General features: G+C 67.5%; 57 protein-coding genes and 2 pseudogenes (2 of these 59 running past the window's edge). 30 read left to right on the forward strand and 29 right to left on the reverse strand.

Annotated features, from left to right (window positions below):
* A protein-coding gene (locus J0J01_RS02575; RefSeq protein WP_296378598.1) for an ABC transporter substrate-binding protein crosses the window boundary here: on the reverse strand, positions 1–855 show its 5' portion. The gene continues 342 nt to the left of window position 1, outside the view; 855 of the gene's 1197 nt are visible here — the first part of the coding sequence; the start codon lies at positions 853–855; its stop codon lies beyond the left edge, outside the window.
* A gap of 100 nt (positions 856–955) precedes the next feature.
* On the opposite strand from J0J01_RS02575, the gene J0J01_RS02580 reads away from it, so the two are divergent.
* Positions 956–1171: a PAS domain-containing protein gene (locus J0J01_RS02580; protein WP_296378600.1), complete on the forward strand. Its 216-nt coding sequence runs from the start codon at positions 956–958 to the stop codon at positions 1169–1171.
* Here the strand turns inward: J0J01_RS02580 and J0J01_RS02585 are convergent.
* The 4 genes from J0J01_RS02585 to J0J01_RS02600 all read right to left on the reverse strand — a co-directional run bounded on the left by J0J01_RS02585 (position 1123) and on the right by J0J01_RS02600 (position 4486).
* Positions 1123–1797 (reverse strand): HWE histidine kinase domain-containing protein, encoded by a 675-nt coding sequence (locus J0J01_RS02585; protein WP_296378602.1) that lies wholly within the window; start codon positions 1795–1797, stop codon positions 1123–1125. The genes J0J01_RS02580 and J0J01_RS02585 overlap by 49 nt on opposite strands.
* Before the next feature lie 186 nt (positions 1798–1983).
* Positions 1984–2901, reverse strand: a complete 918-nt coding sequence (locus J0J01_RS02590; protein ID WP_296378603.1) for a polysaccharide deacetylase family protein — start codon at positions 2899–2901, stop codon at positions 1984–1986.
* Positions 2898–3725: a phytanoyl-CoA dioxygenase family protein gene (locus J0J01_RS02595; RefSeq protein ID WP_296378604.1), complete on the reverse strand. Its 828-nt coding sequence runs from the start codon at positions 3723–3725 to the stop codon at positions 2898–2900. The genes J0J01_RS02590 and J0J01_RS02595 overlap by 4 nt, the downstream gene beginning before the upstream one ends.
* Positions 3725–4486, reverse strand: coding sequence for a glucose 1-dehydrogenase (locus tag J0J01_RS02600; RefSeq protein WP_296378606.1), 762 nt, complete (start codon positions 4484–4486; stop codon positions 3725–3727). The genes J0J01_RS02595 and J0J01_RS02600 overlap by 1 nt, the downstream gene beginning before the upstream one ends.
* A gap of 87 nt (positions 4487–4573) precedes the next feature.
* Here J0J01_RS02600 and J0J01_RS02605 point away from each other — a divergent pair, with 87 nt between their 5' ends.
* From J0J01_RS02605 to J0J01_RS02615, 3 genes are read left to right on the forward strand one after another with little or no spacing between them, the layout of a single operon-like run.
* On the forward strand, positions 4574–5737 hold the full coding sequence (locus tag J0J01_RS02605; RefSeq protein ID WP_296378608.1) for a serine hydrolase domain-containing protein: 1164 nt from the start codon (positions 4574–4576) through the stop codon (positions 5735–5737).
* Between the two features lie 25 nt (positions 5738–5762).
* Complete coding sequence (locus tag J0J01_RS02610; RefSeq protein ID WP_296378610.1) at positions 5763–6953, forward strand: MFS transporter; 1191 nt, start codon at positions 5763–5765, stop codon at positions 6951–6953.
* A gap of 59 nt (positions 6954–7012) precedes the next feature.
* The gene (locus J0J01_RS02615) at positions 7013–7411 is read left to right on the forward strand and encodes a response regulator (RefSeq protein WP_296378611.1); all 399 of its coding nucleotides are present in this window, start codon (positions 7013–7015) and stop codon (positions 7409–7411) included.
* On the opposite strand, the gene J0J01_RS02620 is transcribed toward J0J01_RS02615, so the two are convergent.
* Positions 7408–8388 (reverse strand): aldo/keto reductase, encoded by a 981-nt coding sequence (locus tag J0J01_RS02620; protein WP_296378612.1) that lies wholly within the window; start codon positions 8386–8388, stop codon positions 7408–7410. The two genes, J0J01_RS02615 and J0J01_RS02620, sit on opposite strands and share 4 nt — an antisense overlap.
* A 92-nt stretch (positions 8389–8480) precedes the next feature.
* Between J0J01_RS02620 and J0J01_RS02625 the strand changes: the two are divergent.
* Positions 8481–8654, forward strand: a pseudogene (locus J0J01_RS02625) (Rdx family protein); the annotation flags it as partial.
* Positions 8655–8690: 36 nt separating this feature from the next.
* Here J0J01_RS02625 and J0J01_RS02630 read toward each other — a convergent pair.
* On the reverse strand, positions 8691–9677 hold the full coding sequence (locus J0J01_RS02630; protein WP_296378615.1) for a hydroxyacid dehydrogenase: 987 nt from the start codon (positions 9675–9677) through the stop codon (positions 8691–8693).
* Positions 9678–9730: 53 nt separating this feature from the next.
* Positions 9731–10210, reverse strand: coding sequence for an Lrp/AsnC family transcriptional regulator (locus tag J0J01_RS02635; RefSeq protein ID WP_296378617.1), 480 nt, complete (start codon positions 10208–10210; stop codon positions 9731–9733).
* Positions 10211–10302: 92 nt separating this feature from the next.
* On the opposite strand from J0J01_RS02635, the gene J0J01_RS02640 reads away from it, so the two are divergent.
* Both J0J01_RS02640 and J0J01_RS02645 read left to right on the forward strand, forming a co-directional pair.
* Entirely contained in the window at positions 10303–10554 is a 252-nt protein-coding gene (locus J0J01_RS02640) for a DUF6356 family protein (protein ID WP_296378618.1), read from the forward strand.
* A gap of 63 nt (positions 10555–10617) precedes the next feature.
* Positions 10618–10998 (forward strand): HPF/RaiA family ribosome-associated protein, encoded by a 381-nt coding sequence (locus J0J01_RS02645; protein ID WP_296378621.1) that lies wholly within the window; start codon positions 10618–10620, stop codon positions 10996–10998.
* Here J0J01_RS02645 and J0J01_RS02650 read toward each other — a convergent pair.
* Genes J0J01_RS02650 through J0J01_RS02660 form a run of 3 tightly spaced genes read right to left on the reverse strand, consistent with a single transcriptional unit; the run spans position 10995 to position 13554 of the window.
* Positions 10995–11594, reverse strand: coding sequence for a DsbA family protein (locus J0J01_RS02650; RefSeq protein WP_296378623.1), 600 nt, complete (start codon positions 11592–11594; stop codon positions 10995–10997). The genes J0J01_RS02645 and J0J01_RS02650 overlap by 4 nt on opposite strands.
* On the reverse strand, positions 11584–12759 hold the full coding sequence (locus J0J01_RS02655) for a M20 aminoacylase family protein (protein WP_296378624.1): 1176 nt from the start codon (positions 12757–12759) through the stop codon (positions 11584–11586). Before J0J01_RS02655 ends, J0J01_RS02650 begins: the two co-directional genes overlap by 11 nt.
* Positions 12760–13554: an alpha/beta fold hydrolase gene (locus J0J01_RS02660; RefSeq protein ID WP_296378625.1), complete on the reverse strand. Its 795-nt coding sequence runs from the start codon at positions 13552–13554 to the stop codon at positions 12760–12762.
* Positions 13555–13598: 44 nt separating this feature from the next.
* On the opposite strand from J0J01_RS02660, the gene J0J01_RS02665 reads away from it, so the two are divergent.
* The gene (locus J0J01_RS02665; RefSeq protein WP_296378626.1) at positions 13599–13961 is read left to right on the forward strand and encodes a hypothetical protein; all 363 of its coding nucleotides are present in this window, start codon (positions 13599–13601) and stop codon (positions 13959–13961) included.
* Between the two features lie 111 nt (positions 13962–14072).
* Here J0J01_RS02665 and cydB read toward each other — a convergent pair whose 3' ends face one another.
* The 3 genes from cydB to J0J01_RS02680 are packed head-to-tail and all read right to left on the reverse strand — an operon-like array spanning position 14073 to position 17872.
* Positions 14073–15074, reverse strand: a complete 1002-nt coding sequence (gene cydB / locus J0J01_RS02670; protein WP_296378627.1) for a cytochrome d ubiquinol oxidase subunit II — start codon at positions 15072–15074, stop codon at positions 14073–14075.
* 3 nt (positions 15075–15077) lie between these two features.
* A complete protein-coding gene (locus J0J01_RS02675; protein WP_296378628.1) occupies positions 15078–16481 on the reverse strand; it encodes a cytochrome ubiquinol oxidase subunit I in 1404 nt (467 codons plus the stop codon).
* 14 nt (positions 16482–16495) lie between these two features.
* A complete protein-coding gene (locus tag J0J01_RS02680; protein WP_296378629.1) occupies positions 16496–17872 on the reverse strand; it encodes a PLP-dependent aminotransferase family protein in 1377 nt (458 codons plus the stop codon).
* A 71-nt stretch (positions 17873–17943) separates the two neighbouring features.
* Here J0J01_RS02680 and J0J01_RS02685 point away from each other — a divergent pair, with 71 nt between their 5' ends.
* Positions 17944–18315, forward strand: coding sequence for a DUF983 domain-containing protein (locus J0J01_RS02685; protein WP_296378630.1), 372 nt, complete (start codon positions 17944–17946; stop codon positions 18313–18315).
* Positions 18316–18464: 149 nt separating this feature from the next.
* Here J0J01_RS02685 and J0J01_RS02690 read toward each other — a convergent pair whose 3' ends face one another.
* The 4 genes from J0J01_RS02690 to J0J01_RS02705 all read right to left on the reverse strand — a co-directional run bounded on the left by J0J01_RS02690 (position 18465) and on the right by J0J01_RS02705 (position 23083).
* Entirely contained in the window at positions 18465–19481 is a 1017-nt protein-coding gene (locus J0J01_RS02690) for an asparaginase (protein WP_296378631.1), read from the reverse strand.
* Positions 19481–20014, reverse strand: coding sequence for a hypothetical protein (locus J0J01_RS02695; protein ID WP_296378632.1), 534 nt, complete (start codon positions 20012–20014; stop codon positions 19481–19483). Before J0J01_RS02695 ends, J0J01_RS02690 begins: the two co-directional genes overlap by 1 nt.
* Positions 20011–21699 (reverse strand): hydantoinase B/oxoprolinase family protein, encoded by a 1689-nt coding sequence (locus J0J01_RS02700; RefSeq protein ID WP_296378793.1) that lies wholly within the window; start codon positions 21697–21699, stop codon positions 20011–20013. The genes J0J01_RS02695 and J0J01_RS02700 overlap by 4 nt, the downstream gene beginning before the upstream one ends.
* A gap of 148 nt (positions 21700–21847) precedes the next feature.
* Complete coding sequence (locus J0J01_RS02705) at positions 21848–23083, reverse strand: acyl-CoA dehydrogenase family protein (RefSeq protein WP_296378633.1); 1236 nt, start codon at positions 23081–23083, stop codon at positions 21848–21850.
* 182 nt (positions 23084–23265) lie between these two features.
* Between J0J01_RS02705 and J0J01_RS02710 the strand changes: the two genes are divergently transcribed.
* Together J0J01_RS02710 and J0J01_RS02715 are read left to right on the forward strand one after the other, a co-directional pair.
* Entirely contained in the window at positions 23266–25566 is a 2301-nt protein-coding gene (locus J0J01_RS02710; protein WP_296378634.1) for a xanthine dehydrogenase family protein molybdopterin-binding subunit, read from the forward strand.
* 13 nt (positions 25567–25579) lie between these two features.
* On the forward strand, positions 25580–26923 hold the full coding sequence (locus tag J0J01_RS02715) for a bifunctional 3-(3-hydroxy-phenyl)propionate/3-hydroxycinnamic acid hydroxylase (protein WP_296378635.1): 1344 nt from the start codon (positions 25580–25582) through the stop codon (positions 26921–26923).
* A 1-nt stretch (position 26924) separates the two neighbouring features.
* Here the strand turns inward: J0J01_RS02715 and J0J01_RS02720 are convergent, their stop codons facing one another.
* Genes J0J01_RS02720 through J0J01_RS02740 form a run of 5 tightly spaced genes read right to left on the reverse strand, consistent with a single transcriptional unit; the run spans position 26925 to position 30217 of the window.
* Positions 26925–27551: a glutathione S-transferase family protein gene (locus tag J0J01_RS02720; protein ID WP_296378637.1), complete on the reverse strand. Its 627-nt coding sequence runs from the start codon at positions 27549–27551 to the stop codon at positions 26925–26927.
* Between the two features lie 28 nt (positions 27552–27579).
* Entirely contained in the window at positions 27580–28170 is a 591-nt protein-coding gene (locus J0J01_RS02725; protein ID WP_296378638.1) for an SH3 domain-containing protein, read from the reverse strand.
* Positions 28171–28174: 4 nt separating this feature from the next.
* Positions 28175–28618 (reverse strand): META domain-containing protein, encoded by a 444-nt coding sequence (locus J0J01_RS02730; protein ID WP_296378639.1) that lies wholly within the window; start codon positions 28616–28618, stop codon positions 28175–28177.
* Between the two features lie 26 nt (positions 28619–28644).
* Entirely contained in the window at positions 28645–29040 is a 396-nt protein-coding gene (locus tag J0J01_RS02735) for a Zn-ribbon domain-containing OB-fold protein (RefSeq protein ID WP_296378640.1), read from the reverse strand.
* A gap of 4 nt (positions 29041–29044) precedes the next feature.
* On the reverse strand, positions 29045–30217 hold the full coding sequence (locus J0J01_RS02740; RefSeq protein WP_296378641.1) for a thiolase domain-containing protein: 1173 nt from the start codon (positions 30215–30217) through the stop codon (positions 29045–29047).
* Between the two features lie 124 nt (positions 30218–30341).
* Between J0J01_RS02740 and J0J01_RS02745 the strand changes: the two genes are divergently transcribed.
* Both J0J01_RS02745 and J0J01_RS02750 read left to right on the forward strand, forming a co-directional pair.
* Entirely contained in the window at positions 30342–31151 is an 810-nt protein-coding gene (locus tag J0J01_RS02745; protein ID WP_296378642.1) for a metal-dependent hydrolase, read from the forward strand.
* A gap of 63 nt (positions 31152–31214) precedes the next feature.
* Positions 31215–32045: a hypothetical protein gene (locus J0J01_RS02750; RefSeq protein ID WP_296378643.1), complete on the forward strand. Its 831-nt coding sequence runs from the start codon at positions 31215–31217 to the stop codon at positions 32043–32045.
* Here the strand turns inward: J0J01_RS02750 and J0J01_RS02755 are convergent.
* Genes J0J01_RS02755 through J0J01_RS02770 form a run of 4 tightly spaced genes read right to left on the reverse strand, consistent with a single transcriptional unit; the run spans position 32042 to position 36295 of the window.
* A complete protein-coding gene (locus tag J0J01_RS02755) occupies positions 32042–33232 on the reverse strand; it encodes an ABC transporter ATP-binding protein (RefSeq protein WP_296378644.1) in 1191 nt (396 codons plus the stop codon). The genes J0J01_RS02750 and J0J01_RS02755 overlap by 4 nt on opposite strands.
* Positions 33229–34062 (reverse strand): ABC transporter permease, encoded by an 834-nt coding sequence (locus J0J01_RS02760; RefSeq protein ID WP_296378645.1) that lies wholly within the window; start codon positions 34060–34062, stop codon positions 33229–33231. Before J0J01_RS02760 ends, J0J01_RS02755 begins: the two co-directional genes overlap by 4 nt.
* 30 nt (positions 34063–34092) lie before the next feature.
* A complete protein-coding gene (locus J0J01_RS02765) occupies positions 34093–35001 on the reverse strand; it encodes an ABC transporter permease (RefSeq protein ID WP_296378646.1) in 909 nt (302 codons plus the stop codon).
* Between the two features lie 13 nt (positions 35002–35014).
* Positions 35015–36295 carry an extracellular solute-binding protein gene (locus J0J01_RS02770; protein ID WP_296378647.1) on the reverse strand — a complete coding sequence of 427 codons (1281 nt, stop codon included), beginning with the start codon at positions 36293–36295 and terminating at the stop codon, positions 35015–35017.
* A gap of 182 nt (positions 36296–36477) precedes the next feature.
* Between J0J01_RS02770 and rutA (J0J01_RS02775) the strand changes: the two are divergent.
* The 5 genes and pseudogenes from rutA (J0J01_RS02775) (at position 36478) to rutD (ending at position 40590) form a co-directional block, all read left to right on the forward strand.
* Positions 36478–37556: pseudogene (gene rutA / locus J0J01_RS02775) on the forward strand (pyrimidine utilization protein A).
* A 28-nt stretch (positions 37557–37584) separates the two neighbouring features.
* Positions 37585–38676, forward strand: coding sequence for a pyrimidine utilization protein A (gene rutA / locus J0J01_RS02780; protein ID WP_296378648.1), 1092 nt, complete (start codon positions 37585–37587; stop codon positions 38674–38676).
* Positions 38673–39425, forward strand: a complete 753-nt coding sequence (rutB, locus tag J0J01_RS02785; protein WP_296378649.1) for a pyrimidine utilization protein B — start codon at positions 38673–38675, stop codon at positions 39423–39425. Before rutA (J0J01_RS02780) ends, rutB begins: the two co-directional genes overlap by 4 nt.
* A complete protein-coding gene (gene rutC, locus J0J01_RS02790) occupies positions 39425–39814 on the forward strand; it encodes a pyrimidine utilization protein C (RefSeq protein ID WP_296378650.1) in 390 nt (129 codons plus the stop codon). The genes rutB and rutC overlap by 1 nt, the downstream gene beginning before the upstream one ends.
* Positions 39811–40590, forward strand: coding sequence for a pyrimidine utilization protein D (gene rutD / locus J0J01_RS02795; protein WP_296378651.1), 780 nt, complete (start codon positions 39811–39813; stop codon positions 40588–40590). Before rutC ends, rutD begins: the two co-directional genes overlap by 4 nt.
* 316 nt (positions 40591–40906) lie before the next feature.
* Here the strand turns inward: rutD and J0J01_RS02800 are convergent, their stop codons facing one another.
* A complete protein-coding gene (locus J0J01_RS02800; RefSeq protein ID WP_296378652.1) occupies positions 40907–42121 on the reverse strand; it encodes an LLM class flavin-dependent oxidoreductase in 1215 nt (404 codons plus the stop codon).
* 51 nt (positions 42122–42172) lie between these two features.
* Between J0J01_RS02800 and J0J01_RS02805 the strand changes: the two genes are divergently transcribed.
* The 11 genes from J0J01_RS02805 to J0J01_RS02855 all read left to right on the forward strand — a co-directional run bounded on the left by J0J01_RS02805 (position 42173) and on the right by J0J01_RS02855 (position 53004).
* Positions 42173–44497 (forward strand): CoA transferase, encoded by a 2325-nt coding sequence (locus J0J01_RS02805; protein ID WP_296378653.1) that lies wholly within the window; start codon positions 42173–42175, stop codon positions 44495–44497.
* Between the two features lie 2 nt (positions 44498–44499).
* Positions 44500–45504 (forward strand): nitronate monooxygenase family protein, encoded by a 1005-nt coding sequence (locus tag J0J01_RS02810; RefSeq protein ID WP_296378654.1) that lies wholly within the window; start codon positions 44500–44502, stop codon positions 45502–45504.
* A gap of 27 nt (positions 45505–45531) precedes the next feature.
* Entirely contained in the window at positions 45532–46644 is a 1113-nt protein-coding gene (locus J0J01_RS02815; protein WP_296378655.1) for an S-(hydroxymethyl)glutathione dehydrogenase/class III alcohol dehydrogenase, read from the forward strand.
* Between the two features lie 14 nt (positions 46645–46658).
* Positions 46659–47540 carry an MBL fold metallo-hydrolase gene (locus J0J01_RS02820; RefSeq protein ID WP_296378656.1) on the forward strand — a complete coding sequence of 294 codons (882 nt, stop codon included), beginning with the start codon at positions 46659–46661 and terminating at the stop codon, positions 47538–47540.
* Positions 47537–48352: an SDR family NAD(P)-dependent oxidoreductase gene (locus tag J0J01_RS02825; protein ID WP_296378657.1), complete on the forward strand. Its 816-nt coding sequence runs from the start codon at positions 47537–47539 to the stop codon at positions 48350–48352. Before J0J01_RS02820 ends, J0J01_RS02825 begins: the two co-directional genes overlap by 4 nt.
* 8 nt (positions 48353–48360) lie before the next feature.
* Positions 48361–48906, forward strand: a complete 546-nt coding sequence (locus J0J01_RS02830; RefSeq protein ID WP_296378658.1) for a carboxymuconolactone decarboxylase family protein — start codon at positions 48361–48363, stop codon at positions 48904–48906.
* Positions 48907–49020: 114 nt separating this feature from the next.
* The gene (locus J0J01_RS02835; protein ID WP_296378659.1) at positions 49021–49821 is read left to right on the forward strand and encodes an SDR family oxidoreductase; all 801 of its coding nucleotides are present in this window, start codon (positions 49021–49023) and stop codon (positions 49819–49821) included.
* A gap of 55 nt (positions 49822–49876) precedes the next feature.
* Positions 49877–50728, forward strand: a complete 852-nt coding sequence (locus J0J01_RS02840; RefSeq protein WP_296378660.1) for a transporter substrate-binding domain-containing protein — start codon at positions 49877–49879, stop codon at positions 50726–50728.
* A gap of 164 nt (positions 50729–50892) precedes the next feature.
* Positions 50893–51564, forward strand: a complete 672-nt coding sequence (locus J0J01_RS02845; RefSeq protein WP_296378661.1) for an amino acid ABC transporter permease — start codon at positions 50893–50895, stop codon at positions 51562–51564.
* A gap of 1 nt (position 51565) precedes the next feature.
* Positions 51566–52249 carry an amino acid ABC transporter permease gene (locus J0J01_RS02850; RefSeq protein WP_296378662.1) on the forward strand — a complete coding sequence of 228 codons (684 nt, stop codon included), beginning with the start codon at positions 51566–51568 and terminating at the stop codon, positions 52247–52249.
* Positions 52246–53004, forward strand: a complete 759-nt coding sequence (locus tag J0J01_RS02855; protein ID WP_296378663.1) for an SDR family oxidoreductase — start codon at positions 52246–52248, stop codon at positions 53002–53004. Before J0J01_RS02850 ends, J0J01_RS02855 begins: the two co-directional genes overlap by 4 nt.
* Here the strand turns inward: J0J01_RS02855 and J0J01_RS02860 are convergent.
* Positions 52958–53887 (reverse strand): LysR substrate-binding domain-containing protein, encoded by a 930-nt coding sequence (locus tag J0J01_RS02860; protein ID WP_296378664.1) that lies wholly within the window; start codon positions 53885–53887, stop codon positions 52958–52960. The two genes, J0J01_RS02855 and J0J01_RS02860, sit on opposite strands and share 47 nt — an antisense overlap.
* Before the next feature lie 102 nt (positions 53888–53989).
* On the opposite strand from J0J01_RS02860, the gene psrA reads away from it, so the two are divergent.
* A protein-coding gene (psrA, locus tag J0J01_RS02865) for an iron-containing alcohol dehydrogenase PsrA (protein WP_296378665.1) crosses the window boundary here: on the forward strand, positions 53990–54919 show its 5' portion. It continues 195 nt past the right edge of the window; 930 of the gene's 1125 nt are visible here — the first part of the coding sequence; the start codon lies at positions 53990–53992; the stop codon falls past the right edge of the window.

The raw sequence follows: 54919 nt of genomic DNA on the forward strand, positions 1-54919 counted from the left end.
GAAGTTGTTCGAGTAGACCTTGTTCCAGTACTCCGGCTTCTCGAGCAGCGCCTTGGTCTGGCCCGAGCCGAGCGTCGTCTGGCCGACCACCGGCACGTCCCAGCCCATGCCGCCGCGGGTGTTGAGGATGCGCGACAGGAAGCCGGCATTGACGCTCCACGGCATGATCACCTGGGCGCCGGCGCTCTGCATGCGCAGCATCTCGGGCTTGAGATCGGGGTTCGCCGCGTCGATGTGGTTGGTGTAGACGACCTCGGCGCCCTTGGCCTTGAGCATCGGCACGTAGGTGTTGACCGAAGCGGTGCCGTAGCCGGTGGTGTCGCTGATCACCGCGACCTTCTTGAGCTTCAGCACGTCGACCACGTAGTGGTTGGCGCCGCCGCCGATCTGGGTGTTGGTCGGTGCCTGGCGGTAGGCCATCGGATACTTCTTGACGTCGATCAGCTCGTCGACCCAGCACGGATGCAGCATCGGCACCTTGTCGCGCGCGATCAGCGGCGTCGCCGCCAGCGCCTCGCCGGAATTGACCGGGCCGAAGATCATCGCGACCTTCTGGCGCTGAGTCAGCTCGGAGACGGCGTTGACCGCCTTGGTCGGGTCGCTCTGGGTGTCGCGGCTGATCAGCTCGAGCTGGCGGCCGTTGACGCCGCCGGCCTTGTTGATGGCCTCGATGCCGAGCTGGACGCCGCGATTGATACCGACACCGGTCGACGAGCTCGGTCCGGTGAGAGCCGGCAGGTAGCCAATCTTGATCGGGTCGTTGGCGGCGATGGCCGGCGCGGCGAGACCGCCGGCGGCCAGAGAGACTGCACCTGCCGCGGAACCGGACAGGACTTGGCGACGCCTGATACGCATAGTCGTTTGTTCCTTCCCTATCTGACCTTTGATTGTTGTCCGGCAGCATAGACCCTGGCTATTGGCGGTCAACGAAAGACGCCGCTAAGGCACGCGGCGCATGCCTCGCCCGGACGCCAAGACGCTGCTGACCACGATCCTGAAAGGGATCGGTCTGCCTTTCTATGCGGTCGACCGGGACTGGAAGATCTATCTCTACAACGGTGCTGCGGAACGGCATTTCGGCAAATCGGCCGCCGAGATGATCGGCACGACCTTCTGGCAGCACTACCCGGCCGCCTGCTGCGCGACGCCATGGCCCGTCGCGAACCCGTGAGGGGCGAGACCCTGTCGCTCACGGGCCGGTATGTGTTCGTGCGCGACGTCACCGACCGGCGCCAGGCCGAGCGCAAGCGGCAGGAGGCCGAGGAGGCGTTGCGCACGCGCAGCGTCGAGCTCGAGGCGGTGCTGGAGACCATCCCGACCGCGGTGTGGTTCACGACCGATCGCGAGATGCGCAACGTTGTAAGCAATCGCCGTGCCATCGAACTGCTGCACCTGCCGAGCACGATCGACCTGTCGAACGCGCCCAACCGGCCGGAAGACTTCAGCGTGTTCCGCGACGGCGTCGAGGTGCCGTCGTCCGAACGATGCGGCGCCCTGCCAGCTCTCGTCGGTCAGCAGGCTGTGCACGGCGCTCAAGGTCAGCAGCCGCTCCTCGAAAGCCGCGCAGGCGCCGGGATCGATGTCCTTCAGCGTCAGTGCCGCGATCGACTGGTGCCGCTCGGTCGGCGCCTCGCTGCGCACCGCGCGCGGCCGGGTGAGCCTCGGCGGCGGCGACCTGCGGCTCAAGCCCAAGCGCGCCGTCGCGCTGTCGATGGCGCTGAACGAGCTCGGCACCAACGCGCTGAAGTACGGCGCGCTGTCGACCGAGCGCGGCGCGGTGACGGTGCGCTGGACCACCGACGACGGAGAGCGGCGGTCCGCCGGTCGCGGAGCCCAGCCGCCGCGGCTTCGGCTCGCGTATGATCGAGCGCGGGCTGGCCGCCGAGCTGCAGAGCGAGGTGAGCATCGACTGACGGCCCGAGGGCGTGATCTGCACCATCGACGCGCCGCTCGACGCCATCCACGAGCGCGGCGCCGCGTAGCCTACGGCGCCGGCGGCACCATGGTGCCCGCCGGCAGCGCGGCGCAGTGGTCGTAGATGTCGCCGGGCCGCGTGAACCAGACCTTATCCTTCTGCGGATGGTTGGCGATGTGCTGCAGCGCCTCGCGCAGCGCCCGCAGGCGATAAGGCTGGCCGACGATCATGGTGTGGAGCGCGATGCCGCAGACCAGCGGCTGCTTGGCCGACTGGCGCAGCAGCTCCTCGAACTGGCCGATGATCATGTCGCGGAAATCGTCGCCGCTGTGGTGGCGCACCAGGATCTGCGGGCTGTCGTTGATCTCGATCGGATAGGGCACGCTCATCAGCGGGCCCGAGCGCGTCCTCATCCAGATCGGCTGGTCGTCGTTGGGCCAGTCCATCAGGAAGTCGTAGCCGGTCTCCTTGAGCAGGTCGGGCGTCCAGCGCGTCGAGGCCATCCACGGCGCCATCCAGCCGCGCGGCCGCTTGCCCGAGGCCTTCTCGATCGAATCGCCGATTTCCTGGAGGAAGCGCTTCTCGTCGGCCTCCCACATGCCGCCGTGGCGCTCGGCATTGGTGCGGCCGTGGCCGATGAACTCATCGCCACGCGCCTTCAGGGCATCGACGATCTGCGGCGCGTAGTCGAACACCGTGGTGTTGATCAGGTGTGCCGCCGGCAGGTTGAGCTCGTCGAACAGCTCGAGGCAGCGCCACACGCCGACCCGGTTGCCGTAGTCGCGCCAGGCGAAGGTGCGCGGATCGGGCGGCGGGTTGGCGACGGTGAGCAGATGCCCCTCGCCCGCACCAAACGCGAAATGCTCGATGTTGAGGCCGAGATAGACGGCCAGCCGCTTGCCGCCCGGCCAGGAGTAGTCCTTGCGCTCGGTGATCGGCGAATAGGGATAACGGTCGTGGTACGGCAGGCGAATCGTATGCATCATCTCGCGGCTCCGGCTACGTCGGCGTTCATCTTGCGGAAAGTGGCGACGGCGTCGGCGTGGAAGGCGCGCTCCTCGGGGCCGGCCTCGATCAGCGGTCGGCGCTCGTCGTCGAAATTGTTGTAGGCGTCCCGGCCGCGCACCAGCATCGCCGTCACGCGCGTCGGCATGGTGCAACGCGCATGGGTCGGAATGTAGCTGATGCCGAGGCCGACCCGGCGATGCGCCGAGCGGTTGGGCCGCGAATTGTGCACCAGGTGCGTGTGGTGCAGCGAGAACTGCCCCGCCTTCACCGCCATGAAGTCCGTGCGCGAGCGGTCGACCTCGGCCGCCAGCGTCTGGCCGCGCGACAGCAGGTTGTCGGTGTCCTGCATGTCGGCATGGCGCAGTTGCCCGAGCTTGTGCGAGCCCGGCACGACCTCCATGCAGCCCGCCTCGACCGGCGCGTCGGTCAGCGCCACCCACGCGGTGACGTGGCAGATCGGATCGAGCGCGAAGTAGGTCGCATCCTGATGCCAGCTCACATAGGTGCCGGTGCCGGGATCCTTCGGCCAGACCGAGAGATGGAACAGCCGGATGTTCGGGCCGATCAGATCCTCGACCGCGTCGAGCACCTCCGGCGCATGCACGATCTCGTCGACCCAGGGGAACAAGAGGTGCGGCTTGAAGTTATGGCCGCGGGTCAACTTCTGGCCCTCGGCATTCTCGAAAGCCTGCAACTGGTCGTGCCAGGCCCGTGCGCGGTCGGCGGAGAAAGCGTCGACCGGGCAAACGTAGCCGTCGCGCTCGTACCGGGCGATCTGGTCGGGCGAGAGCTTCTTGGTCATCAGTGCGCCGTCCAGCCGCCGTCGACGAACAGCAGCGTGCCGGTGACGAAGGACGAGTCGTCGCTCGCCAGGAACAGGGCGGCCTTCGCCACCTCCTCGGGTTGGCCGATGCGGCCGATCGGATGGCGCTGCTTCCAGAAGGCGCGCGCCGCCTCCGGATCGGCCTGGCGCTGCAGCGAGCGCGCCGGCATTGGCGTGTCGATCACGCCCGGCATCAGCGCGTTGATGCGGATGCCCTGCGGCGCGTGGTCGACCGCGATGGTCTTGGTGAAGGAGGCGATCGCGCCCTTGGACGCCACGTAGGCGGCGTTCTTGCCGAGGCTCGACTGGGCAAGCTGCGAGCCCACCGTGACGATGGCGCCCGACTCGGCGACGATCATCGGCTTGATGGCATGGTGGATCCAGAGATAGGTGCCCTTCACGTTCACCGCGAAGGTGCGCTCCCAGGTCTCCTCGGTCACCGCATCGACGGTGCCGCCGAGCGAGATGCCGGCCGCGGTCATCAGCACGTCGACGCGGCCCCACTTCTCCATCACCCGGGTCACGCCGTCGCGCGCCGCCTCGCCGTCGCTGACGTTGGCGGCGATGGCGATCGCCTCGCCGCCCCTCGCCTCGATGTCGGCAGCGACCTGGCCGATGCCGACCTGGTCCGTATCGACCAGAGCCAGCTTGGCGCCCTCGGCTGCGAACAGCCGCGCGCAGGCGGCGCCGATGCCGGAGGCTGCGCCGGTGACGATGGCGACCCTGTCCTTGAGCTTCATGGGACCGAAGTCTACCGTGCCGAACGGGCCGCGCTCCAGCCGAGTTCGGCCGCGCAAATCACAATTCGAAAATCGTGGAGGAACACCATGAAGGGTGCAGTGGACAGCCTCCTCAAGGAGGCCGTGAGCAGAGGCGACGTTCCGGGCGTGGTCGCGGTGGCGACCGACGCCAAGGGGACGACCTACGAGGGTGGTTTCGGCAAGCGCGTGCTCGGCCAGCAGGCCGAGATGACTCCCGACACGGTGGTGTGGATCGCCTCGATGACCAAGGCGATCACCGGCGCTGCGGCGATGCAGCAGGTCGAGCGCGGCAAGCTCGGCCTCGATTCGCCGGCCAAGGCAGTGATCCCCTATCTCGGCGAGGTGCAGGTGCTCGAGGGCTTCGACGGAGACGGCAAGCCCAAGACCCGCAAGCCCAAGCGCGACATCACCCTGCGTCACCTGCTGACCCACACGGCGGGCTTCAGCTACGAGATCTGGAACGACGACATCATCAAGTACCAGCAGGCAATGGGCGTGCCGGGCATCACCGGCTGCGAGAACAAGGCACTGACCACGCCCTTGCTGTTCGATCCCGGCGAGCGCTGGGACTACGGCATCAACATCGACTGGGCCGGCAAGATGGTCGAGGCGTCGAGCGGCCGGAAGCTCGGTCAGTACCTCAAGGACAACCTGCTGGGTCCGCTCGGCATGGACAGCACCGCCTTCTTCATCACGTCCGGCATGCGCGAGCGGATGGCCCGCATCCATCATCGCGGCCCCGACGGCTCATTCACGCCGGACATGGCGCTCGAGATCCCGCAGCAACCGGAATTCGAGATGGGCGGCGGCGGGCTCTACGGCACCGCCGGCGACTACGCGAAGTTCGTGCGCATGATGCTGAACGACGGTCGGTCCGACCGCGGCGACCAGGTGCTGAAGCCCGAGACCGTGGCGCAGATGTCGAAGAACGCGATGGGCGACTGCAAGGTCTGCCTGCTCAAGACGGCGATGGCGCCCCTGTCCAACGACGCCGAGTTCTTCCCCGGCGTCGACAAGCAGTGGGGACTCTCCTTTATGATCAACAACACCGAGGCGCCGACCGGCCGCTCGGCCGGCAGCCTGGCCTGGGCGGGCCTCGCCAACACCTACTACTGGATCGACCAGAAGAAGGGCATCGGCGGCGTCTACGCCACGCAGGTCCTGCCGTTCGCCGACATCAAGGCGCTGCCGCTCTTCTACGCCTTCGAGAAGGAGGCTTACGCCGCCTAGCCAAGTAGGCTAAGGGACGCGACCTGTGTCGCGTCCCGAAGCCTCGCGTTCCGCGCCCGCCGTGGCGATCGTCCTGTTGTCCATGGCGGCCTTCGCCTCGGCCGCCAACATGCGCGTCATCGATCCGCTGCTGATCCAGCTCAGCGTGGAATTCGGCGTCACGGTCGGCGTGGCCTCTATCGCCGCCACCCTGTTCCTGTTCGCCAACGGCGTATTCGTGCTGGTGCACGGACCGTTCGGCGACCGCTACGGCAAGATGCCGGTGGTCGCCATCGCCTGCCTCGCCGCCGCGGCGTGCTGCGCGCTGAGTGCCGTCGCCGTCTCGCTGCCCATGCTGGCGGCGGCACGGTTCCTGACCGGCGTCACCAGCTCGGCGATCATTCCGCTCGCCATCGCCTGGCTGGGCGACAATGTCTCCTATGACCGGCGCCAGGCGACGCTGGCGCGCTTCCTCACCGGCCAGACGCTCGGCCTGATGACCGGTGCCGCGATGGGCGGCGCGCTGGGCGACTGGCTGGGCTGGCGGGCTGTGTTCTGGGTGCTGGCGGCGATCTACGTCACCGCCGGCGTGGCGTTGTTCGCCGTGATCGCCGCCCGTCCCGACATCGTGCGGACCGGCCCGCGCACGCCGGGCTCGATGGTCGGCCAGATGCTGGGCGTGCTGAAGCGGCCCTGGGCGCTGACAGTCATCCTGGTCGTGGCGCTGGAGGGTGGCGTCTTCTGGGGCGCCTTTACCTTCGTCGGTGCGGACCTGCACCAGCGCTTCGGGCTCGGCTTCGCGGCGGTCGGGCTGGCGGTGGCGGCGTTCGGCGGCGGCGGCTTCCTCTATGTGACGGTGGCGCCGATCCTGGTGCGCCTGCTGGGCGAGCGCGGCCTGGTGCTGTGGGGCGGCCTCGGATTGGGCGCCTCCTTCGCGCTGCTCGCGCTGGCGCCGCATATCGCGGTGGCCTTCGCCGCGATCGTGCTGTGCGGCATCACCTTCTACATGCTTCATAACACCTTACAGACGCACGGGACGCAGATGGCGCCCGAGGCGCGCGGCTCGGCGCTGGCGCTGTTCGCCCTCTGCCTGTTCGTCGGCCAGGCGATCGGCGTGCCGTTGGCCGCGCCGGTGGTCGACCGCTGGGGTGCGGTACCGATCTTCTGGGTGGCCGCGCTGGTCCTGCCGGCGCTCGCTCTCTATTTCGCAGTTTCCCTGCGCAACCGCCGAGTGTAACGTTCTTTACACTTGTTCAGTTGACGAAGCGCCGCGCTTGGGGCGTATCCAACACAGACATGAACGACCGGCCGACCGAACAACCTCTCGAAGCCTGCGACGTGCTCGTCGTGGACGATGATTTCGCTTTGTCAGAAGCCATCACCCAGTTGCTGACCCGCAGCGGGCTGCGCGTGCGCAAGGCGCACAATGCTTCGGCGGCGCTGAGCTTCGCCGCCTTCGCGCCGCCGCGGGTGGCGATCCTCGACTACCAGCTGCCCGACACGACAGGCCTCGCGCTCGCCGCCGAGTTGCACGCCGAGATCCCCTCGCTGCACATCATCCTGATGTCGGCCAACAACGTCGACATCGACCGCAAGACGCTCGATCAGGCCGGTATCAAGGTATTCGTCAACAAGCCGATGCCGCCCGGCCCGCTGCGCCAGGCGGTGATGCGGCTGCTGCAGACGCCGGCCTAAGCCGCCGGCGACACCCGGAACTGGTAGGGCTCCTCGAGGCTCTTCGCCTCGTCGGCCGTGATCGTGAACTCCGTCGCCTTGGCGGCCGAGCTCAACTGGTCGAGGTCGGTCGCCCCGATGATCGGCGCGGCCATGTAGGGCTTGCTGAGCATCCAGGCGAGCGCCGCCTGCGCCGGCGTGCAGTTCTTGCCGAGCGCGATCTTCTTTAGCCGATCGACCACTTCCCAATCGCTGTTGCGATAGGTGCCGGCCGCCACGACGGTGTCGTTCTTGGCCCGCTCGGTCGCGCCGCCGCCTTCTTTGTTGCGATTGCCGGCGAGAAAGCCGCGGGCCAGCGGCGAATAAGGGATCAGGCCGACGCCCTGCTCCTCGCACAGCCGGTTCATCTCGCGCTCTTCCTCGCGCTGGATGAGATTGTACAGGTTCTGCATGGCAATCGGCCGCGCATAGCCCCTGTGGTCGGCGATCATGATCATCTGCGCGAACTTGTACGCCGGCATGGTAGAGCCGCCGATGTAGCGGACCTTGCCCGACCTCACGATCTGGTCGAGCGTGTACATGGTCTCCTCGACCGGCGTGTAGGGATCGAGGCGATGGACCTGGTAGACGTCGATGTAGTCGGTCTGCAGGCGCTTGAGCTGCTCGTCGACCGCCGACATCAGGTGCTTGCGGCCGGTGCCCTGATCGTTGTGGCCCGGGCTGAAGCGGGCGCCGGCCTTGGTCGAGATGATGATGTCGTCGCGCCGCGCCATCTTCATCAGCGTGGAGCCGACGATCTCCTCCGATCGGCCGCTGTTGTAGACATCGGCGGTGTCGAAGAAGGTGATGCCGACATCGAGCGCGCGCTTGAAGTAGGCCGGCGCCTCGGCCTCGTCGAACTTGCCCCAGCCGCGGCGGCCCTTGGCGCCCCACGAGTTGCCGCCGAGGCAGATGCGGCTGACGATCAGGCCCGAGCGGCCGAGCGGTCCGTACTTCATCGAAGTTCCCCCTTGTTGGCAGCACCTTTAGCGCCCACTTTTGGGGCATGAAAGTGCTGATCGAATATTGCGGCGCTTGAGGCTACAAGCCGCAGGCCCTCCGGGTGAGGGATAGTCTCCAGAAGCAGGGCGCGACCGACATCGAGCTGCGCCCCGGCAAGTCAGGCCAGTTCGACATCACCGTCGACGGCGCGCTCCGCTACACGCGTACCAAGACCGGTCGCTTTCCGACCGATGCCGAGGTCGAGGATCTGCTGCCGGGCTGATCACGCGTTTCTCCCCTGAGGGGAGAAACTCGATTCTCAGCCGTAGATTTCCCTGTTCACGCAGCGCTCGACGATCGGCTTGCCGTCGAACACCGACAGGATGTTCTCCATGACGGCGATCGCCATGCGGTCGTTCGACTCCTTGGTGACGCCAGCCATGTGCGGGCTGAAGATCACGTTCTCCAGGCCGAACAGCTTGTTGCTCGGATCGGGCGGCTCGCGGTCGAGCACGTCGAGGCCGGCACCGCGCAGCTTGCCGCTGGTCAGCGCGGCATAGAGCGCGTCCTCGTTGACGATGCCGCCGCGCGCCGTGTTCACCAGGAACGCGTCGGGCTTCATGCAGGCCAGCGCCCCAGCGTCGAACATGTTGATCGTCTCGGGCGAACGCGGGCAGTGGATCGACACGAAGTCGACCTTGGGCAGGATCGCCCTGAGGTCGGTCACCTTCTTGGCACCGGCCTTCGCGATGTCTGCCGCCGGGATGTTGGGATCGAGCACGTAGGTGTCCATCTCGAAGGCGACGCAGCGCTTCACGGTGCGCGAGCCGATGCGGCCCATGCCGACCACCAGGATCGACTTGCCGGCGAGATCGACGAGCGGGTCCGACAGACGCTCGTGCCAGGCGTTCTCGCGCACGAAGCGGTCCATCTTCCTGGTGAGGCGCGCCGAGGCGAGCAGCATGTACATCGCATGCTCGGCCACCGAGACCGAGTTGGCGATGCCGGTGGTCATCAGCGGGATCTTGCGCTTGCTGAGCGCCGGCACCTCGACCGCGTCGAAGCCGACGCCGAGGCGGGCCACCACCTCCATCACCGGCGAGACGTCGAGCTCGGCCTGGCGATAGGGCGTGCCGCCCAGGGTGACGGCGTTCGCGTCAGCCAGCTTCTTGTGATAGGAGCCGGCGACCTCGGCGAGCGGCAGGACCTCGTAATCGACGTCGTCACGCTTCTTCAGGACCTCCATACCCGCCGGCGGCATCCAGCCGACAATCAGGATCTTCTTGCGGTTCTTGCCCGTGCTCATCGTTTCCTCTGCAAAGACTGGCGGCCGATCCTAGAGCCCGTCGCCTCGGATCGCTAGGGCAGGTAGCTGAGCGGGAGCCGCGTGGTGGACTTGATCTCCTCCATGGCGAACATCGAGGTGACGTCGGAGAGCTCGACCCTGGCGATCAGCCGCTTGTAGAAGGCGTCGTAGGCGTCGATGTCGGGCAACGCCAGCCGGATCAGGTAGTCGATCTCGCCGCTCATGCGATAGCAGTCCATCACCTCGGGGAACGAGGCCACCGCCTTGGCGAAGCGGCCGAGCCATTGCGCATTGTGCTGGGCGGTGCGCACCGCCACGAATACGGTGACGCCGGCGTTCAGCGCCTTGCGGTCGAGCAGCGCCACCTTGGCCCGGATGACTCCCTGCTCCTGCAGCCGGTTGATGCGCCGCCAGCACGGCGTGGTCGACAGCCCGACCCGGCGGGCGATCTCCGCCAAGGGCATGTCGGCGGCGTCCTGCAGGCAATCCAGAATCTTCCGGTCGAAGGAATCTAGCGATAATTTCGCGGCCATCGGCATATCCTTGGAATGGATTTCTCAAATCTGCCGCGATTGGGCCAAAGGTAGCAACCCGATTCTCCGCCGCCCCGCTACACTTTGCCATCATGTTGCACCGCTTCACCGACCACCCCTCGTCGGTCAACGAGACCTACTTCCAGCACATGGCGATGGCCTTCGGCTTCGGCGGCCGCATGCTGCTGGGTGGGCTGGCCTGCCTGGTCCACGGCCTGTTCCCGTGGCTGTGCATGACGCGCGGCAGTGATACCATCCGAAGCCTGCACCACCGCATGGTCAGCCACCGCGGGGTGCGGCCGGCATCGCCGGCCTCCTCCGGGGCCGTGGCCGCGGGAGACTAATTCCCGCAACTTGCGCCGCGTCCCTCGCGTTCTGTGACAGTGGTCGGAATGGAGGGTGGGACAATGCAGACGCCAGTCAAGATCGGCTTCCAGGGCAGCGAACCCAGCGAGGCCCTCACCCAGATGATCAATCAGGAGGTCGAGGCGCTCGAGCGCGTCTACGGCCGGCTGACGTCGTGCCAGGTCACCGTGCAGGTGCCGGACAACCATCACCGCACCGGCTTCTATGCCGTGCACGTCCGTCTCGCGATGCCTGGCAACTACGACATCGTGGTCGACCAGCAATCCGACCACGACGACCGCCTGACGATGCCGCAATTCGCCGTCAACGACGCGTTCCGGCGGGCCAAGCGGCAGATCCAGGATCGCGCCAAGAAGATGCGCGGCGAGACCAAGACCCTGCACAAGCGGGTCGAGCGGACCCTCGACGAGCCCGAGATCTAGCGGCGCAGCACTCCCTGCCCGTCGAGGCGCTCGCGCAGGAGGCCGATGCGATCGCCGCCCCAGAACAGCTCGTTGTCGAAGACGAACGTCGGCACTCCGAAAACGCCCAAGGCCTCGGCCTCGTTGCGCAGGCGGTCGTGCTCGGCCCCGCCCTCGCCGACCAGGAAGTCCGGGAACCCCGACGGCGCGCCTGATCCGATCAGCAGCGCCTCGACCGCCGCGACGTCCTCCGGGTCGAACTCGCGTCGCCAGAAGCGGTCGAAGGCGGCATCGTTGTAGGCACGGAAGACGCCGTGCCGCTGCGCATACAGCATCCCGGCATTGGCCGGCCGCGCGTAGTAGATCTTCAGCGGCCCCTTGAGGATCAGGCCCTGCTTGTTGGCGTAGCGGCGGGCGTCCATGTAGGAGTAGCGCACCCGCCGCCAGTGATGCGGATCGCGCCCGTCGACGCTGCCCATGTAGCCGGCGACGTCGAGCGTGTAGGGCCGCCACGTGAGCGCGACGTCGTAGTCCCGTTCGAGCGCGTAAGCCCACGCCTTCGCGACGAAGGCGTAGGGACTTACGTAATCGCTCCAGAGCAGGATCTCAGCGGGCATCCTTCGCCAGCTTGGTCTCGACCACGCGCGACCACAGGGTGGCGCCGAGCGTGATGATCTCGTCGTTGAAGTCGTAGCCCGGGTTGTGCACCTCGCAGCCGCCTTCACCGCCGCCGTTGCCGATGTTGATGAAGGCGCCCGGCACCTTCTCCAGCATGTAGGAGAAGTCCTCCGAGGCCATCACGTACGGGCCTTCGCGGTTCATGTTGTCCTTGCCGACGATGGTCTCGGCGACGTCGGCGATGAACTTCACCGCATCCCTGTCGTTGACCAGCGGCGGGAAGACCACGCGCACGTCGGGCTTGGCGGTGCCGCCCAGCGTCTGGGCAATGCCGGTCGAGATGGTCTCGATGCGCTCCTTGACCAGCGCCATCGTCTCCTTGCGGAAGGCGCGGATGGTGCCGCGCAGCACCGCCTCCTGCGGGATCACGTTGTAGGCGTCGCCGGCATGCATCTGGGTCACCGAGATCACCGCCGAATCGAGCGCCGCGACGTTGCGCGACACCACGCTCTGCAGCGCCGAGATGATCTGGGTGGCGATGATCACCGGATCGATGCCGCTCTCCGGCCTGGCACCATGCGCGCCCTTGCCGGTGATGTGGATATCGAACAGGCCGCCGCCCGCCATCTGCGGGCCCGAGCGGATGGCGAACTTGCCGACATCGAGCTTGGGCCGATTGTGCATGCCGAAGATCTGCTCGCACGGGAACTTGTCGAACAGCCCGTCCTTGACCATCGCCTCGGCGCCGCCGCGGCCTTCCTCGGCCGGCTGGAAGATGAAGTGCACGGTGCCGTCGAAGTTGCGCGTCGTCGACAGGTACCTGGCGGCGCCCAGCAGCATGGTGGTGTGGCCGTCATGGCCGCAGGCATGCATGCGGCCCTTGTGCTGGCTGCGATGGTCGAAGGTGTTGTGCTCGTCCATCGGCAGCGCGTCCATGTCGGCGCGCAGCCCGATCGCCCGCGGATTGTTGCCGACCCGGATGGTGCCGACCACGCCGGTCTTGCCGATGCCGGTCGCGACCTCGCAGCCCCATTCCTTCAGTTTCTCGGCGACGATGCGGCTGGTCCGCTCCTCCTCGAAGCCCAGCTCGGGATGGGCATGGATGTCGCGGCGGATCGCGGTCAGCTCGGCCGCGGCGGCGGCGATCTTGGGCTCGATGTTCATTCAGGACTCCAGCAGGAAGGAGGTCATTACACGCCGAAACTCGTCGCCATGCACGTGCGGATAGAAGTGGCCGCCGTCGGGCAGAACATAGGCTCGCGCGTTCGGGATCAAACGCACCAGCTCCTCGGTGAAATAGAGCGGCGTCACCATGTCGTCGCGGGCGACGATCGCCAGCGTCGGCGCCTTCACCTTTTGCAGTCGGTCGCGCTGGTCGTGCGCGACGATGGCCGCGATGCGCGACAGCACGATCTCGGGCACCGGGATGGTCTCGTGGGCCTTGGCCTCCAGGGCGGCAAGATCGGCGTCGTGGTCGCGGATCCAGAAGGGCGAGTTCAGCGCCAGCGCGCTGCCTCTTTGATAGGCGGCCGGCCCCAGCTCGCGCAGGGCCTGGGCACGCACCTCGAACAGGCGGCGGAAGAAGGCGTCGGTCTTGGCCCAGGTGGCGCTCAGCACCAGCCGGTCGATCCGCTCGGGATGCTCGATCGCCAGCACCTGGCCCATCGCGCCGCCGGTAGAATGGCCGCACCAGTGGACCGTGTCGAAGCCCAGCGCCTCGATCAGCTGCAGCGCGTCGTCGGCCATCTGCGCGACGCTGTACGGGATGCGCGAGAGCGTGCTACGGCCGGTGCCGCGGTGATCGTGCACGACAACCGTGAATTGGCGGGCGAGTTTCGCCACATTCTCGCCCCACCATCGTCCGTCGCCGCCCAGCCCGGGGACCAGCAGCAAAGGCGGGCCATGGCCATGCGTCTCGTAGTAGAGGTCGGCGCCGTCACGCAGTTTGAGAAGAGGCATCTGTGCTAAGGTCTGAGTTGGTGGAGGGGAGAGGAAACCGCAGGATGCGCCGCTTGTCGATTGCCGCGATCGGCCTGATCGCGCTCGGCGCCTGCGGGCAGCGTCAACCGGCGGTCGACTGGACGCCGATCCCGCGCCCGTCGCCCGACGACCTGGTGCCGCAGGGCATCGCCTATATCTGCGAGGGCCGCAAGGAAGTGGCCGTGGTCTACGCCAAGAACCGCGCCTCGGTGACCTTCGGCGACAAGACCTGGCGGGCCGAGTACCAGGGGCTCGACGGCGGCGGTTTCCGCTATGCCGATGCCACGGTCGAATGGACCGGCCGCGACGAGCTCGTCACCTTGCGCGAGCGCGGCAACCAGAGGCCGCTCGCTTTCAACTGCCGGCCTACCAGGCGAATTACATGAGCCGGGCGCACTACCTGAGCCACAGCCTGATCGCGTAGCCGACCGTCGCGGTCACGGCGATGCCGCCGACCCACAGGCCCCAGAACCACAGCCACTGACGCGGCGACGGCATCAGTGATAGCCCTCCTCGCCGGTCTTGCCGCGGAACACCCAGTAGGCATAGCCGGTGTAGGCCAGGATGATCGGCACCATGATCGCCGCACCGACCAGCATGAAGCCCAGGCTCTGGCTCGGCGCCGCGGCGTCCCAGATCGTGATCGAGCGCGGCACGACGTAGGGATAGAGGCTGATGCCGAGCCCGATCAGGCCCAGCGCGAACAGCGCCAGCGCGATCAGGAACGGCCAGTAGCTGCGCTTGTGGCGCAGCGCGAAAAAGAAGGCGACCGAGGCGATGGCCACCAGCAGCGGCACCTGTGCGGCGAACAGCACCTGAGGCCATTCGAACCAGCGGCTGTAGTATTCGTGCGCGAGGAACGGCGTCCAGGCGCTGACGACAGCCATGGCGACGATGGTGGCGATGCCGAAGCGCAGCGCCAGCGGATAGCAGCGCTCGAGCAGCGAGCCCTCGCTCTTCATGATCAGCCAGGTGGCGCCGAGCAGCGCATAGCCGCAGACCAGCGCGATACCGACCGCGACGCTGAACGGCGACAGCCAGTCCCACCAGCCGCCGCCATAGGCGCGGCCGTTCACCGCGATGCCCTGCAGCAGGCCGCCCAGCGTGATGCCTTGCGCCAGCGCCGCGACGGTCGAGCCGAGGATGAAGGCCGCATCCCAGTACTTGCGGTGGTTGGGATCGCGCCAGCGGAACTCGAAGGCGACGCCGCGGAAGATCAGCGCCAGCAGCATGGCGACGATCGGCGTGTAGAGCGCCGAGAAGATCACGCCGTAGGCCACCGGGAACGCCGCCATCAGCCCGCCGCCGCCCAGCACCAGCCAGGTCTCGTTGCCGTCCCACACCGGCGCGATCGAGTTCATCGCCCGGTTGCGGTCGCGATCGTCGAAGGCGGGAAACAGGATGCCGATGCCGAGGTCGAAGCCGTCCATCACGACATAGGCGAAGATCGCGAAGGCGATGATGAAGGCCCAGATGGTCGGGAGGTCGATGGGGATCATGGCTCACCTCCGCTCGCCGCTGGCGACCGCGGGCGCCGGCGTGATGCCGGCCGCACGCTGCGGCTCGCGCCGCGGCCCCGGCTCGGCGGCCTGCGGTGGTGCCGCCATCAGGCGCAGCACGTAGGTGATGCCGGCGCCGAACACGATGAAGTAGACGGCGATGAAGGCGAGCAGCGACGACGCCACCGCCGGCGCCTGCAAGGGCGACACCGACTCGGCGGTGCGCAGCAGGCCGTAGACCGTGTAGGGCTGGCGCCCCACTTCGGTCGTCACCCAGCCCGCGATCACCGCGACGAAGCCCGATGGGCCCATGACCAGCGCCAGCCGGTGCAGCCACGGCGAGTCGTAGAGCCTGCCGCGGATGCGCGCATAGAGGCTCCACAGCCCGAGCAGCAGCATCAACGTGCCGAGCCCGACCATGATCCGGAACGACCAGAAGACGATCGGCACCGGCGGCCAGTCGCTGCGCGGCAAGGTTTCGAGGCCCTCGAGCGGCGCGTCGAAGGAGTGCTTGAGGATCAGCGAGGAGAGCTTCGGCACCGAGATCTCGTAGTCGACCCTGGCGTCGCTCATGTTGGGCCAGCCGAACAGCACCAGCGGCGCGCCGTCGGGATGGCTCCGGAAATGCCCCTCCATCGCCATGACCTTGGCCGGCTGGTGCTCGAGCGTGTTCAGGCCATGCTGGTCGCCGGCCAGGATCTGGACCGGCGCGGTGGCCGCGATCATGCCCATCGCCATCGAGAACATCACCCGCGCGCCCTCGGTCCTGTGCCCGGCGAGGAGATGCCAGGCGCCGACACCGCCCACCACCAGCGCGGTCGTGAGGTACGCCGCCAGCACCGTGTGCACCAGCCGGTACGGGAACGACGGGTTGAAGATCACCGCCAGCCAGTCGACCGGCACGAACTGGCCGTTGGCGGCGATGGCGTGACCGGTCGGCGTCTGCATCCAGCTGTTGGCCGCCAGGATCCAGAAGGCCGAGATGAACGTGCCGACCGCGACGGCCGCCGTCGCGGCGAAGTGCAACCCTTTGCCGACGCGGTTCATGCCGAACAGCATGACGCCCAGGAAGCCGGCCTCGAGGAAGAAGGCGGTCAGCACCTCGTAGGCCATCAGCGGCCCGACCACCGGGCCGGCCTTGTCGGAGAAGGCCGCCCAGTTGGTGCCGAACTGGTAGGACATGACGATGCCCGACACCACGCCCATGCCGAACACCAGGGCGAAGATCTTCAGCCAGTATTTGAAGAGGTCGAGATAGACGGCGCGGCCGGTCCACAGCCACAGCCCCTCGAGCACCGCGAGATAGCTCGCCAGCCCGATCGTCAGCGACGGAAAGATGAAGTGGAAGGAGACGGTGAAGGCGAATTGCAATCGCGCGAGCAGCGTTGCGTCGAAGGCCTCGAACATGGGTTCTCTCCGTCTCAGACGATACGTGAGGCTCCGACTGGCGACTTCAATGCGACACTTAGGACGTCGAGCGCGCCGGCCAGCTCGGCTCGGCTGCGTGCGGCGCCGAGCGCGATCCGGATCGCGTGCTCCGGCGCATCGTCGACACTGAAGCTGTCGCTGGTGACGACCGCAAGCCCCTGTCGCTGCACATGAGCGGCGAACTCCAGGCGGGTCCAGGCCGGCGGCAGGCGGAGCCAGACATGGTGGCCGCGCGGATGGGCGGCGTAGTCATGGCCGGCCAGCGCCTTGGCCGCGAGCTTCTGGCGCGCCGCGGCCTCGTTGGCGATCGCGGCGATGATCTCGTCGGCGCTGCCGTCGCCGAGCCAGCGCAGCACCAGCGCCACCATCAGCGGCGCCGGCATCTGCGCCACGGTGCGCAGCGCATTGGCCATCACCGCCGCCTCGGCGCGGCCCGGCGTCACCATGAACGACACGCGCAGGCCGGGCGCGATGCACTTCGAAAGCGTCGCGACATGCCAGGCGCGCTCCGGAATGAGCGTCGCGATCGGCGCTTGCTTGGGATCGAGCGCGCCGTAGGGGTCGTCCTCGAACAGCATCAGCCCACGCCGGGCGATCGCCGCCGCGAGCTGCTCGCGCCGCTCGGCGCTCAGCGTCACGGTCGTCGGATTGTGGATGGTCGGCACGAGATAGACGGCCCTGGCCTTGTGCCGCCTGGCCGCCTCCTCGAGCGCCGCCGGGATCATGCCGCCGCGATCGGCCGCGACGCCGACCAGCTTCACGCCGGCCGCGCCGGCCGCCGACTTGAAGCCGGGATAGGTGAGCCGGTCGGTCAGCACCGTGTCGCCCGGCCTGGTGAGCGCCAGCAGCAGGCAGACCAGCGCCGGCTGCGTACCGGGGAAGATCAGCAGTCGCTCGGCCGCCGCGGTGCGCACGCGGCGGCGCAGCCAGCCGGCGGCGATGCCGCGATCGGTCTCGCTGCCACCCGGCTGCTGGTAGCTCAGGAAATCCGTCAGCCCATAGTCGCGCCGCAAGCCCTCGAGCCCGCGCAAGAGGCGGCCGTCGAGATCGGCCTCGAGCGGCTCGGGCGGCAGGTTCATCGACAGGTCGATCGAGAGCCCGGCCGCCGCGGCGCGCGGCGCGCGGGCGGCACTCTCGGCGACGAACGTCCCCTGCCCGACCCGCGCCTCGGTGAGGCCGCGGCGCCGCGCCTCGTTGTAGGCGCGGGTGACGGTGGTGAGGTCGACGCCCAGCGCCGAGGCGAGCGCGCGATGGGTCGGCAGCCGCTCGCCGCGCCGCAGCCGGCCGGAAGCGACGTCGGCGGCAAGTGCCTCGACGATGCTTTCGTAGACCGCGCCCGGGCGGTCACCGAGTGTAGGGTGCCAATCCATACAATATACGTCTCTTGTCCTTGATTGTATGGCCCATTGTCAGGATATACAAGCCGACACAGGAGGCCCCCATGACGCTCGGTCTTGCCCTGAAGCGCGGATTTCTCGGCCGCTGCCCGGCCTGCGGCGAGGGCCATCTGTTCCGCGCCTTCGTCAAGGTCGCCGACCATTGCGAGTGCTGCGGCGAGGTCTTCCGTCATCACCGTGCCGACGACTTTCCGGCCTATCTGGTGATCGTACTGGTCGGCCACGTCGTGGTGCCGCTCGTCATGTGGGTCGAGATCGCCTACAGCCCGTCCTATTGGCTCCACGCCGCGCTGTGGGGACCGCTGATCCTGGCGATGGCGTTGGGCCTGCTGCAGCCGATCAAGGGCGCGGTCGTCGCGCTGCAGTGGCAGACCGGCATGCACGGCTTCGCCGCCGCGAAGCTCGCCCGCTCCTGATCCAGGGCCGTCCAGCCAGAATCCGCGACGGGCCCGGACGCCTCCGATGCCGATTCCATAAGGGTTTTGTCGAGAATCCGGGAATCCGGCCCCACCCCCCTCGGCCGGACGCCGGCGGACGCTCCGGACGCCAGACTGCAACTTGTTTTCTAACCGAAGGTGTCGAACAGCTCGGCGATCGCCTTCCTGTCGAGGCCGGCGCGCAAGCAGGTCTCCAGCAGCACCCGCCCCTTGAGGGGATGCAGCCGGCCGCCCCAGATCAGGCCGGCCTCGCGCAAGGCGATCTCCGAGCTCGGGCCGGCGTAGGTCTTGCGCAGCATCGGCCCGCCGCCGGTGCGCGGGGAGATGACCGTCGGCATCGCCTTGGCGAGCCGCACCACATTGTCGACCGCCCGCTCCGGTACATGGCCGCCGCCCATCGCGGCGATCACCGCGCCGCGATAGCCGACCCGGTCGGACGCCGCGAGCATCAGCAGGACCAGCGGCAGCGCGTCATCGAGCGACGTCCAGAACAGCGCCACCGGCGCCGGCTTGCCGCCCGCGGTCCCGAGCTTGCGACGGGCGGCGACCACGGCGTCGCGCACCGGCATTGTCATCGGCACGACCCGGTCCTCGACCAGCGCGGCCAATGGGCCGGCCTGGGTCGCCGCGAAGCCGTTGATGCGTGTCGGATGGACCTTGGCCACGTCGGCCGCGGCATAGACCTCGTCGAGCATCACCGCGAGCACGCCCAGCGCTTTGGCGTTCTTGTAGACCCACGGATCGGCCGCGACGCGCACGGCCGCGAGCAGGTTGCCCGGCCCGTCGGGCGAGGTGAGCGACGGATTGCGCATCGCCGCGGTAACCACCACGGGAATGTCCAGGTCGAGCAGCAGGTCGAGCAGGAAGCTCGTCTCCTCCAGGGTGTCGGTGCCCTGCGTCACCACCACGCCGTCGGTCTCGAGGCCGCGGATCTTGGCGGCGAGCGTGTGGATCAGGTCGATGCCGAGCGAATGGCTGCCGACCCGCGACACCGTCTCGGCCTCGATCTTGGCCACGCCCTCGAGCAGCGGCACGGCGGCGACCAAGTCGTCGGCACCGAGGCCCATCTGCATGGCGCCGCTGGCATCGGGACGCGTGGCGATGGTCCCGCCCAGGGCGAGAACGTGAATGCGTGGCTTGGTCATCAGTTGAGCTTCAGCGACTTGAAGAAACGATTGGCGTCGGGGCCGCCGGTATTCGGGCCCATGAAAGCGAGCGACACGAAGCGCTTCTCCTTCACCACCACGAGCTGGCGCAAGCCGCTGCCGCTGGTCAGCGTGCCGGTCGACTCGACCGCGGCGGCGCCGCCGATCTCGCGCCAGTCGGTCCTGGTCCACTTGCCGCCGTTGAGCTGCTTTGCGCGATTGTCGAGCGCCGACTGCAGCACACGCCGCGGCTCGCGGTATTCGACATCGGCGGGAAACAGCGCGGTCTGCGCGACGAAGGAGTTGCCGCCGGCCTCGAGGCTGTAGGAATGCAGCGCGAATGCCGTGCCGCGCGCCGAGACGTCGTTCAGGATCTTGTGGTCCGGAATGCCGGGCATCTCGACGGTGAAGGCGTTGCCTTCGACGCGCACGCCGTACCACTTGTCGGGAATCTGAAGCTTGCCCTGAGCGACGGCCAGCGACGGCACCACGAGCGCCGTCGCGACCATGAAAAAACGACGCGAGCCGATCATGACCGTGCGCCGAACTTCGCTTTGGCCTCGGCTTCGCCGTAGTAGCCGCGAGCGATGTCGCGGGCGATCGCCTCGGGCTTGCGCTTCGCAGGGTCGCCGAAGCCGCCGCCGCCGGGCGTCTGGACGCGCACCACGTCGCCGACGCCGATCTCGATGTCCTGGTCCTTGCTGAGATGCGGCGGCCGGTAGGTCTTGTCGCCCTGCGTCACCTGCACCGTGTTGACGCCGCCCGCCGCGCCGCCCAGCACGCCCTGCGGACCGGTGCGGCCGTGGTCCATCACCATCGACACCCGCGCCTCGCCGCGGCGCAGCTTGATCGCGTAGTTGATGCCGAAGCCGCCGCGATACTCGCCGGCGCCGCCCGAGCCCTCACGCAGCGAGAACTCCTCGAACAGGATCGGATAGAACTGCTCCAGCACCTCGACCGGCGGCATCTTGGAGATGCCGATGGTCGAGCAGCCGTTGCTGAGACCGTCGCCGCCCTGGAAGCCGCCGTAGCCGCCGCCGGTGAACAGATACATGATGTAGCTGCGCTTGCGCTCGGGATCGTAGCCGCCGACGCCGAGATTGCCCGAGGTGCCGGCGGGTGCCGCGAACAGCAGGTCGGGGATCGCCTCGGTGAGCGCGGCGAACACCGCCTCGGCGATGCGCTGGCTGACCTCGGCGGCACAGCCCGACACCGGGCGCGGATATTTGGCATAGAGGAACGTGCCCTCGGGCTCGATCACCTTCAGAGGCTCGAAGGTGCCGGCATTGATCGGCACCTCGGGGAAGATGTGCTTGATCGCGAGGTAGATCGCCGACTTGGTGGTGGCGATGACGCTGTTCATCGGCCCGCGGCAGGGCGGGCTCGAGCCGGTCATGTCGAAGGTGAGATCCTCGCCCTTCTTGGTGATCTTCATCCTGATCGTCAGCGGTTCGTCGACCACGCCGTCGCTGTCGACCTGGCTGGTGCCCTCGTAGACGCCGTCGGGGATCGCCGCGATCTTGGCGCGCATCTGGCGCTCGGCGCGATGACGCATCTCGGCGATCGCCTGCTTCACGATGCCCGCGCCGTAACGGTCGATCAGTGCCGTAAGACGCTGCTCGCCGGTCGTGAGCGCGGCACCCTGGGCCTTGATGTCGCCGATGCGCTGGTCGGCGATGCGCATGTTGCTCATCAGGATGGCCAGGATCTCCTGGTCCATGACGCCCTTCTTCCAGAGTTTTACGGGCGGCAGCCGTAGACCCTCCTGCTCCACTTCCGTGGCGCTGGCGGAGAAGCCGCCCGGCACCATGCCGCCGATGTCGGGCCAGTGGCCGGTGTTGGCGAGCCAGGCGAACAGCTCGCCCTTGTAGAAGAACGGCTTCACGAAGCGCACGTCCATCAGATGCGTGCCGCCGAGATAGGGATCGTTGACGATGAACACGTCGCCGGCATCGACCGTGTTGCCGTAGTGGCTCTTCACCCGGTCGATCACCGCGCGGGTCGAGAACTGCATGGTGCCGACGAACACCGGCAGGCCGAGCTCGCCCTGGGCGATCAGCGAGCCGTCGATCGCATCGTAGATGCCGTCGGAGCGGTCCATGCCCTCGGAGATCACCGGCGAGAAGGCCGAGCGCACGAAGGCGAGGTCCATCTCGTTGCAGACCTGGATCAGGCCGTTCTGGATGACCGTCAGGGTGACGGGATCGAGGTTCGACATGATGTCCGACATGGCCTAATGCCTATCTCCTCAAATCCCTCCCCATTCATATGGGGAGGTGGCGCGTCATACGCGCCGGAGGGGTCATGACCCCATCGCCCGCGTAAGACGCGGGCACTTCCCCATATGAATGGGGAAGAAAGCTTTATCACAGTTCGACATCGCCTTTCAGCAGGCGCTGCACGATCGAGCGGTTGAGGATCTCGTTGGTGCCGTCCGCGACATTGACGATGCGAAGGCTGTGCCAGGCATGATGCAGGCCGAGCTCGTTGGTGAAGCCCATGGCGCCGTGGGTCTGCATCGCCCGGTCGACGGCCTTGTAGCCGACCTGCACCGAATAGGCCTTGGCCATGGCGAGCTCCTTCACCGCCGGGGAACCCTGGTCGAGCAGGGTGGCGACGTTGAGGCCCATCAGGTGGGCGCCGTGCAGCTCCATCGCGCTTTCGGCCAGCGGGAAAGTGACGCCCTGGTATTCGGCGATCGCCTTGCCGAAGGCCTTGCGCTGCTGGGCGTAGTCGAGCGCCTTCTCGAGCGCCCAGCGGCCGTAGCCGACGGCGCGCGCCGAATTGTAGATGCGCCCCAGCGACACGCCGTACAGCGCCGCCGCGAAGCCCTGGTGCAATTCGCCGACGAGCTGCCACGGCTCGACCCGCACGTCCTCCAGCCGCAGCTCCGCCTCGTCGCCGCCGATATGGCCGAACAGCTTGATGATGCGCTGGACCTCGAAGCCGGGTGACGACGTCGGCACCAGGAAGGCCGAGATGCCGCCCTTGCGCTGAGCCGCGCGCTCCGGATCGGTGATGGCGAAGACGATGCAATAGTCGGCGACCGGCGAGTTCGACGTCCAGATCTTGCGCCCCGTCAGACGCCAGGCATTGCCGTCGGGCACCGCCTTGGTCGCGAGTGCCGCCGCATCGGAGCCGGCGCCGGGCTCGCTGAGGCCGAAGCACATCGAGGCCTCGCCCGCCATCATGGGCGCGAGAATCTTTTCCCGCGCCTCAGGCGTTACCTTCTCGAGCAGCCGGCTCGGTCCGAACGCCCAATGGCTGATCACGTACAGCATCAGCCAGTTCTGCGGGCCGCAGAGATGAAACAACGCCTCCCAGCCGACGTAGTAGGCAAGATGCGCCAATCCGCCACCGCCCAGCGATTCGGGCACGCACATGTTGTAGTAACCGGCCTTGGCCGAGGCCCGCCGCACCTCGCTGATAAGACCCTTCAGTTCGTCGGAGAATCGCCCGTCCTCGCGATAGAGCCGGCGCGGATTCTCGAACAGGTCATGGTGCCTGTCATGACGGGGCAATACTTCCTTGCGCGCGAAGTCGGTCAGCCCGTCACGCACCGCGCGGATTTCCTCCGGCAACTCCCATGCAATCGCAGACATCTGCTCTCCGGCGAACGAATGGGCATTATTCTTGCAGCGCGAGCCATGGCGGACCACATATCAACGCGCCGGTGAACCGCGATACGAGACCGTTTTCGCGCTATAGTCGGCGGGAAATAACCCACCCCATTTTCGATGGACGGCTCATGAACGCGCCTTTCGCTGCGGACACTCTCGACTCGATGAAATTCGCCATCGGCCAGCCGGTGCCTCGGCAGGAGGACCCGACGCTGCTGCAGGGCCAGGGCCGCTACAGCGACGACATCAGCTCCGAGAACCAGGCCTGGTGCGTCATGGTGCGCAGCCAGGTGGCGCACGGCGTCATCAAGGGCATCGACACGGCCGAGGCGAAGGCGATGCCGGGCGTGCTGGGCGTATGGACCGGCGCCGACCTCAACGCCGCGGGCTACGGCGCGCTCAAGACGGTGATGATGGTGCCGCAGCGCGACGGCTCGCCGATGAAGACGCCGACCCGCCATTCGCTGGCGACGGAAAAGGTCCGCTTCGTCGGCGACCCGGTGGCCTTCGTCGTCGCGGAGACGCAGGCACAGGCGCGCGACGCCGCCGAAGCGGTGACGGTCGACATCGAGGCGCTGCCTGCCGTCACCGACGCGCGCGAGGCGGCGCAGCCAGGCGCGCCTGAAGTGTTCGACGATGTGCCGGGCAATGTCTGCGCCGACTATCACTACGGCGACACGGCCAAGGTGAACGACGCCTTCGCCCAGGCCGCGCACGTGACGCGCCTGCGCCTGATCAGCAACCGCATCGTCGTCTGCGCCCTGGAGCCGCGCTCGGCGACCGCCTTCTACGACAAGGCGACCGACCGCTACACCTTCCAGGCCGGCAACCAGGGCGCGTTCGGCCTCAAGAACCAGATGGCGGCGCTGCTCGGCGTCAAGCCGGACCAGGTGCGCATCCTCACCGGCAATGTCGGCGGCTCGTTCGGCATGAAGGGCTCGCCCTACCCCGAGTACGCCGGCCTGTTCCATGCCTCCAAGCTGCTCGGCCGGCCGGTGAAGTGGACCGACGATCGCAGCGGCAGCTTCCTCTCCGACCAGCACGGCCGCGACCACGACTTCGATGCCGAGCTGGCGCTCGACAAGGATGGCCGTTTCCTGGCGGTGCGGCTGGACGGCTACGCCAATCTCGGCGGCTATCTCTCCAATGTCGGCGCGGCGATGGGCGCGCTCGGCGTCACCCGCAATCTCGCCGCGATCTACCGCACGCCGCTGATCGAGGTCTCGACCAAGGTCTGCTTCACCCACACCTCGCCGATCGGCGCCTATCGCGGCGCCGGCCGCCCCGAGGCCAATTACTTCATGGAGCGCCTGATCGACGCCGCGGCGCGCGAGATGGGCATCGACCAGGTGGCGATGCGCAGGCTCAACCACATCAAGCCGGAGGAGATGCCGTACAAGACGGCATCCGGCACGACCTACGATTCGGGCGAGTTCACCGCCCTGCTCGACAAGGCGATACAGCTCGCCGACGTGAAGGGCTTCGCCAAGCGCAAGCAGGAGAGCAAGACGCGCGGCAAGCTGCGCGGCCTCGGCATCGGCGACTATCTCGAGGTCACGGCGCCGCCGATGAACGAGATGGGCGGCATCCGCTTCGAGGACAACGGCGACGTCACCATCATCACCGGCACGCTCGACTACGGCCAGGGCCACTGGTCGGCGTTCGCGCAGGTGCTGACCTCCAAACTCGGCATCCCGTTCCACAAGATCAAGCTGAAGCAGGGTGACAGCGACCTGCTGATCGCGGGCGGCGGGACCGGCGGCTCCAAGTCGATCATGGCGTCGGGTGCGGCGATCGTCGAAGCCTCCGACAAGGTAATCGAGAAGGGCAAGGAGATCGCGGGCGTCGCGCTCGAGGCGGCGGCCGCCGACATCGAGTTCCAGCGCGGCCGCTTCACCATCGTCGGTACCGACCGCGGCATCGGCATCATGGACCTCGCCGAGAAGCTGCGCGGCGGCATGAAGCTGCCCGAGGGCGTGCCCGACACGCTGAACGTCAGCCACGTCCACAAGGAAGCGCCGTCGGCCTTCCCCAACGGCACCCACGTCTGCGAGGTCGAGATCGATCCCGACACCGGCATCGTCGACATCGTGAAGTACACCATGGTCGGCGACTTCGGCACGGTCATCAATCCGATGCTGGTCGAGGGCCAGAGTCATGGCGGCGTCGTCCAGGGCATCGGCCAGGCGATGTTCGAGCACGTGGTCTACAGCGAGGACGGCCAGCCGCTGACCGGCAGCTTCACCGACTACGCCCTGCCACGCGCCGACACCGTGCCGTTCTTCAAGATGGACTACCACTCGGTGCCGGCGAAGACGAACGTGCTGGGGGCCAAGGGCTGCGGCGAGGCCGGCTGCGCGGGCTCGCTGCCCTCGGTGATGAACGCCATCGTCGACGCGCTGGGCGGCAAGCACATCAACATGCCGGCGACGCCGGAACGGGTGTGGGAAGCGCTGCACTCGTAGTACTTTCCTCGGCATGGAGGACGTCGCCATCCTGGGCTACGGCCCGGTTGGCGCGTTGCTCGCCAATCTGCTGGGGCAAGCCGGCCTTTCGGTCGCCGTCTACGAACGCGAGACGGCGATCTATCCGCTGCCGCGCGCCGTGCATTTCGACGGCGAGGTGATGCGCATCTTCCAGTCGGCCGGGCTGGCCGAACGGATCGCGGCAGAGACGCGGCCGTCATCGCAGGGCATGCACTTCGTCAACGCCGAGGGCCAGACCCTGATGGTCCGCCGCGGCGTCGAAGGCCGCGGGCCGCAGGGCTGGCCGAACAACTGGTATTTCCACCAGCCGGCGCTGGAAGAGATCCTGCGCGAGGGTGCCGCACGCTTCCCGAACGTGACGGTGCATCTCGGCCGCGAGATCGCCGACGTGAGCGAGCTCGACGCGCGCTTCATCGTCGGCTGCGACGGCGCGCGCTCGCTGGTGCGGCGGGCGATCGGCAGCCGGCAGCATGACCTCGGCCTGCACCAGCCGTGGCTGGTGGTCGACCTGCTGTGCAATGCAGCCGCGCCGCGGGTGAAGGCGCTGCCGGACTACACGGTGCAGCTCTGCGATCCCCAACGGCCGATGACGGTGGTCAATGTCGGCGGCGAACGGCGGCGCTGGGAGATCATGCTGATGCCGGGCGACGATCCGGCGCGGCTCACCGAGCCCGGCATCTTCTGGCCGATGATGGCGCGCTGGCTGGGGCCCGACGACGCCGTGCTCGAACGCGCCACGGTCTACACCTTCCATTCGGTCGTGCAGGAGGGCTGGCGCAGGGGCAACCTGCTGCTGGCGGGAGATGCCTGCCATCAGACGCCGCCCTTTCTCGGCCAGGGCATGTGCGCCGGCATGCGCGATGCCGCCAACCTCGCCTGGAAGCTCAAGGCGGTGCTGCGCGACGGCGCGCCGGACTCGCTGCTCGACACCTACGAGAGCGAGCGCCGGCCGCATGTCGAGACCTTCATCGAGCTCGCGGTGAAGCTCGGCGCCGTGCTGCAGGAGACCGACCCCGCCAAGGCCGCCGAGCGCGACCGTCGCTTCTCGGCGGGCGCGGAGATGTTCGACTTCCCGCAACCGCAGCTCGGGCCCGGCTGCCGCGCCGACGGGCCGCCGCCGGTCGGCACCCTCTTCCCGCAACCGCTGCTGCCCGATGGCCGGCTGATGGACGAGGCGATCGGCCCGCGCTTCGCCCTTGTGGGCGAGGTCGCGCTGCTGGCGGATCGGCAGCACGGTGCGGTGGCGCTGCCCGGTGTCGGCGCAGACTGGCTGGCGCAACGCGGCCTGCGCGCCGCGCTGCTGCGTCCGGACCGCTACATCGCCGAGGTCGCGTAGCTCAGGTTAGCGGGATCGCCTTCACGTGCTGCTGGAAGCCCGGGCGCGCGGCGACGGCAGCGTACCAGCGGTCGAGGTTCTTGAAGCCGCCCTGCCGTTCGGGTGCGAGCTCGCGGAAGCGCCACACCATGATGCCGACCGGGATGTCGCCGTAGGAGAAGGCATCGCCGGCGAGGAACTGCGTCTTGCCGAGTTGGTCGTCGAGCATGCGGGCAGCGTCGGCGGTCTTGGCCTTGCTGTCGTCGATCGCCTTGGCATTGCGCTCGGCCGGCGGCGTGCGGACCATGCCCATGAACAGCGGGCCGATCGCCGGCGCCATCACCGTGAGCTGCCAGTCCATCCACTTCTGCGCCTGCGCCCGCACCTTGGGGTCAGCGGGCTCCAGGCTGCTCTTATGCTTGGCGGCGAGGTAGCGCACGATCGAGTTCGACTCCCAGAGCGTGAAGCCGTCGTCCTCCTCGATGGTCGGCACCAGGCCATTGGGGTTCATGGTGAGATACGCCGCCTCGCGGTTCTTGCCGAACGGCCCGCCGATATCGATGCGCTCGTGCGGCACGCCGATCTCGGTGACGGCCCACATCACCTTCTGGACGTTCGACGACGAGGCACGGCCCCAAACCTTCAGCATGTATTTCCTCCTTGGAGAGCAATGGATCCTACTCCGTCACGCCGCCGTCGCAGGTCGTGAGCTGGCTCGAACAGGGCAGATAGGACCAGCCGCGCAGCGGCTTGCCATTCGGCGGCGCGGCGGTGACCTCGATGTAGCGGTCCTGGCAGCCATGGATGGCCGTCACGCCGGCGCTGTCCGGTCCCCAGTTGTCGCCCTGGAACCGCGCGATCTCCGGCGCGTCGCGCCGCGGCGCCGAGCGGAAGGCGGACAGGCGCAGCTGCGTGCCAACCAATTTGGCCGAGACCCAGCCGCGGCCGTCGGCCCGATGTGTCGCCTCGAAGGTCAGCCCGCCGTCGCTGCCGTTGCGGATCAGCAGCCAACCGTCCTTCGAGCCGACGATGTCGAACTCGATACCCGTCTCGGTGTTGGGGTCGATCTTCGTCGGCGGTGCGAGACGGCCGATGATCGGTGCATCAGCGCGCGGAGCACTGCGCACGTTCGTTCCCTTGGGATCGGTGTCGATGGCATAGCCGCGCACCGCGCAAGTCTTGGCCCCGGCGGTATCGAGCGTCTGCGCGATCGCGGGGCAGCCGGCCATCAGCATGCCGGCCAGCATCGCAACGCGCCAACGCGCCACGGCGTCAGCCTCCACCGCTGGCCGCCCGCCAGACATAGGTGCCCGCGCCCGCGTCCAGCGTCAGGAACAGCCGACCGTCCTCGACCTTGAAGCTGCGGATCTTCTCCAGGTCCTGGGCGATGCGGCTGTCGAGGGCACCGTCGCCGCAGAAGGCGCGCGTCATCGCGCCCGCCGTCACACTCAGCGCGCCGCGCCCCGAGGGTATCGCCGCCCAGCGGGCCGTAGCCCGGTTGCAATCCAGCCCGAGGGCCAGCGTACCGTCCACCCCGAAGTCCGCCGTGTATCGCCCGACGCGCGGCGGCACGACGGGGTTCGCCCCGGCCCCGGACGGCTGGAAATACACCAGCCGCCAGGATGTGCCGGCGAGGTTCGCCGGAGGCTCCGGAAGCTGCGGCGAAGCACAGGCCGAAAGGGCGGCCAAACCAACGACGAGGATCGAGCGCAGCACGGCAAGTCTCCTCGGTCGAGGGCCGGTCAGGCCGGCGTGAACATCGGCAGCGGCGGGCCGCCGTCGGTCGGCTTGAAGACGACCTTCACCGGCTGCTCGCACTTCAGCTTGTCGAAGTCGCAATCGACGATGTTGGTGACCATGCGCGGGCCCTCGGCGAGCGTGACGTAGGCCATCGCGTAGGGCACCGGCGCGCGGCGCATCACCGAGTAGGAGTAGATCGTCCCCTTGCCCGACGCCTCGACCCATTCGGTCTTGTCGCTGAAGCAGAACGGGCAGATCGTGCGCGGATAGTGGTGAAACTGGCCGCAGGCGGTGCACTTCTTCACCAGCAGCTTGCCCTTGGCGGCGGCGTCCCAGTAGGCCTCGGTCTCCTGGCTGACGGACGGCGCGGCCAGCTTGCGCTCTTTCGCTTCGGCCATCGGACTACTCCCTCTCCAGAATGACGGTGGCGCTGCCGTGGCGCAGGCCGAGCGAGCCGCCGGTGCCGTGGGCAACCGCGAGATCGCAGTTCTTCACCTGCACCTTGGGATGCGCCTCGCCCCTGAGCTGGCGCACGGCTTCGAGCACCTTGGTGAGGCCGCCGCGGTTGCCCGGGTGGTTGCTGCACAGCCCGCCGCCGTCGGTGTTGAACGGCAGCTTGCCGGTGCCCGCGATCAGGTTGCCGTCAGCCACGAAGGCGCCGCCCTTGCCCTTCTCGCAGAAGCCCAGGTCCTCGAGCTGCATCAGCACGGTGATGGTGAAGCTGTCGTAGATCGCGGCGAACTTGATGTCGGAAGGCTTGACGCCCGCTTCGGCGAAGGCCGCCGCGCCGCTGAAGCGCGCGCCCGAGTATGTCAGGTCGACCTTGCCGCCCATCTGGGTCTTCACGAACTCGCCCGCGCCGATCAGCCTGACCTTGGGCCGCTTGAGCTTGGCCGCGATCTCCGGTGCCACGACGACGATCGCGCCGCCGCCGTCGGTGATGACGCAGCAGTCGAGCCGGTGCAGCGGATCGGAGATCACCGGCGAGCTCACGACCTCCTCGACCGTGACCACGTCCTTCAAGAGCGCATGCGGGTTGTATTGCGCGTGGTGCGAGGCCGCGACCTTGATCCAGGCAAGCTGCTCGGCGGTCGTGCCGAACTCGTACATGTGGCGCATGGCGCACATCGCGTACATGTTCACCACCGTCGGCCCGTACGGGAACTCGAACGGCTCGTCGGGCGTCGGCGTGCCGCCGCGGGAGCGCGGCACCGTACCGGTCGCCATGCCTTCGGCGCGCGGCCGGCCGGCCAGCGTGATCAGCGCGACCTTGCACTTGCCTGCCGCGATCGCCTCGGCGGCGTGGCCGACATGCAGCACATAGGACGAGCCGCCGGTGTCGGTGGAGTCCACGTGGCGCGGCTTGAGGCCCATGTACTCGACCATCGACATCGGTCCGAGGCCGGGTGCATCGCCGGCGCAGAAGTAGCCGTCGACATCGTCCTTGGTGAGGCCCGCGTCTTCCAGCGCGCCCTTCGCCACCTGGGCGTGGATCTGCGCCAGCGAGATGTCCTTCGCCAATCGCGTCGGATGCTCATAGATGCCGGCGATGTAGGCCTTGCCCTTGATGCTCATCGGCAGCCGATCTCCCTCGTCATGTTGCGGCGCATCGTAGGCGAATGCGGCTCACGGAAAAGCGACATCTTTCGCCCGGAGGAACCGTGCTAGGGTGCGCGCCGTGTGCAGGGGAGAGAAACCAATGATCCTTCGCGTGCTGGGGCTGCTCGTCGTGGGCCTGGCCTTCATCGGGTCGGCCGAGGCGCAGCAGGGCAAGACCGAGTTGCTGTGGTACGGCCAGTCGGCCTTCAAGATCACCACGCCGGGCGGCAAGGTGATCATGGTCGATCCGTGGATCACCGGCGGCACCAAGGTCCCGGCCGAGCTCAAGGACCTCGGCAAGATCGGCAAGATCGACGCCATCCTGGTGACGCACGGCCACGGCGACCATCTCGGCGACGCGCTCGAGCTCTCCAAGCGGGACAACGCGCCGATCTGGGGACCGGCCGGCATGAACCAGTTCCTGGCGACGCTCGGCAAGATGCCGGCCAACCTCGTGCCGCGCATGAACAAGGGCGGCACCGCGGAGATCGCGCCCGGCGTCAAGATCACCCAGACCCATGCCGAGCATTCGTCGGAGATGATCCTGCCGGACGAGCACGGCAAGCCGACCAGCTATCCCGCCGGCGAGCCGGTGGGCGTCATCATCACGCTCGAGAACGGCTTCAAGATCTACCACATGGGCGACACCGGCGTGTTCAGCGACATGAAGTGGATCGGCGAGTACTACAAGCCCGACCTGCTGCTGATCCCGATCGGCGGCCACTTCGTGATGGACCCGAAGGACGCCGCCTACGCCACCAAGGAGCTGATCAAGCCCAAGATGGCCTGGCCGATGCACTACGCGTCCAACCCGATGCTCAAGGGCACGCCGGCCGAGTACAAGGCGGCGATGGGCCAGAGCTCGATCCAGGTGATCGACGCCGAGCCGGGCACCAAGAAGGAGTTCTAGCGGCACGCCGAAGCTGAAATTGACCGACCCCGCCCAAGAGGTTCTCGCCTCGAAGGGGGAACGATGCCCGCCGCAGCCATCACCCAGGATCTCCATTTCCAGCACGCGCCGAACCCGGCCCATCCGGTCGCCGTGCACATCCCGGCGGCCTTCGATCAAACCCGGCCGTTCCTGCTCTGCGTCTTCATGCACGGGCTGACCACCACCGTCCCGTTCGAGGCCCATATCCAGGCGGCGATCGGCCAGATGGCCGCGGCCACGACCAACACCATCCTCGTGGCACCGCGCTTCGACGGCAACGCGGAGGGCGCCTTCGCCGCGACCATGGGTTTCTCCGCCTTCGTCGCCGAGCTGGCGCAGAAGCTGCCGCCGTTGCTCATCGGCCTGTCGCCGGCCGACGCGCAGGCGGTCGGCACCGCGGCGGCCGAGAAAGCCCGCATCGTGCTGGTCGCGTTCAGCGGCAGCTGGCGACCTTGCGCGGCGATCCTCGATGGGCTGCGCCAGCTCCCGGCCGGCGCGACACTGCCCAAGCGGCTGGTGGCGATCGAGCTGCTCGACTCGGTTTATGGCGACATACCCCGCTCGCGCCGCGCGGTGATCGCCTGGATGACGGCGCGCGGCGGCGACACCGTGCTGATCAGCCTGTTCAATCCAACAACCGGCCTGCATGCCAAAGCCGGCAACACCAAGCTGCTGGCGGCGCTGCGCCCGCACGACCCGGTGCACGATCCCTCGACCTGGCCGACGCTCGCCAACCCGCTGTCCGCGGGCAGCATCGCCTTCTTCGCCGTGTCGACCGACCATCTCGACATTCCCGCCGACGGCCCGCCGGCGCATCCGATCGCGTCGCTGCTGAATCGGCTCGCCGACCGGACCGCCATCCCGACAAGCTAGCTGGCGGAAGCCGATGCGGCGACGGCTTGCGGCGGGGCCGACGCCATGGCGAGCGCGCCATCATCGAGCAGATTGATGTCGGAAGCCGACCAGCGCCCCTCGACCCAGTCGCCGATGTCGAGCGGATCGCGGAAGAAGGCCTCGTCGGGCACGTGGGCGACGAACTCCTCGGCGTTGTCGCCGAGATCGATCGTCACCTTCACGTAGGAGCCCTGGTTCTCCAGCGTGTGGACCTCGCCCGTCACGCAGTTCAGCCCGCCATTGGGGCGGGCGCCGGGCGACAGCTTGTCGACGGCGATGCGGTCGCGGCGGATCGAGCCGTAGAGCCTGGATCCGCGCAACGGTCGAAGCTGCCCGACCGGGATCGCGTAGCGCGCGCCGGCGTCCGACGCCACGGCGGCGATGCCGTCGATGACGCTCTCGACCGTGCCCGACAGCACGTTCTGGCCGCCGACGAAGCGGGCGACGTAGGCGTTGCGCGGCGCCACGAAGATGTCGCGGGCGTTCGCCGCCTGCTCGATGCGGCCCTGCGCCATCACCACCACCATGTCGGCGACGGCGATCGCCTCGAGCTGGGTGTGCGTCACATGCACGAAGGTGATGCCGAGCTCCTTCTGCACCCGCCGCAGCTCGCCGCGCATGCGCAGCCGCAGGTACTCGTCGAGCGCCGACAACGGCTCGTCGAGCAGCAGCACGCGCGGATTGGTGATCAGGGCGCGTGCCAGCGCCACCCGTTGCTGCTGGCCGCCGGAAAGCTGGGCCGGCAGCCGATCGGCGAACTTCTCGAGCTGCACCTTGGTCAGCAGCTCGCGCGCGACGGTGTGGCGCGCCGGCAGGCCCAGCCCGCGCACCTTCAGCGCGAAGGCGACGTTGTCGAGCACGCTGCGATGCGGGAACAGGGCGTAGCTCTGGAACATCATCGCCGTGCCGCGCTCGACCTGCGGCAGGCCGACCACCGAGCGGCCGCCGATGCGGATGTCGCCGCGGGTCGGAGTCTCGTGGCCCGCGATCATGCGCAAAATGGTGGTCTTGCCGCAGCCCGACGGCCCGAGCAGGCAGCAATAGGAGCCGTGCGGGATGGTGAGGCTGAGGTCATTGACCGCGACCGTCTCGCGGAAGCGCTTGGTGACGCGCGCGACCTCGACCTGTCCGCTGACGCCCGAGCCGGCAAGAGGGACCTCGCTCATGTACTGCTCCGTCGACTACGCCGGCTCTGGATGGCGCCAATGGAAGTGAGAGCCACGACGATCACGAAGAACGAGACGATGGTGGTGACCGCGCCCACCGCATAGAGCGTCGGCGAGGTGACGTTGGTGGTCATCGCCCAGATCTCGAGCGGCAGGGTGTTCTTGGCTCCGGCGGCGAGCGCCGTGCGCGCGATCTCGTCGTAGGAGAGCGTGAAGCCGAACAGCACCACGCCGATGATGCCGGGCGCCAGCATCGGCAGCGTCACCTCCTTGAGCTTCTGCCAGTTGGTGGCGCCGAGATCGATCGCCGCCTCCTCGTAGGAGCGGTTGAAGCGGCCGAGCACGGCGAACATGATCAGAAGCCCGAACGGCAGCGTCCAGGTGAGCTGCGCGCCGAGCCCAGAGCTCAGCCATGCCGTCGGCAGGCCGAGCAGCCGGAAGGCGAGCGCGATGCCGAGCCCGACGAACAGGCCGGGCATGATGAGGCTCGCGATCGCGAGATAGAAGGCGAAGGCCGAGCCTCGGAACGGCCGGCGGAAGGCCAGCCCCGCCAGCACGGCGATCAGCACCGTGACGACCGCCACGATGGCGGCCAGGGCGATCGACCGGGTGAAGGAGCCGGCGATGTCGCCGACGCGGGTCTGCGACACCAGCGCCACGAACCAATGCAGCGACACGCCGTTCAGCGGAAAGGTCATGCCGCCGTTGGGGCCCTGGAAGGACAGGATGTAGATCACGATCATCGGGCCGTAGAGGAACAGCACGAACAGCCCGAAGAAGGCAGCGAAGGCATAGAAGGTCCAGGGGCGGGAACCGTCGGCGTTCTGCATGTCAGATCGCCCGTCGCTCATCGGGCCGCCTCACCGCGCCAATTCCTTGCGCACGTCGACCAGCCGCAGGATGCCCGCGACCATCAGGGTGACGATCACCACCATGATGACGGCGCTGGCCGCCGCCGGCGGATACTGCAGCGCCGCGACCTCGTTCTGCAGCGCCGACACGACCGAGGCGCTCTGGCCGCCGCTCATGGTGCGCACGACGAAGCTGTCGCCCATCACCAGGGTGACGACGAAGATCGAGCCGAGCGCGATGCCGGTCTTCGACAAGGGCAGCACGATCTCGAATACGGTGCGCACGCGGCCCGCTCCCGCATCGCGCGACGCCTCGAGCAGGCTCTTGTCGATTCGCGCCATCGAATTGAAGATCGGCACGACCATGAACAGCGTGAACAGGTGGACGTAGGCCACCACCACGGCAAAGTCGGAGAACAGGAGGAACTCCAGCGGCTTGCTGGTGATGCCTGCGCCCTGGAGCGACTGGTTGAAGATGCCGTTGCGGCCGAGGAACGGGATCCACGAGATCATGCGGATGATGTTCGAGGTCAGGAACGGCACGGTGCAGACCAGGAACAGGCCGATCTGCATCAGCAGGCTCCGCACGTGAAAGACCAGGAAATAGGCAATGTTGAAGCCGAGCAACAGCGTCACCAGCCAGACCATGACAGCGAACTTGAGCGAGCTGGCATAGAGCCGCAGCGTCACCTCGCGGGTGAAGAGCTCGACGTAGTTGTCGAGGATGAAGGCCGGGATGATGTCGGTGCGGTCGAAGTCGAAGAAGCTCACGACCAGGACCACGATCATCGGCAGGCCGAAGAACAGCGACAGCACGATGACGAGCGGCGCCACCTGGAACCAGGAGGCGCGCTCGCCCGTGTTCTCGACCGGCCGGTCCTCCTCCGGCCAGGGGGCGGCCTGCTCGATGCTCGTCATAGGCTGCCGGTCATCAGGAGGAGATGAACTCGTTCCAGCGCCGCGTCAGGTAGCGGTCCTCGTCCATCACCGTGTTCCAGCACGCGATGTTGCCCATGCGATCCCAGATCGCGCCGCCGTCGCGCACGCTGCCCTTCTTCTCCATCAGGGTGCCGTAGGGATCCTTGATGTCGAGCGCGGCCGGTTTGCCGTCGTACCAGTAGTCCCACTCCTCCGGCGTCAGGAACTTCTTGGCGGTCGACGGCACCGCCGAGTAGTAGCCCTGCTTGGCGATGAAGCCGCCCTGCCAGCCCGAGTTGAACCAGTTCATGTACTCGTAGGCGCAGTCGAGCTTCAGCCCGCCGAGATGCGCCATCGGCGCCAGGCCGACGTACCAGCCGCGATAGCCTTCCTTGAGCGGCACGTAGTAGCAATCGATGCCGCGGCTGCGCACCGCGGTGACGGCCGGCGACCACATCGACTGGATCACCACCTCGCCCGAGGCCATCAGGTTCACCGACTGGTCGAAGGTGCTCCAGAACGAGCGGAAATGCCCACCCTTCTTGAGATCGACCATGATCTTGATGGTCTTGTCGATCTCCTCCTTCGTCATGTTGCCCTTGTCCTTGTATTTGAAGTCGCCGCGCGCCTCGAGCGCCATGGCGACGTCCATCACGCCGACTGGGGCATAGTCGACCAGCGCGGTCTTGCCCTTGAACCTGGGGTCGAGCAGGTCCTTCCAGCTCGTAACCTTGTCCTTGCCGCCGACCAGGTCGGGCCGGATACCGAGCGTGTCGGCATTGTAGATGGTCGGGATCATGGTCAGGAATTCGGTCGGCTTGGACGCGAGCTTCTTGCCGTCGCCGGCCTCGTAGAACATCGCCTCGATCGGCGCGAGGCCCTGGGTCGACGCCATGGTGCCGTTGGGATAGCTGCCCTTGGTGAAGAGCGGCACGGTGTCTCCCCACAGCTTGTATTTGGCGACCGGGATCGGTGCGAGCACGCCCTTGCCCACCAGATAGGGCATCTTGGTGCTGTCAATGTTGTTGATGTCGATCGTGGTCGGCTGCGTGAGCGAGCGATTGAGCTGCACGTCGTCGGTGATGGCCTGCATCACGACCTTGAAGCCGAGATCCTTGCTCGCCTGGTCGCCGATCTCCTTGATCGCGGCGTACGAGCCGCCGGCGTGAACGAGCGCGACGTCTTTCGTATTCTGCGCCCAGACAGTGGGAAATCCGGTGACCGCTTGGGCCGCCGCGTAGGCGCCGCCCGCGGTGGCGCCCTTGAGAAGAAGCCGACGATTGATCCGCTTCATGCCGCCTCCGTATCGACTCCCTAGCGTGTCGGAGCCACCGGAAACGCCGCAAGAAATATGCCACCGACGGTCGTGTCATCCCGAGCGAAGCGAGGGATCTATGTTGCGGCCCATAGATCCCTCGCTTCGCTCGGGATGACACAGACGGTGCGTCAAGGCGCGCGTCTTGCATCGCGCGCGGCATGAAGATCGGCGTCTTCATTCCCATCGGTAGCAACGGCTGGCTCGTGTCGACGACGTCGCCGCAATACAAGCCGAGCTTCGAGCTCAACAGGCAGACGACATTGAATGCCGAGCGCTACGGTCTCGACTTCGTGCTGTCGATGATCAAGCTGCGCGGTTTCGGCGGCAAAAGCGAGTTCTGGGACCACAATCTCGAGTCGTTCACGCTGATGGCGGGACTCGCCGCGATCACCGAGCGCATTCGCCTGTTCGCCACGGTGCCCACCCTCGCCGTACCGCCCGCGATCTGCGCACGCATGGTCTCGACCATCGATTCGATCGCCAACGGCCGCTTCGGTCTCAACGTCATCACCGGCTGGCAGAGCAGATGGGCCTGTGGCCGGGCGACGACTATTTCGGCCACCGCTACACCTACGCTGCCGAATACGTGCGCATCCTGCGCGAGCTTTGGGAAACCGGCCGGTCGGACTTCAAGGGCCGGTTCTTCTCCATGAACGATTGCCGCCTCAGCCCGCGCCCGAGAGCGCCGGTCGAGCTGATCTGCGCCGGGCAGAGCGATCAGGGCCTCGCCTTCACTGCCGAGCATGCCGACTACAATTTCTGCTTCGGCAAAGGGGTGAATACGCCGACGGCCTGTCGCGATTCGGTGGAGCGCCTGCAGGCGGCCGCGGCCAAGACCGGCCGCCAGGTCGCGACCTATGCCCTGTTCATGATCGTCACCGGCGAGACCGATGCCGAAGCGGAGGCAAAGTGGGCGCTCTACAAGCAGGGTGCGGATCTCGAGGCACTGGCCTGGATGGTCAAGCAGGCCACCGCCGATACGCGTCCGGGCAGCGGCAGCAGCGCGCTGCACGCGATCGACCTTGCCTCGATGGTGAACATCAACATCGGCCTGCTGCTGGGCTCCCACGCCACCGTGGCCCGACTGCTCGATGAGGTGGCGACCGTTTCCGGCCTGGCCGGCGTGCTGCTCACCTTCGATGAATTCGTGAGCGGCACCGAGATCTTCGGCCAGCGCATCCAGCCCCGGATGACCTCCCGCCGGCACGTGACGCCGCTTGCGAGCGCCGCCGAATAGGCCCCATAACTGGCTCTGGAGGCAGGGCATGGATATCGGCGTCTTCATTCCGATCGGCAGGAACGGCTGGCTCGTCTCGACGACCTCGCCGCAATACAATCCCAGCTTCGAGCTCAACAAGCAGACGACGCTGAATGCCGAGCGCTACGGCTTCGACTTCGCCCTGTCGATGATCAAGCTGCGCGGCTTCGGCGGCCAGAGCGGTTTCTGGGACCAGAACCTCGAATCTTTCACCCTGATGGCGGGCCTCGCCGCCATCACCTCGCGCATCAAGCTCTATGCCACGGTGCCGACGCTGGTCATTCCGCCGGCGATCGCCGCGCGCATGGGGGTGACCATCGATTCGATCTCCAACGGCCGCTTCGGGCTCAACATCATCACCGGCTGGCAGCGGCCGGAGTACTCGCAGATGGGCCTGTGGCCCGGCGACGAGTACTTCGCCCGCCGCTACGACTTCGCCGCCGAGTACGTCCAGATCATGCAGGAGCTGTGGGCGACCGGCCGCTCGGACTTCAAGGGCGAGTTCTTCAAGATGGAGGACTGCCGGCTGGAGCCGCGGCCGCAAACGCCGATCAAGCTGATCTCGGCCGGCCAGAGCGAGGCCGGCATGAAGTTCATCGCCAAATACGCCGACTACAACTTCGTGTTCGGCATGGGCTTCAACACGCCGACCGCCTGCGCGCCGACCGTCGATCGCCTGCAGAAGGCCTCCGCCGTCAGCGGCCGCACGGTCGCGACCTACGGCCTGTTCATGATCATCGCCGGCGAGACCGACGCCGAGGCCAAGGCCAAGTGGGACCTCTACAAGAGCGGCGCCGACCACGAGGCGCTGCGCTGGCTGACCCAGCAGAGCAATGCCGACACCAAGTCCGGCACCGACACCAACGTGCGCCACATGTCGTCCGAGGTCAGCAACGTCAACCTCAACATCGGGCTGCTGTGCGGCTCCTACGCCTCGGTGGCGAAGATGATGGACGAGATCGACGCCATCCCGGGCCTCGCCGGCGTGCTGCTCACCTTCGACGAGTTCGTGAGCGGGACGAAGATGTTCGGCGAGCGCATCCAGCCGTTGATGAAGACCCGCCAGCATGTCGTCCAATCGCTGAAGGCCGCCGAATGACCGACAACCCCGTCAGCTACTTCCCCGCCGAGGATCCCGCCGCCCGCCTGCTGCCGGCCAAGCCCGAGCCGATCATGCTGCGGCCGCAGGAGACTGCGCTGATCATCGTCGACATGCAGAACGCCTATGCCTCGCCCGGCGGCTACACCAGCCTGGCGGGCTTCGACGTCTCGGGGGCGCCGGCCGCGATCGCCAACATCAAGCAGGCCGCTGCCGCCGCACGCGCGGTCGGCATGCCGGTGATCTACTTCCAGAACGGCTGGGATCCCGACTATGTCGAAGCGGGCGGCCCGGGCTCGCCCAACTATCACAAGTCCAACGCTCTGAAGCTGATGCGCCGCAAGCCCGAGCTGCAGGGTAAGCTGCTGGCCAAGGGAGGCTGGGACTACGAGCTGGTGCAGGAGTTGCCGCCGCAGCCCGGCGACATCGTCGTCGAGAAGCCACGCTACAGCGCCTTCTTCAACACCAACCTCGACAGCGTGCTGCGCAGCCGTGGCATCCGCTCGCTGGTCTTCACCGGCATCGCCACCAACGTCTGCGTCGAGTCGACCCTTCGCGACGGCTTCTTCCTCGAATATTTCGGCGTCGTGCTGCACGACGCCACGCACCATGCCGGCCCCGACTTCGTGCTGCAGGCCTCGCTCTACAACATCGAGAAGTTCTTCGGCTGGGTATCCTCGACCGAGGAATTCCTCGCGGCGCTGAAGTCCAACAGCAATCCAATGGCAAAGACCAAGGGAGAGACCTGATGCCCAAGACCGCCATCTTCCCGCCGGGTGCCGGCCCGACACTCGCGCCCTACTCGCCGGGCACTTCCGCTGACGGCATCGTCTATGTCTCGGGCACGCTGGCGCTCGACAAGGAATTCAACGTCGTCCATGTCGGCGACGCCGCCAAGCAGACCGAGTTCGTGCTGGAGCAGATCAAAGCAGTGATCGGGGCGGCCGGCGGCACCATGGCCGACGTCACCTTCAACCACATCTTCCTCACCGACTGGGCGAACTACGGCGCCGTCAACGGCGTCTACGGCAAGTACTTCCCGGGCGACAAGCCGGCGCGCTACTGCATCCAGTGCGGCCTGGTGAAGCCGGATGCCCTGGTCGAGATCGCAACCATCGCGCATATCGGCAAGAAGTGAGCTTCTTCGACGTCCGCGAGAGCGGACGGCCGAACGCGCCGACCGTCCTGCTCTCGTCGGGCCTCGGCGGCACTGCCGGCTACTGGGCGCCGCAACTCGCAGCTCTCGCGGCGCGCTATCGCATCGTCACCTACGATCAGGCCGGCACCGGGCGCAACAAGCGACAACTGTCGGACGACCACAGCATCGCCGCGATGGCCGACGAGGCGCTCGCCGTGCTCGAGGCGACGAAGACCGACAAGGCGCATTTCGTCGGCCACGCGCTCGGCGGCCTGATCGGTCTCGACCTCGCGATGCGACATCCGCAGCGACTGCACTCGCTCACTGTCGTCAACGGCTGGGCCGCGGCGCACGCCCACACCAAGCGCTGCTTCGAGATGCGCCTCGCCTTGCTCAAGCACGAAGGCCCGGCGGCCTACGTCCGTGCGCAACCGATCTTCCTCTATCCCGCCGACTGGCTGGCGAGGAACGCCGAGCGCGCCGCGCAGGAAGAAGCGCATGGGCTCGCGGGCTTCCAGGGCGCCGACACGCTGCGCCGTCGCATCGCCGCGCTGCTGGCATTCGATGTCACGCATCGTCTCGCGGCGCTGCGCGTGCCTGCTCTCGTCTCTGCCGCACGCGACGACGTGCTGGTGCCCTGCTCGATGTCGGAGCAGCTCGCTGCTGCGATCCCGCACGCGACGCTCGACATTGCGCCATGGGGCGCGCACGCGATAAACGTCACGCAGCCCGACGCGTTCAATGCGTCGCTGCTCGCTTTTCTCGACTCTCACTGAGCTACCGACGCAACCAAGAGCATCGCGCGATGCAATGCGCGCGCGACCCGATGACATGACGTCACCGACGCGTAATGACGCGCGATGACTCGCACGAATTCCGATCGATTCGCTCTCTACGTTACTTGCGCAACATTCATCGTCGAGTCGTCCCGTACGAGCGCAATGGACGTTACAGCGTCGACGCAGGGCGACCTGGCGATCGACATATTGCGACGCCTGATCGAGGCGCTGACCCAGCAGAAGCCACGAGGAACCTCGCGGCCGGTGCCGGTGAAGACCTTCTTCATCGGTGCCGATCTGCGAAGGCTGGCCCCTAGTCGTCGGCCACGTCGCGCGCGCCGACGGTGCGGGCGCGGAACTCGTCCGGCACCTCGCGGCCGACATCGGTGAAGGCCTTCTTCACCGCCGCCACGGTCGGGCCGAACACCGCCTTGCGGTTCTCGCGCGCCCAGCTGTTCGAGCCGACGATGGTGTCGAGCGAGCCCTGGAAGCGCGGCATGACATAGCGCGCGAAGAGCTCGTAGGAGCGCATGGTCGCCTCGCGGTCGGCCCATTCATGGGCGCGAAACAGGATGCCGCCGAAGCCGCCCTGGGAGTAGCCGAGCAGCCGCTCGATCCCCTTCGCCACGGTGTCGGGCGATCCGACCAGCGTCGTGCCCTGCTTCACACCCTCGCGCAGCGGGTCGTCGGAGCGGCCGGGCGGGCGGCCCAGCGTGTCCTCGAAATAGGTCACCGTCTCGCGCCGCTCGCCGGCATGGACCTCGCGCAGCGCGCGCTCGTCATCGTCGGCGACGTGGGCGTTGACCACGATGCGCCACTTCGAGCGGTCGGCCTTGTGGCCGTGCCTGGCCGCGGTCTCCTCGTAGATCGCCCATTGCTTGGCCATCGCCTCGGGGCCGCCCGGCAGGCCGGCGCCGATCGACAGCACGCCGACACCGTGCTTGCCGGCGGCGATCATGCCCGAGGGCGTGATGGTGCTGGCGCAGGCGATCGGGAAATGCGGATGGCTGTAGGATGCGAGGTGCAGCCGCGCTTCCTTGAGCTCGAACCAGTCGGTCTTCATGGTGACCGGCTCCTCGCACTTCAGCAGCGCCATGATGGCGGCCAGCGACTGCTCCATGCGGTCGCGCTGGGTCGAGGGCTCGATGCCCATCATGTAGGCGTCGGAGGGCAGCGCGCCCGGGCCGCAGCCCAGCATGGTGCGGCCGCGCGACATGTGGTCGAGCTGCACGAAGCGGTTCGCGACCATCAGCGGATGGTGGTACGGCAGGCTGGTCACGCCCGAGCCCAGCCGGATGTAGCGGGTGCGCTCGATCAGCGCGCCGATGAACACTTCCGGCGAAGCGATGGTCTCCCACCCTGCGGAATGGTGCTCGCCGATCCAGGCCTCGTCGTAGCCGAGCTCGTCGATCCATTCGACCAGCTCCATGTCGCGCGCCATGCCGAGCGTCGGGTTCTCGCCGACCCGATGGAAGGGTGCGAGGAAGATGCCGAACTCCAGGCCCTTGTGCTTGCCCGTCTGTGCCATTGAATTCCTCCGTGGACAGCGACCCTAGCACGGGCTAGCGAAAACCGTTCCATGAGCCCGCCAAAGAGCCCGACAGACACCCTGCCGCTCGCCCGCTTCACCGTACTGGAGGTGAATGACCGCGACGTGCCGCTGTGCCTGCGCCTGGCGACGTCGCTTGCGGGCAAGATCGCGGCCGATCTCGGCGCCACCGTACTCAAGATCGAGCCGCCGGACGGCGACCCGGTGCGCCGCGCGCCGCCGCTTCTGCCGCAGGGCGAGAGCGCACTGTTCCAGTTCCTCAACACCTCCAAGCGTTCGGTCACGCTCGACTTCGCCGCGGCGGCCGGACGGACCAACCTCGCCAAGCTGCTCCAGACGGCCGATGCCGTGCTGTTCGAGGAGCCCGCCTCGATCGCGCCGCTGGTCCGGGCCGGCTGCGCGACGCCGATCGAGATCGCGGCGTTCCCGCTGGAGATGGACGCGGCCCAACGCCCGGTCAGCGAGTTCACCCTGCTCGCGCTGAGCGGTCTCCTGCACATGGTGGGCGAGCCCGAGCGCCAGCCGCTCCGGCTCGGCGGCCACCAGGCCTCTTACGCCGCGGGCCTGACCGCATTCACCGGCCTCACTGCAGCGCTCGCCGCCCGCGATGCGAAGCAAGCCCCGCCGCCGGTGCGCGTCTCGCTCGCCGAAGTGCTGCAATGGGTGAACTGGAAGGCAGCCTCCGGCGCCGAGGCGACCGGCACCTCGCCCAGCCGCGAGGGCAAGAACTCAGAGTTCCAGATCGTGCCCTGCCGCGACGGCCATGTGGCCGTGGTCTACACCGCGACGCAGTGGCTGGCGACGCGCGTCCTGATCGGCGACTCGCGGCTTGCCGATCCGAAGTTCGACCTGCGCGCCAGCCGCCGTAAGCACGTCGCAGAGCTCTACGCGATCATCACGCCGTGGTTCGCCGACAAAACTCGCGCCGAGATCCAGGCGACGGCGCAGGCCAGGGGCGTGCCGTTCGGCCCGATCTTCTCGCCGGCAGAGCTGCTCGAGACCGAGCAGTACGTGGCGCGCAGCTTCCTGGCGGATATCGCGCATCCGCGACTGGGCGAACTGCGCATGCCGCAGCTTCCCGTGCAGTGGAACGGCCAATCCTTCGCACCGAGAAGTGCTCCGGCTCTTTCTCTTCCCCATTCATCTGGGGAGGTGTCAGCGTCTTCCGCTGACGGAGGGGTCATGATCCCTCCGTCGCGGGCTACCGCGACACCTCCCTATATGAATGGGGAGGAACGCTCGCGGCCTCTATCCGGCGTGCGCGTGCTCGACTTCGGCCTGCTGACGGCCGGCGCCAACACTTCGGCCATGCTGGCCGATCTCGGCGCCGACGTGCTGAAGGTCGAATCGGGCGCCTATCTCGATCCGTTCCGCGTCGTCGGCAAGATGGATGATGCCGACGGCTGGTGGAACCGTTCGCCGCAATTCCGCTTCACCAACCGCAACAAGCGCGGGCTGGCGCTCAATCTCAAGTCGCCGGCCGGGCAACGCGTGATCCGCGAGCTCGCGCAGCATTGCGACGTCGTGGTCGAGAACTTCCGCCGCGGCGTGCTCGACCGCGCGGGCCTCGGCTACAAGGATCTGAGCGCCATCAATCCGCGCCTGGTGTTCGCCGCGATCTCGAGCCAGGGCGACACCGGGCCCGAACGCATGAACGTGTCGTTCGGCAGCACGCTCGACGCGACCTCGGGTATCGCCGCGCTGACCGGCTACGAGGGCGAGGAGCCGCGCATCTCGGGCATGGACGTGAACTATCCCGACCAGATCGTGTCGCTGTTCGCCTCGGGCATGGTGATCACCGCCGTCATGGAGGCGCGCCGCACCGGCCAGGGCTGCTTCCTTGATTTTTCCCAGCGCGAGGTCGCGTCCTTCACCATCGGCGAGGAGATTCTCGCCGCGGCTGCCGATCCGACGCACCGACCCGTCCGGTCGGGTAACCGGCAAGAAGGCGTGGCGCAGCAGGACACCTATCGCTGCCGCGATGGACGCTGGGTGGCCGTCACGCTGCCGGCTGCCGATCCCAGCCTCAAAGCCTGGTGCGCGGCGCGCGATAGTGGCGAGGCCGTCGCCGGCCTGCTGGCCAAAGGCATCGCCGCCGCGCCCTGCAACGACGGCGCAGATTTGTTGCGCGACCGGGCGCTGGCCGGCGTCACCCTGGTGCGCGGCGACGGGTTGGTGAAGGGCCTGCCCTACCGGCTCGACGGCCAGGGCGCACGCATCGAACGCACCGCGCCGGACCTCGGGCAGCACACCGCCGAGGTCTTGCGCGAAGTGTTGGGATACAACGAGGCTCAATTGCAGGCGCTCGAGGCGGACGGTGTGACCGCGACGACGCCGTCGGTGGGGAACGTCTGACCATGGCCAAGGCCGAGGTACGTAAGCTGATCGAGCGCCTGGCGATGCCCGTCATCGCCGCGCCGATGTTCCTGGTGTCCAACCCGGCGCTGACGCTGGCCTGCTGCAGCGAAGGCATCATGGGCAGCTTCCCCGCCCACGGCACGCGCAGCCGCGAGGAGTTCCAGGCCTGGCTCGACGAGATGATCGCGGGCATCAAGCGGCTGGAGGATGCCGGCAAGCAGCCCGCGCCGTGGGCGGTCAACCTGGTCGTCCATCCGTCCAACCCGCGCTATCCCGGCGATCTCGAGCTGGTCGAGAAGTACAAGGTGCCGGTCGTGCTGACCTCGAAGGGCGCGCCGGGCGATGCGATCAAGCGCATCCATGGCTGGGGCGCGGTGGCGCTGCACGACATCGCCAACCGCCGCCACGCCGAGAAGGCGCTGGAAGCCGGCGTCGACGGCGTGATCGCGGTCGCGGGCGGCGCCGGCGGCCATACCGGCACGATCAACCCGTTCGCGCTGATGAACGAAGTGCGACAGCTCGGTGATCATTTCGCCATCGTGCTGGCCGGCGGCCTGACCACCGGCCGCGACGTGCTGGCCGCCGAGACCATGGGCGCCGACCTCGCCTATATCGGCACGCGCTTCATCGCCACCCGCGAGGCGATGGCGGCAGAAGCGCACAAGCGCATGATCCTCGACACCCGCGCCACCGACGTCTTCCTCACCGCCTCGATCGACGGCGCGCCGGCCAACTGGCTGACGCCGAGCCTGCTCGCGGCCGGTATCGACCTCGACGTGCTGCGCACGACCCTGCCCAGCAAGATCGTCGCGGCACAGGAGAACAAGAAGCGCTGGAAGGACATCTACACCGCGGGCCACGGCGTCGGGAACATCGACGACGTGCCGGACGCCGCCGAGCTCTGCCGGCGCCTGGTCGCGCAGTACCGCGAGGCCCGTTCGTTGTCGCCGCGCGGTGCGGAAGAGGTCAATTCGGCCGCGACTCGGGTCGCCCGCGTGCGCTAGGCTCCCTCCCATCAAGGGAGAGACAGCGTGAAGACCAAGGCTGCGGTCTGTTACGAGGCCGGGAAAGAACTCGTCATCGAAACCGTCGATCTCGAGGGCCCCAAGTTCGGCGAGGTGCTGGTCGAGATCAAGGCGTCGGGCGTCTGCCACACCGACGAGTTCACCCGCTCCGGCGGCGATCCCGAAGGCCTGTTCCCGGTGATCTTCGGCCACGAGGGTGCGGGCGTCGTGGTCGATGTCGGGCCGGGCGTGGTGTCGCTGAAGAAGGGCGACCACGTGATCCCGCTCTACACGCCGGAATGCCGCAACTGCAAATCCTGCCTCTCGGGCAAGACCAACCTCTGCACCGCGATCCGCTCGACGCAGGGCCAGGGCGTGATGCCCGACGGCACGTCGCGCTTCTCGATCGGCGGCAAGAAGGTCCATCACTACATGGGCTGCTCGACCTTCTCGAACTTCACCGTGCTGCCCGAGATCGCGCTCGCCAAGATCCGCAGCGACGCGCCGTTCGACAAGGTCTGCTACATCGGCTGCGGCGTGACGACCGGCATCGGCGCGGTGATCAACACCGCCAAGGTCGAGCCTGGCGCCAATGTCGTGGTGTTCGGCCTGGGCGGCATCGGCCTCAACGTCGTGCAGGGTGCGCGGCTCGCCGGCGCCAACATGATCGTCGGCGTCGACCTCAACCCGGCGCGCGAGGCGCTGGGCAAGAAATTCGGCATGACGCACTTCGTCAATCCCAACGAGATCGGCGGCAAGGATCTGGTCGCCCACATCGTCGAGCTGACCGACGGCGGCGCCGACTACTCCTTCGAATGCGTCGGCAACACCAAACTGATGCGCCAGGCGCTGGAATGCGCCCATCGCGGCTGGGGCAAGTCGGTGATCATCGGCGTCGCCGGCGCCGGCCAGGAGATCAGCACGCGGCCGTTCCAGCTCGTGACCGGCCGGCAGTGGATGGGCACGGCGTTCGGCGGCGCCAAGGGCCGGCGCGACGTGCCGAAGATCGTCGACTGGTACATGGACGGCAAGATCGACATCGATTCGCTGATCACCCACGTCATGCCGGTCGAGAAGATCAACGACGCGTTCCATCTGATGCATGAGGGCAAGTCGATCCGCAGCGTCGTCACGTTCTAACCGGGAGGGAGCACATGGCCGCGAGAGCCATCGGCAACGCCACCATCGAAAAGGTCGAGGAGATCTGCGGCGCCGGATTCAAGCCCGCGCGCATGTTCCCGAAATTCGACCAGGAAGCCTTCGACGCCCAGAAGAGCTGGATGGTGCCCGAGCATGTCGAGCCGGGCAGCGACCGGCTGGTCGGCTCGGTCCATACCTGGGTGGTCAAGACCGGCAAGCACACCATCCTGATCGACACCTGCCTCGGCAATCACAAGCAGCGGCACAATCCCGGCTGGAACAACCTCAACACGCCGTTTCTCGATCGGCTCAAGGCCTGCGGCTGCCATCCCGATTCGGTCGACTTCGTGATGTGCACCCACCTGCATGTCGATCATGTCGGCTGGAACACCCAGCTCGAGAACGGCCGCTGGGTGCCGACTTTCAAGAACGCCAAATACCTGTTCGCCAAGCGCGAATACGCGCACTGGGAGCAGGAGCACAAGACACAAGGCAACGAGACCAACGGCGGCTCGTTCGACGATTCGGTGCTGCCCGTGGTCGAGGCCGGCAAGGCCGTCATGATCGACAGCGACCACCAGCCCGACCCGATGCTCACCATTGCCGACTACCCCGGTCACACGCCGGGCTCGATCGCCATCAACCTCAAGGACGGCGGCCGGCAGGCCTGCTTCTCGGGCGACATCATGCATCACCCGATCCAGGTCTATCACCCCGACTGGTCGAGCCAGTTCTGCACCGACCAGGCGCTGTCGGCGAAATCCCGCCGCAAGCTGCTCGAGGATTGCGTCGCGAGCGGCGCCCTGCTCTGCCCCGCGCATTTCCCCGGCGCCAATGCCGGCTACATCAAGCCGCAAGGCAATACCTTCCGCATCGATTGGGACATCGTGAAATGACCGGACGTGAAGATGACGCCGGCCTCGCCGGCAAAGTCGCGATCGTCTCGGGCGGCGGCGCCGCCGGGGACGGCATCGGCAACGGCCGCGCCGCGGCGATCCTGCTGGCCCGCGCCGGCACCAAGGTCGTGGTCTCCGACCTCGACAAGAAGCTGGCGCAGCGCACCGTCGAGATGATCAAGGCCGAGGGCGGCACCGCCGTCGCCGAAGCCTGCGACGCCACCGAGGAGGCCGACTGCAAGCGCCTGGTCGATGCCGCGGTCGATCGCTGGGGCCGGCTCGACTTCCTCGACAACAATGTCGGCATCGGCAGCCGGGGCAGCGTGGTCGAGGAGAAGCCCGAGGAATACCGCCGCGTGATGCAGGTCAATGTCGAGACGATGTTCCTGCTCTCCAAGCACGCGATCCCGGCGATGATCAAGACCGCCAAAGGCGGCGCGATCGTCAACATCTCCTCGATCTCGGCGCTGCGGCCGCGCGGGCTCACGACCTATTCAGCCTCCAAGGCGGCGGTGATCGGGCTGACCCAGGCGATGGCGGTCGATCACGGCAAGGACCACATCCGGGTCAACTGCATCTGCCCCGGGCCGATGTACACGCCGATGGTCAATCGCGGCAATGGCATGAGCGAGGCCAACCGTGCCCAGCGCGCGTCAGCCTCGGTGCTGAAGATCGAGGGCACCGGCTGGGACATCGGCTACGCCGTGCGCTTCCTGATGAGCGCGCATGCCCGCTACATCACCGGCCAGGTGCTGGTGGTCGATGGCGGTGTGACCCTGCAGGGCCCGGCCCGCGAATCGCAGGATCATTAGGAGGAAGAATGGCCCGCCTGCCCTACATCGACGCCGACCAGCTACCGGCCGAGCAGCGCGACCTGCTCAAGCGGCCGATCAACCTGACGCGGCTGCTGGTCAATTCTCCGGGCATGGCGAAGGCCTTCCACGGGATCGGCGGCTTCATCCGCAACAAGAGCACGCTCGATCCGCGCCTGCGCGAGCTCGCCATCCTGCAGGTCGGCTGGATGGAGAAGTCGGAATACGAATTCACCCACCACGTGAAGATCGGCAAGGAGTTCGGCGTCACCGACGCGGACATCCAGGGCCTGTTCCTCGAGACCGAAGGCAAGCCCTCCAAGCTCGAGCCGCTCGCCAAGTCGGTCCTCAAGGGCGCGCGCGAGATGGTGCGGGACATCGGCATGTCCGACGCCACCTTCGCCGAGATCAAGCAGCATCTCAGCAACGAGCACATGACCGACCTGGTGCTGACCATCGCCTTCTACTGCGCGGTGGTGCGGGTGCTGGCGACCATGAAGATCGACAACGAGCCGCAGTACAAAGAGGTACTCAAGCAGTACCCGCTTACGTAACCATCGTCGCCCCGAGCGAAGCCGAGGGGCCTCTGCTTTTCGAACCTCAAGACAAGGTCCCTCCACTACGCGCTGCGCGCTACGGTCGGGACGACGGCATAGGGAGAAACGGAAATGCGCCTGCAGGACAAGGTTGCCATCGTCGTCGGCGCCGGCCAGAGCCCGGGCGAAGGCATCGGCAACGGCCGCGCCACCGCGTTAACCTTCGCGCGCGAGGGCGCCAAGGTCGTCTGCGTCGACCGCGACCTTGAGTCGGCGCAGGAGACCGTCGACATGATCGGCGCCAACCAGGGCACCGCGGTCGCCTTCAAGGCGGACGTGACCAAGAACGCCGACCTCAAGGCGATGGTCGCCGACACCCATGCCCGCTGGGGCCGCATCGACATCCTGCACAACAACGTCGGCGTGTCGCTGGCCGGCGGCGACGCCGAGCTCGACAAGATCACCGAGGAGGCGTTCGACCGCTGCGTCGCGATCAACCTCAAGAGTTGCATCCTCGCCGCCAAGCACGTCATCCCGATCATGCGCGAGCAGAAGAGCGGCGTGATCATCAACATCTCGTCGATGGCGGTGATCACCACCTACCCGTACGTCGCCTACAAGGCGACCAAGGCGGCGATGGTCGCCTTCACCGAGCAGCTCGCCTACCAGAACGCGCCGTACAACATCCGCGCCAACGTCATCCTGCCCGGCCTGATGAATACGCCGATGGCGGTCGACACCCGCGCCCGCGAGTTCGGCAAGACCCGGGCCGAGATCGAGGCGATGCGCGACGCCCAGGTGCCGCTGCGCAAGAAGATGGGCACCGGCTGGGACGTCGCCAATGCCGCGCTGTTCCTGGCGTCCGACGAGGCGAACTTCATCACCGGAGTGACACTCCCGGTCGATGGCGGAGCCAGCGTCAGAAGAGGATAGTGCGCGGGACCGGCACAGCCTTTGCGTGCCGCGGACCGAACGACTGGGGAGCAAGATGTTTGCACGCACACTGATTGCAGCGGCGGCCGCTATGGCACTGTCGGGCGCCGCCTGGGCGCAGGACGCCGACCATCCGAAGGACAAGACGCTGGTCGTGGGTTCGGACTTCGGCGTCGCACCGTGGATGGTGCGCGGCGCCTCGGGGCCCGAAGGCTTCGGCGTCGACATGATCAAGGAGGTCGGCAAGCGGATCGGCCGGCCGGGCGTCGAGATCGTCGACATCAACTTCTCCGGCCTGTTTGCGGCGCTGTTCTCCAAGCGCATCGAGTTCACCGTCAATCCGCTCAACATCACCGCCGAGCGCGCCGAGCGCATGCTCTATACCGAGCCGTTCTTCGCCACCGGCAACGGCTTCATCATTCGAGCCGCAGACAGCATGAACGGCTTCGAGGACCTCAAGGGCAAGCAGCTCGCGGTCAATCGCGGCACCATCTCCGACACCTGGGCGACCCAGAACGCCGAGAAGTACGGCTTCGAGGTGCAACGCTACGACACCTTCCCCGATTCGGTGCAGGCGGTGATCACCCGCCGCGCCTTCACCGCGCTGAACGAGATCCCGACCGCGGTCTATGCCGCGAGCCAGAACAAGGCGATCAAGGTCGGCTTCAAGGACTTCAACGGCCGCAACTTCGGCTACGCGTTCCGCCTCGAGAGCACGCAGTATCGCAACACCGTCGAGGCGGCGATCGAGTGCATGAAGAAGGACGGCACGCTCACCAAGATGTACGAGAAGTGGTACGGCTCGAAGGTCGATCCCGGCTCGTCGATCAGCACGGTCTTCCCGGGCTGGGGCCCGCCGGGCTTCAAGGGCTACGATGCCACACCGCACGAGATGAGCTGCAAGTGACAAAAGCTCACCTCCCCTTGGCGGGATCCGCCAAGGGGAGGTGCCCGCGTCATCGCGGGCGGAGGGGTCATGAGCAACAGGACTGTGGCCTATGACCCCTCCGTCGCCGTAAGACGACGACACCTCCCCTTCGCGGAACCCGCGAAGAGGAGGAAGGGACTTCGATGACTCCCCTGCTCGACAACTTCTTCAATCCGCAGATCCTCGCCCAGTATTGGCCCTCGATCCTGGGCGGGTTCTGGCTGACCGTCGAAGTCGCGCTGGCGACGATCGCGATCGGCGTGGTGACAGGGCTCGTCCTCGCCGTCGTGCGGGCGATGCAGTGGAAGCCGGCCGACATCGCGATCGTCGTCTTCGTCGATGTCTTCCGCACACTGCCGCAGCTCGTGGTCATCGTGTTCCTGTATTTCGGCCTGCCCTATGCCGACATCCAGCTCTCGCCGTTCGGCGCCACGGTGCTGGCGCTGGGCGCGGTGCTGGCGGCCTTCGCCACCGAGATCTTCTGGGCCTCCATCCAGGCGGTGCCGCAGGGCCAGTGGGACGCCGCGCGCTCGCTGGGGCTCGGCTTCCTGAAGATCCTGTTCCTGGTGATCCTGCCGCAGGCAATTCGTATCGCCGTGCCGCTGCTGACCAACCGCGCCATCGCCATCACCAAGGGCACCGCGCTCGGCACCGCCGTCGCCCTGCCCGAGCTGCTGGGCCGCGCCCAGAGCGCCATGGCGATCGCCGCCAATCCCTCGCCGCTCACCCTGGCGGCAGCGTTCTATCTGCTGTTCTTCGTGCCGCTGGTGGTCGCCAGCCGCTGGCTCGAAGGCCTCGGGCCGAAGAGGCACTGAGATGGACGCCCTGCAGCTCTTCCTCGACAACTTCGCCGACTGGGACAGCTTCGTCCGCATTTGGCCCTTGTTGTGGCAGGGCCTTCGGCTCACGATCCTGCTGTCCGTCGTCACCCTGCCGGTGGCGGTCGCGGTCGGCCTGCTGATCGCCATCCTCTACAGCTTCCACCACAAGGCGCTGAACGTGGCGCTGCTGATCTGGATCGACCTGTTCCGCTCCTTCCCCGTCCTGGTGCTGCTGATCCTGATCTTCTACGGCCTGCCCTTCCTCGGCCTGACCCTGCCGTCCTTCGCCGCCTGCGTGCTGGCGCTGACCCTCAACAACTCCGGCTACTACGGCGAGATCTTCCGCGCCGGCATCGAATCCATCCCGCCCGGCCAACGCGAGGCCGCCCGCGCCCTCGGCCTGCACCCGCTGCAGATCATCTTCCTGGTGATCCTGCCGCAGGCGATCGCCCGGGTGCTGGCGCCACTGGCCTCCAATTCGCTCGAGCTGGTGAAGACCACCTCGATCGCCGCCCTGGTCGCCCTGCCCGAGCTGCTGCGCTCGGCGCGCGTGGCGCAGGAACAGACCTACAATCCGACGCCGCTGACTGCGGCCGCGATCATCTTCTTCGTCCTGCTCTTCCCGTTCGCGCGCTGGGTCGCGAAACTCGAGCGCGACATGATCATGAGGCAGAAATGAAGCGTCTCGCCGGCAAAACAGCCCTCATCACCGGGGCCTCCTCGGGGATCGGCCGCGCCATCGCGAAGAAGTTCCACGAGGAAGGCGCCACGCTGCTGCTGATGGACATCACCGAGCAGGTGGTCGAGGGCGGCGAGCCGACCCACAGGATCCTCGACGTCCCGTTCTTCCGGGGCGACGTCTCCAAGGAAGCCGACGCCGAGGAGGCCGTGCGCCGTGCCGCCGGGCCGACCGGCCGGCTCGACATCGTGGTCAACGACGCCGTCGTGCGCGCCGGCAAGCCGCTCACCGAGACCAGCCTCGAGGAGTGGAACCACGTCATGGCGGTCAACGTGACCGGCGTGTTCCTGACGTGCCGTGCCGCGGTGCGCCGCATGCTGACCCAGGAAATCCGCAACGAAGCGCGCGGCCGCATCGTCAACATCTCCTCGCAGCACGGCATGATCTCGTCGCCCGAGGACTGCTCGTACGGCGTCTCCAAGTCGGCGGTGGTCTACATGACGCGCCAGATCGCGTCGGACTACGGCCAGCACTCGATCATCTGCAACGCCGTGGCGCCGGGCAAAATCCTCACCGGCAAGGGCGGCCGCGCGGTCGAGCCGCGCTGGATCGACTACGGCCACCGGCGCACGCCGCTGCCGCGGCTCGGCCGCTCGGAGGATGTCGCCAATGCAGCACTGTTCCTCGCCTCCGACGAGGCGACCTTCATCACCGGCGAGAATTTGATGGTCGACGGCGGCTGGATGGCGAACTGACGCCGTTGACGGGCGCGTCCGGCAGCAGCCCGCTCAGCACCTCGAGGAAGGCGCGCACCAGGCGCGCGTTCTGCCGCTCCTTCAGATAGACGACGTGGGCGTAGGTGTAGATCTCGGCATCCCCCACCGGCACCGGTCGGATGCGCGGGTCGGGAATGAACTCGGCCTCCGAGACGACGCCCAGCCCGATGCCCTTGGCCACCGCCTCGCGGATCGATTCGCGGCTGCCGATCTCCATCACCACCCGTGGCCGCACGTCGGCGTCGCGCATCGCCTGGTCGAAGGCGCGGCGCGTGGTCGAGCCGGCCTCGCGCACGATCAGCCGCTGGCCCTCCATCTCGTGCGCCCGGATGAAACGGCGCTTGCCGAACGGGTGATCGGCGGGACAGAACACGATGACGCGGTGCCGCCGGTACGGGATCGCAACCAGCCGCGGATCGGGATCGACATGGGCGAGCACCGCCACGTCGGTGCGGTAATCCAGCAGGTCGCGCACCGTGTCGCGCGAGTTGCCGACGGCGACCGAGACATAGAGGCCGGGATGGCGCGCGTTGAACGCCGCCAGCATGTCGGTGACATGGTATGGCCCCACCGCGCCGACCCGCAGATGCCCGGTGCGCAAGCCGCGCGTCTCGTTGAGATAGTCGGCCGCCTCCTTCTCGTCGGCGAACAGGCGGCGGGTGATGTCGAGCAGCCCGCTGCCGGCCTCGGTCAGCTCGATGCGGCGGCCGCGGCGCACGAACAGCTCGACGCCGAACTCCTGCTCCAATGAGCGCACCTGGGTGGTGATCGTGGGTTGTCCGACGCCGAGGGCGCGGGCGGCCTGGGTGAAGCTCGCGCGCTGGGCGACGGCGTGGAACGAGCGGAGCTGGGTGTGGCGCATTATTGCTTTTATCGATGGTAAAACCGAAAACTTTGAATTGGATAAATGTGAGGTCGACGCCGAGCATTGTCAAAAGACAACGCGCGCAGGGAGTCGGCGCTGATGTGGCGCTATCGCAATCCAGTCGAGGTGCAATTCGGGGCCGGGGCGTTCGACCGGCTGAGCGATGCGCTGAACGGCCGCGCCTATTGCCTGGTGACCTACGACGACGCCAACGGCGGCGGCATCTTCGCCGAGCTGACGCGCCGCGTCGCGGCCCTCGCCGGCGATCCGGCCGCAATGGTCCGCAACATCGGCCCCAATCCCGACTACATCGGCCTCACCGAGTCCTGCCGGCTCTACGCGCAGGCGACGCGGCCGGTCGAGGCGATCGTCGCGCTGGGCGGCGGCTCGGTGATCGACGCCGCGAAGGTGCTGGCCGCGGCGAGCGACGGCAACGGCTCCGACTTCGGCAAGGTGCGGACGTATCTCGAGACCGGCACGGGCGCCGACACGCTCGGCGCCACGCCGATCGTCGCCATTCCGACGACTGCCGGCACCGGCAGCGAGGTCACGAGCTGGGCCACCGTCTGGGACACCACGGCCAAGAAGAAATACTCGCTGTCGCGGCCCAGCCTCTATCCCGAGGCGGCGTTGGTCGATCCGCTGCTGACGCTCGGTCTGCCGCGCGGCATCACCGTCAGCACCGGCCTCGACGCGCTCAGCCACGCGCTGGAGAGCATCTGGAACGTCAACGCCAATCCGGTGTCCAACGCGCTCGCCGAGGTGGCGGCGCGCGAAGTGCTGGACGCCCTGCCGGCGCTGGCCGCCGACCTCGGCAATGCCGGGCTGCGCACGCGCCTGTCACGCGCCAGCCTGTTCGCCGGCCTCGCCTTTTCCAACACCAAGACGGCTCTGGCGCATGCGCTGTCGTATCACCTGACGCTGCATCACGGCGTGCCGCACGGCATCGCCTGCTCGTTCAGCCTGTCGCTGGTGATGCGCTCGGTCATCGGCTGCAACGCCGACTGCGACGCGGCGCTGAGGCGCATC

The organism is Reyranella sp., assembly GCF_017305915.1.
Taxonomy (GTDB): Bacteria; Pseudomonadota; Alphaproteobacteria; order Reyranellales; family Reyranellaceae; genus Reyranella.

Coding starts and splice junctions, on each gene's coding strand:
- J0J01_RS02680 (WP_296378629.1), bottom strand. CDS start 17,872: ATGGATTGGCACCCTACACTCGGTGACCGCCCGGGCGCGGTCTACGAA.
- J0J01_RS02635 (WP_296378617.1), bottom strand. CDS start 10,210: ATGGCCGCGAAATTATCGCTAGATTCCTTCGACCGGAAGATTCTGGAT.
- J0J01_RS02655 (WP_296378624.1), bottom strand. CDS start 12,759: ATGAACATCGAGCCCAAGATCGCCGCCGCCGCGGCCGAGCTGACCGCG.
- J0J01_RS02715 (WP_296378635.1), top strand. CDS start 25,580: ATGGAGGACGTCGCCATCCTGGGCTACGGCCCGGTTGGCGCGTTGCTC.
- J0J01_RS02770 (WP_296378647.1), bottom strand. CDS start 36,295: ATGAAGCGGATCAATCGTCGGCTTCTTCTCAAGGGCGCCACCGCGGGC.
- J0J01_RS02650 (WP_296378623.1), bottom strand. CDS start 11,594: ATGCCCGCTGAGATCCTGCTCTGGAGCGATTACGTAAGTCCCTACGCC.
- J0J01_RS02805 (WP_296378653.1), top strand. CDS start 42,173: ATGAGCCCGCCAAAGAGCCCGACAGACACCCTGCCGCTCGCCCGCTTC.
- J0J01_RS02845 (WP_296378661.1), top strand. CDS start 50,893: ATGACTCCCCTGCTCGACAACTTCTTCAATCCGCAGATCCTCGCCCAG.
- J0J01_RS02690 (WP_296378631.1), bottom strand. CDS start 19,481: ATGACCAAGCCACGCATTCACGTTCTCGCCCTGGGCGGGACCATCGCC.
- J0J01_RS02825 (WP_296378657.1), top strand. CDS start 47,537: ATGACCGGACGTGAAGATGACGCCGGCCTCGCCGGCAAAGTCGCGATC.
- J0J01_RS02630 (WP_296378615.1), bottom strand. CDS start 9,677: ATGAGCACGGGCAAGAACCGCAAGAAGATCCTGATTGTCGGCTGGATG.
- J0J01_RS02645 (WP_296378621.1), top strand. CDS start 10,618: ATGCAGACGCCAGTCAAGATCGGCTTCCAGGGCAGCGAACCCAGCGAG.
- J0J01_RS02595 (WP_296378604.1), bottom strand. CDS start 3,725: ATGACCAAGAAGCTCTCGCCCGACCAGATCGCCCGGTACGAGCGCGAC.
- rutB (WP_296378649.1), top strand. CDS start 38,673: ATGACCGACAACCCCGTCAGCTACTTCCCCGCCGAGGATCCCGCCGCC.
- J0J01_RS02685 (WP_296378630.1), top strand. CDS start 17,944: ATGACGCTCGGTCTTGCCCTGAAGCGCGGATTTCTCGGCCGCTGCCCG.
- J0J01_RS02835 (WP_296378659.1), top strand. CDS start 49,021: ATGCGCCTGCAGGACAAGGTTGCCATCGTCGTCGGCGCCGGCCAGAGC.
- cydB (WP_296378627.1), bottom strand. CDS start 15,074: ATGATCCCCATCGACCTCCCGACCATCTGGGCCTTCATCATCGCCTTC.
- J0J01_RS02605 (WP_296378608.1), top strand. CDS start 4,574: ATGAAGGGTGCAGTGGACAGCCTCCTCAAGGAGGCCGTGAGCAGAGGC.
- J0J01_RS02700 (WP_296378793.1), bottom strand. CDS start 21,699: ATGTCGAACCTCGATCCCGTCACCCTGACGGTCATCCAGAACGGCCTG.
- J0J01_RS02740 (WP_296378641.1), bottom strand. CDS start 30,217: ATGAGCATCAAGGGCAAGGCCTACATCGCCGGCATCTATGAGCATCCG.
- J0J01_RS02695 (WP_296378632.1), bottom strand. CDS start 20,014: ATGATCGGCTCGCGTCGTTTTTTCATGGTCGCGACGGCGCTCGTGGTG.
- J0J01_RS02665 (WP_296378626.1), top strand. CDS start 13,599: ATGCGCCGCTTGTCGATTGCCGCGATCGGCCTGATCGCGCTCGGCGCC.
- J0J01_RS02660 (WP_296378625.1), bottom strand. CDS start 13,554: ATGCCTCTTCTCAAACTGCGTGACGGCGCCGACCTCTACTACGAGACG.
- J0J01_RS02710 (WP_296378634.1), top strand. CDS start 23,266: ATGAAATTCGCCATCGGCCAGCCGGTGCCTCGGCAGGAGGACCCGACG.
- J0J01_RS02580 (WP_296378600.1), top strand. CDS start 956: ATGCCTCGCCCGGACGCCAAGACGCTGCTGACCACGATCCTGAAAGGG.
- J0J01_RS02765 (WP_296378646.1), bottom strand. CDS start 35,001: ATGACGAGCATCGAGCAGGCCGCCCCCTGGCCGGAGGAGGACCGGCCG.
- J0J01_RS02850 (WP_296378662.1), top strand. CDS start 51,566: ATGGACGCCCTGCAGCTCTTCCTCGACAACTTCGCCGACTGGGACAGC.
- J0J01_RS02830 (WP_296378658.1), top strand. CDS start 48,361: ATGGCCCGCCTGCCCTACATCGACGCCGACCAGCTACCGGCCGAGCAG.
- J0J01_RS02720 (WP_296378637.1), bottom strand. CDS start 27,551: ATGCTGAAGGTTTGGGGCCGTGCCTCGTCGTCGAACGTCCAGAAGGTG.
- J0J01_RS02590 (WP_296378603.1), bottom strand. CDS start 2,901: ATGATGCATACGATTCGCCTGCCGTACCACGACCGTTATCCCTATTCG.
- rutA (WP_296378648.1), top strand. CDS start 37,585: ATGGATATCGGCGTCTTCATTCCGATCGGCAGGAACGGCTGGCTCGTC.
- J0J01_RS02855 (WP_296378663.1), top strand. CDS start 52,246: ATGAAGCGTCTCGCCGGCAAAACAGCCCTCATCACCGGGGCCTCCTCG.
- J0J01_RS02735 (WP_296378640.1), bottom strand. CDS start 29,040: ATGGCCGAAGCGAAAGAGCGCAAGCTGGCCGCGCCGTCCGTCAGCCAG.
- J0J01_RS02860 (WP_296378664.1), bottom strand. CDS start 53,887: ATGCGCCACACCCAGCTCCGCTCGTTCCACGCCGTCGCCCAGCGCGCG.
- rutC (WP_296378650.1), top strand. CDS start 39,425: ATGCCCAAGACCGCCATCTTCCCGCCGGGTGCCGGCCCGACACTCGCG.
- J0J01_RS02755 (WP_296378644.1), bottom strand. CDS start 33,232: ATGAGCGAGGTCCCTCTTGCCGGCTCGGGCGTCAGCGGACAGGTCGAG.
- J0J01_RS02640 (WP_296378618.1), top strand. CDS start 10,303: ATGTTGCACCGCTTCACCGACCACCCCTCGTCGGTCAACGAGACCTAC.
- J0J01_RS02800 (WP_296378652.1), bottom strand. CDS start 42,121: ATGGCACAGACGGGCAAGCACAAGGGCCTGGAGTTCGGCATCTTCCTC.
- J0J01_RS02810 (WP_296378654.1), top strand. CDS start 44,500: ATGGCCAAGGCCGAGGTACGTAAGCTGATCGAGCGCCTGGCGATGCCC.
- J0J01_RS02820 (WP_296378656.1), top strand. CDS start 46,659: ATGGCCGCGAGAGCCATCGGCAACGCCACCATCGAAAAGGTCGAGGAG.
- J0J01_RS02745 (WP_296378642.1), top strand. CDS start 30,342: ATGATCCTTCGCGTGCTGGGGCTGCTCGTCGTGGGCCTGGCCTTCATC.
- J0J01_RS02760 (WP_296378645.1), bottom strand. CDS start 34,062: ATGCAGAACGCCGACGGTTCCCGCCCCTGGACCTTCTATGCCTTCGCT.
- J0J01_RS02600 (WP_296378606.1), bottom strand. CDS start 4,486: ATGAAGCTCAAGGACAGGGTCGCCATCGTCACCGGCGCAGCCTCCGGC.
- J0J01_RS02840 (WP_296378660.1), top strand. CDS start 49,877: ATGTTTGCACGCACACTGATTGCAGCGGCGGCCGCTATGGCACTGTCG.
- J0J01_RS02675 (WP_296378628.1), bottom strand. CDS start 16,481: ATGTTCGAGGCCTTCGACGCAACGCTGCTCGCGCGATTGCAATTCGCC.
- J0J01_RS02615 (WP_296378611.1), top strand. CDS start 7,013: ATGAACGACCGGCCGACCGAACAACCTCTCGAAGCCTGCGACGTGCTC.
- J0J01_RS02620 (WP_296378612.1), bottom strand. CDS start 8,388: ATGAAGTACGGACCGCTCGGCCGCTCGGGCCTGATCGTCAGCCGCATC.
- J0J01_RS02705 (WP_296378633.1), bottom strand. CDS start 23,083: ATGTCTGCGATTGCATGGGAGTTGCCGGAGGAAATCCGCGCGGTGCGT.
- J0J01_RS02750 (WP_296378643.1), top strand. CDS start 31,215: ATGCCCGCCGCAGCCATCACCCAGGATCTCCATTTCCAGCACGCGCCG.